49 protein-coding genes (2 of these 49 cut by a window edge) are annotated in these 57671 nt (G+C 70.7%); 16 read left to right on the forward strand and 33 right to left on the reverse strand.

What is annotated here, in order from left to right:
• The 4 genes from ACFY10_RS04675 to ACFY10_RS04690 form a co-directional block, all read left to right on the forward strand.
• Positions 1 to 854: the 3' portion of a M4 family metallopeptidase gene (locus ACFY10_RS04675; protein ID WP_390663579.1), read on the forward strand. Its footprint begins 223 nt before the window's first position; only the last 854 of its 1077 coding nucleotides appear in the window; the start codon falls outside the window, past its left edge; it ends in the stop codon at positions 852 to 854.
• 29 nt (positions 855 to 883) lie between these two features.
• The gene (locus tag ACFY10_RS04680; protein WP_390663580.1) at positions 884 to 1150 is read left to right on the forward strand and encodes a protealysin inhibitor emfourin; all 267 of its coding nucleotides are present in this window, start codon (positions 884 to 886) and stop codon (positions 1148 to 1150) included.
• A gap of 65 nt (positions 1151 to 1215) precedes the next feature.
• Positions 1216 to 2517, forward strand: a complete 1302-nt coding sequence (locus ACFY10_RS04685) for a GH1 family beta-glucosidase (protein WP_390663581.1) — start codon at positions 1216 to 1218, stop codon at positions 2515 to 2517.
• Positions 2514 to 3767 (forward strand): MFS transporter, encoded by a 1254-nt coding sequence (locus tag ACFY10_RS04690; protein ID WP_390663582.1) that lies wholly within the window; start codon positions 2514 to 2516, stop codon positions 3765 to 3767. Before ACFY10_RS04685 ends, ACFY10_RS04690 begins: the two co-directional genes overlap by 4 nt.
• Positions 3768 to 3771: 4 nt before the next feature.
• Here ACFY10_RS04690 and ACFY10_RS04695 read toward each other — a convergent pair whose 3' ends face one another.
• Positions 3772 to 4626 carry an NAD-dependent epimerase/dehydratase family protein gene (locus tag ACFY10_RS04695; protein WP_390663583.1) on the reverse strand — a complete coding sequence of 285 codons (855 nt, stop codon included), beginning with the start codon at positions 4624 to 4626 and terminating at the stop codon, positions 3772 to 3774.
• A 119-nt stretch (positions 4627 to 4745) separates the two neighbouring features.
• Between ACFY10_RS04695 and ACFY10_RS04700 the strand changes: the two genes are divergently transcribed.
• The gene (locus ACFY10_RS04700; protein ID WP_390663584.1) at positions 4746 to 5606 is read left to right on the forward strand and encodes a helix-turn-helix transcriptional regulator; all 861 of its coding nucleotides are present in this window, start codon (positions 4746 to 4748) and stop codon (positions 5604 to 5606) included.
• Between the two features lie 245 nt (positions 5607 to 5851).
• Here ACFY10_RS04700 and era read toward each other — a convergent pair whose 3' ends face one another.
• Positions 5852 to 6817 carry a GTPase Era gene (era, locus tag ACFY10_RS04705; RefSeq protein WP_390663585.1) on the reverse strand — a complete coding sequence of 322 codons (966 nt, stop codon included), beginning with the start codon at positions 6815 to 6817 and terminating at the stop codon, positions 5852 to 5854.
• A gap of 175 nt (positions 6818 to 6992) precedes the next feature.
• Between era and ACFY10_RS04710 the strand changes: the two genes are divergently transcribed.
• Both ACFY10_RS04710 and ACFY10_RS04715 read left to right on the forward strand, forming a co-directional pair.
• Entirely contained in the window at positions 6993 to 8303 is a 1311-nt protein-coding gene (locus ACFY10_RS04710; protein ID WP_390663586.1) for an ammonium transporter, read from the forward strand.
• Entirely contained in the window at positions 8300 to 8638 is a 339-nt protein-coding gene (locus ACFY10_RS04715; RefSeq protein ID WP_390663587.1) for a P-II family nitrogen regulator, read from the forward strand. Before ACFY10_RS04710 ends, ACFY10_RS04715 begins: the two co-directional genes overlap by 4 nt.
• A gap of 111 nt (positions 8639 to 8749) precedes the next feature.
• Here the strand turns inward: ACFY10_RS04715 and ACFY10_RS04720 are convergent, their stop codons facing one another.
• The 8 genes from ACFY10_RS04720 to ACFY10_RS04755 all read right to left on the reverse strand — a co-directional run bounded on the left by ACFY10_RS04720 (position 8750) and on the right by ACFY10_RS04755 (position 15827).
• Entirely contained in the window at positions 8750 to 9226 is a 477-nt protein-coding gene (locus ACFY10_RS04720; protein ID WP_390663588.1) for a hypothetical protein, read from the reverse strand.
• 217 nt (positions 9227 to 9443) lie between these two features.
• Positions 9444 to 9797 (reverse strand): cytidine deaminase, encoded by a 354-nt coding sequence (locus ACFY10_RS04725; RefSeq protein ID WP_390663589.1) that lies wholly within the window; start codon positions 9795 to 9797, stop codon positions 9444 to 9446.
• 49 nt (positions 9798 to 9846) lie between these two features.
• Positions 9847 to 10206: an MmcQ/YjbR family DNA-binding protein gene (locus tag ACFY10_RS04730; RefSeq protein ID WP_390663590.1), complete on the reverse strand. Its 360-nt coding sequence runs from the start codon at positions 10204 to 10206 to the stop codon at positions 9847 to 9849.
• Complete coding sequence (locus tag ACFY10_RS04735) at positions 10203 to 11507, reverse strand: hemolysin family protein (RefSeq protein ID WP_390663591.1); 1305 nt, start codon at positions 11505 to 11507, stop codon at positions 10203 to 10205. Before ACFY10_RS04735 ends, ACFY10_RS04730 begins: the two co-directional genes overlap by 4 nt.
• The gene (gene ybeY / locus ACFY10_RS04740; RefSeq protein ID WP_030934120.1) at positions 11504 to 12001 is read right to left on the reverse strand and encodes an rRNA maturation RNase YbeY; all 498 of its coding nucleotides are present in this window, start codon (positions 11999 to 12001) and stop codon (positions 11504 to 11506) included. Before ybeY ends, ACFY10_RS04735 begins: the two co-directional genes overlap by 4 nt.
• A 13-nt stretch (positions 12002 to 12014) precedes the next feature.
• Positions 12015 to 13088 (reverse strand): PhoH family protein, encoded by a 1074-nt coding sequence (locus ACFY10_RS04745; protein ID WP_390663592.1) that lies wholly within the window; start codon positions 13086 to 13088, stop codon positions 12015 to 12017.
• A 145-nt stretch (positions 13089 to 13233) separates the two neighbouring features.
• Complete coding sequence (locus tag ACFY10_RS04750; RefSeq protein ID WP_390663593.1) at positions 13234 to 14382, reverse strand: carbohydrate kinase family protein; 1149 nt, start codon at positions 14380 to 14382, stop codon at positions 13234 to 13236.
• A 149-nt stretch (positions 14383 to 14531) separates the two neighbouring features.
• Positions 14532 to 15827: a glucarate dehydratase family protein gene (locus tag ACFY10_RS04755; protein WP_390663594.1), complete on the reverse strand. Its 1296-nt coding sequence runs from the start codon at positions 15825 to 15827 to the stop codon at positions 14532 to 14534.
• A 99-nt stretch (positions 15828 to 15926) separates the two neighbouring features.
• On the opposite strand from ACFY10_RS04755, the gene ACFY10_RS04760 reads away from it, so the two are divergent.
• A complete protein-coding gene (locus ACFY10_RS04760) occupies positions 15927 to 16733 on the forward strand; it encodes an IclR family transcriptional regulator (protein WP_390663595.1) in 807 nt (268 codons plus the stop codon).
• A gap of 250 nt (positions 16734 to 16983) precedes the next feature.
• Positions 16984 to 18210 (forward strand): MFS transporter, encoded by a 1227-nt coding sequence (locus tag ACFY10_RS04765; protein WP_390663596.1) that lies wholly within the window; start codon positions 16984 to 16986, stop codon positions 18208 to 18210.
• Here ACFY10_RS04765 and ACFY10_RS04770 read toward each other — a convergent pair.
• The 10 genes from ACFY10_RS04770 to hrcA all read right to left on the reverse strand — a co-directional run bounded on the left by ACFY10_RS04770 (position 18207) and on the right by hrcA (position 29017).
• Entirely contained in the window at positions 18207 to 19196 is a 990-nt protein-coding gene (locus ACFY10_RS04770; protein WP_390663597.1) for an adenosine deaminase, read from the reverse strand. The two genes, ACFY10_RS04765 and ACFY10_RS04770, sit on opposite strands and share 4 nt — an antisense overlap.
• Positions 19197 to 19216: 20 nt before the next feature.
• Positions 19217 to 20122, reverse strand: coding sequence for a ribonuclease Z (locus ACFY10_RS04775; RefSeq protein ID WP_390663598.1), 906 nt, complete (start codon positions 20120 to 20122; stop codon positions 19217 to 19219).
• 21 nt (positions 20123 to 20143) lie between these two features.
• Positions 20144 to 20497: a histidine triad nucleotide-binding protein gene (locus tag ACFY10_RS04780; protein ID WP_390663599.1), complete on the reverse strand. Its 354-nt coding sequence runs from the start codon at positions 20495 to 20497 to the stop codon at positions 20144 to 20146.
• Positions 20498 to 20562: 65 nt separating this feature from the next.
• On the reverse strand, positions 20563 to 23769 hold the full coding sequence (locus ACFY10_RS04785) for a S41 family peptidase (RefSeq protein WP_390663600.1): 3207 nt from the start codon (positions 23767 to 23769) through the stop codon (positions 20563 to 20565).
• 45 nt (positions 23770 to 23814) lie between these two features.
• A complete protein-coding gene (locus tag ACFY10_RS04790) occupies positions 23815 to 24381 on the reverse strand; it encodes a hypothetical protein (protein WP_390663601.1) in 567 nt (188 codons plus the stop codon).
• A gap of 77 nt (positions 24382 to 24458) precedes the next feature.
• Positions 24459 to 24851, reverse strand: a complete 393-nt coding sequence (locus tag ACFY10_RS04795; protein ID WP_390663602.1) for a VOC family protein — start codon at positions 24849 to 24851, stop codon at positions 24459 to 24461.
• A gap of 20 nt (positions 24852 to 24871) precedes the next feature.
• Positions 24872 to 25624, reverse strand: a complete 753-nt coding sequence (locus ACFY10_RS04800; RefSeq protein WP_390663603.1) for a 16S rRNA (uracil(1498)-N(3))-methyltransferase — start codon at positions 25622 to 25624, stop codon at positions 24872 to 24874.
• A complete protein-coding gene (locus ACFY10_RS04805; RefSeq protein WP_390663604.1) occupies positions 25621 to 26697 on the reverse strand; it encodes a nitronate monooxygenase in 1077 nt (358 codons plus the stop codon). Before ACFY10_RS04805 ends, ACFY10_RS04800 begins: the two co-directional genes overlap by 4 nt.
• A gap of 166 nt (positions 26698 to 26863) precedes the next feature.
• Positions 26864 to 28000: a molecular chaperone DnaJ gene (gene dnaJ / locus ACFY10_RS04810; protein ID WP_030934165.1), complete on the reverse strand. Its 1137-nt coding sequence runs from the start codon at positions 27998 to 28000 to the stop codon at positions 26864 to 26866.
• Positions 28001 to 29017 (reverse strand): heat-inducible transcriptional repressor HrcA, encoded by a 1017-nt coding sequence (hrcA, locus tag ACFY10_RS04815; RefSeq protein WP_390663605.1) that lies wholly within the window; start codon positions 29015 to 29017, stop codon positions 28001 to 28003. It abuts the gene before it with no gap.
• Positions 29018 to 29167: 150 nt separating this feature from the next.
• Between hrcA and ACFY10_RS04820 the strand changes: the two genes are divergently transcribed.
• Together ACFY10_RS04820 and ACFY10_RS04825 are read left to right on the forward strand one after the other, a co-directional pair.
• The gene (locus tag ACFY10_RS04820) at positions 29168 to 29896 is read left to right on the forward strand and encodes an MBL fold metallo-hydrolase (protein WP_390663606.1); all 729 of its coding nucleotides are present in this window, start codon (positions 29168 to 29170) and stop codon (positions 29894 to 29896) included.
• Positions 29897 to 29930: 34 nt separating this feature from the next.
• Positions 29931 to 30743: a DUF3097 domain-containing protein gene (locus tag ACFY10_RS04825; RefSeq protein WP_390663607.1), complete on the forward strand. Its 813-nt coding sequence runs from the start codon at positions 29931 to 29933 to the stop codon at positions 30741 to 30743.
• Here ACFY10_RS04825 and ACFY10_RS04830 read toward each other — a convergent pair.
• The 3 genes from ACFY10_RS04830 to ACFY10_RS04840 all read right to left on the reverse strand — a co-directional run bounded on the left by ACFY10_RS04830 (position 30721) and on the right by ACFY10_RS04840 (position 34620).
• The gene (locus ACFY10_RS04830; protein WP_390663608.1) at positions 30721 to 31272 is read right to left on the reverse strand and encodes a Uma2 family endonuclease; all 552 of its coding nucleotides are present in this window, start codon (positions 31270 to 31272) and stop codon (positions 30721 to 30723) included. The two genes, ACFY10_RS04825 and ACFY10_RS04830, sit on opposite strands and share 23 nt — an antisense overlap.
• A 68-nt stretch (positions 31273 to 31340) precedes the next feature.
• Positions 31341 to 32573, reverse strand: a complete 1233-nt coding sequence (gene hemW / locus ACFY10_RS04835) for a radical SAM family heme chaperone HemW (RefSeq protein WP_390663609.1) — start codon at positions 32571 to 32573, stop codon at positions 31341 to 31343.
• Positions 32574 to 32604: 31 nt separating this feature from the next.
• Positions 32605 to 34620: a SpoIIE family protein phosphatase gene (locus tag ACFY10_RS04840; protein WP_390663610.1), complete on the reverse strand. Its 2016-nt coding sequence runs from the start codon at positions 34618 to 34620 to the stop codon at positions 32605 to 32607.
• Between the two features lie 103 nt (positions 34621 to 34723).
• Here ACFY10_RS04840 and ACFY10_RS04845 point away from each other — a divergent pair, with 103 nt between their 5' ends.
• Positions 34724 to 38872 (forward strand): HAMP domain-containing protein, encoded by a 4149-nt coding sequence (locus ACFY10_RS04845; RefSeq protein WP_390663611.1) that lies wholly within the window; start codon positions 34724 to 34726, stop codon positions 38870 to 38872.
• Positions 38873 to 38884: 12 nt separating this feature from the next.
• Positions 38885 to 39460: a two-component system response regulator gene (locus ACFY10_RS04850; RefSeq protein ID WP_390663612.1), complete on the forward strand. Its 576-nt coding sequence runs from the start codon at positions 38885 to 38887 to the stop codon at positions 39458 to 39460.
• Positions 39461 to 39564: 104 nt separating this feature from the next.
• Here ACFY10_RS04850 and ACFY10_RS04855 read toward each other — a convergent pair whose 3' ends face one another.
• Positions 39565 to 41439 carry an AMP-dependent synthetase/ligase gene (locus tag ACFY10_RS04855; RefSeq protein WP_390663613.1) on the reverse strand — a complete coding sequence of 625 codons (1875 nt, stop codon included), beginning with the start codon at positions 41437 to 41439 and terminating at the stop codon, positions 39565 to 39567.
• Between the two features lie 266 nt (positions 41440 to 41705).
• Positions 41706 to 43574 (reverse strand): translation elongation factor 4, encoded by a 1869-nt coding sequence (gene lepA / locus ACFY10_RS04860; protein WP_390663614.1) that lies wholly within the window; start codon positions 43572 to 43574, stop codon positions 41706 to 41708.
• A 245-nt stretch (positions 43575 to 43819) separates the two neighbouring features.
• On the opposite strand from lepA, the gene rpsT reads away from it, so the two are divergent.
• Complete coding sequence (gene rpsT / locus ACFY10_RS04865; protein WP_194046147.1) at positions 43820 to 44086, forward strand: 30S ribosomal protein S20; 267 nt, start codon at positions 43820 to 43822, stop codon at positions 44084 to 44086.
• A gap of 215 nt (positions 44087 to 44301) precedes the next feature.
• On the opposite strand, the gene holA is transcribed toward rpsT, so the two are convergent.
• The 8 genes from holA to leuS form a co-directional block, all read right to left on the reverse strand.
• A complete protein-coding gene (holA, locus tag ACFY10_RS04870; RefSeq protein ID WP_390663615.1) occupies positions 44302 to 45291 on the reverse strand; it encodes a DNA polymerase III subunit delta in 990 nt (329 codons plus the stop codon).
• Positions 45292 to 45492: 201 nt separating this feature from the next.
• Positions 45493 to 45738, reverse strand: a complete 246-nt coding sequence (locus ACFY10_RS04875; protein ID WP_390663616.1) for a hypothetical protein — start codon at positions 45736 to 45738, stop codon at positions 45493 to 45495.
• A 28-nt stretch (positions 45739 to 45766) separates the two neighbouring features.
• The gene (locus tag ACFY10_RS04880) at positions 45767 to 46564 is read right to left on the reverse strand and encodes an arylamine N-acetyltransferase (protein WP_390663617.1); all 798 of its coding nucleotides are present in this window, start codon (positions 46562 to 46564) and stop codon (positions 45767 to 45769) included.
• Positions 46565 to 46568: 4 nt separating this feature from the next.
• Positions 46569 to 49187 (reverse strand): ComEC/Rec2 family competence protein, encoded by a 2619-nt coding sequence (locus ACFY10_RS04885; RefSeq protein ID WP_390663618.1) that lies wholly within the window; start codon positions 49185 to 49187, stop codon positions 46569 to 46571.
• A complete protein-coding gene (locus ACFY10_RS04890; RefSeq protein WP_390663619.1) occupies positions 49184 to 50239 on the reverse strand; it encodes a helix-hairpin-helix domain-containing protein in 1056 nt (351 codons plus the stop codon). The genes ACFY10_RS04885 and ACFY10_RS04890 overlap by 4 nt, the downstream gene beginning before the upstream one ends.
• A gap of 107 nt (positions 50240 to 50346) precedes the next feature.
• Complete coding sequence (locus ACFY10_RS04895; RefSeq protein WP_390663620.1) at positions 50347 to 51192, reverse strand: DegV family protein; 846 nt, start codon at positions 51190 to 51192, stop codon at positions 50347 to 50349.
• 72 nt (positions 51193 to 51264) lie between these two features.
• Entirely contained in the window at positions 51265 to 51999 is a 735-nt protein-coding gene (locus ACFY10_RS04900) for a hypothetical protein (protein ID WP_390663621.1), read from the reverse strand.
• A gap of 142 nt (positions 52000 to 52141) precedes the next feature.
• Entirely contained in the window at positions 52142 to 55015 is a 2874-nt protein-coding gene (gene leuS, locus ACFY10_RS04905; RefSeq protein WP_390663622.1) for a leucine--tRNA ligase, read from the reverse strand.
• A gap of 420 nt (positions 55016 to 55435) precedes the next feature.
• On the opposite strand from leuS, the gene ACFY10_RS04910 reads away from it, so the two are divergent.
• Complete coding sequence (locus tag ACFY10_RS04910; protein ID WP_390663623.1) at positions 55436 to 56734, forward strand: cytochrome b/b6 domain-containing protein; 1299 nt, start codon at positions 55436 to 55438, stop codon at positions 56732 to 56734.
• A protein-coding gene (locus ACFY10_RS04915; protein WP_390663624.1) for an NADH-ubiquinone oxidoreductase-F iron-sulfur binding region domain-containing protein crosses the window boundary here: on the forward strand, positions 56731 to 57671 show its 5' portion. Its footprint extends 673 nt past the window's final position; the window shows 941 of its 1614 coding nt (coding positions 1-941); the start codon lies at positions 56731 to 56733; its stop codon lies off the right edge, out of view. The genes ACFY10_RS04910 and ACFY10_RS04915 overlap by 4 nt, the downstream gene beginning before the upstream one ends.

The raw sequence follows: 57671 nt of genomic DNA on the forward strand, positions 1-57671 counted from the left end.
CGATCTACGACGCCCGCCACCACACGGACCTGCCGGGGAGGAAGGTCCGCGCCGAGGGCTCGGACCCCGGCAAGGACGCCACCGTCAACCGTGCCTACGCGGGCCTCGGCGCCACCTTCGAGCTGTATCTGAAGGCCTACGAGCGCTACTCGATCGACGGCAACGGCCTCCCGCTCAACGCGAGCGTCCACTACGACAAGGACTACAACAACGCCTTCTGGAACGGCGAGCAGATGGTGTTCGGCGACGGTGACGGCGAGATCTTCCTCGACTTCACCATCCCGATCGACGTGATCGGCCACGAACTCACCCACGGCGTCACGCAGTACACGGCGAACCTGACCTACTTCGGCCAGCCCGGCGCACTCAACGAGTCCCTGTCCGACGTCTTCGGCTCGCTCATCAAGCAGTACACGCTCGGCCAGACCGCCGCCGAGGCCGACTGGCTGATCGGCGCCGGGCTGCTCGCCCCGCGCGTCACCGGCAAGGCGCTGCGCTCCATGAAGGAGCCGGGCACGGCGTACGACGACGACGTCCTCGGCAAGGACCCGCAGCCGGCGACCATGGACGGCTTCGTCCGCACCGGCCGCGACAACGGCGGTGTGCACATCAACTCCGGCATCCCCAACCACGCCTTCTACCTGGTCGCCAGCGCGCTGGGCGGCCACGCCTGGGAGAAGGCCGGGCAGATCTGGTACGACGTCCTGACCGGCGGCGCGCTCAAGAAGGACGCCCTGTTCGCGGACTTCGCGGCGCTCACGGTCGCGGCGGCCAAGGCCCGCTTCAACGAGGGCGAGGAGCTGCAGTCGGTCCTCAAGGCCTGGGAGCAGGTCGGGGTACCGACCAGCTCGTAGGACCGGCGGTTTCGTACTAGACAGGACCCATGCGTATTCGAGTGCGGCGCACGGGCGGTTTCGCGGGCATCGAGCGGCAGGCCGAGGTGGACACCTCGGGGCGGCCCGATGCCCACGAGTGGCAGGCCCTGGCCGAGCAGGCGGTCGCCGGCGGCCGGGGCAGGCCGTCCGTCGGGGTTCCCGACGGGTTCAACTACGAGATCACGGTGGACGGAAGGACGGTGTACGCGGCCGACCCCCGGCTCACCGAGGAGCAGCGGAAGCTGATCTCCAGAGTGCTGAAGGAAGGGGCGTAGGCCCGTAACAGGTCGTTCACGCACGGGCGTTGACTTCCTTACTGGTGGGTAAGGATGATCCGCGCATGACGAACCCGATACCTCAGTTCCCGGCCGGCTTCCTGTGGGGTGTCTCCACCTCGGCCCACCAGATCGAGGGCGCCGTCGACGAGCGCGAGCCGTCCGTGTGGGACGCCTTCACGGCCGAGCCGGGACGGGTGAAGGACGGCTCGACCGCGGCGGTGGCCTGCGACCACTACCACCGCTACCGCGAGGACGTGGCCCTTCTGGCCGACCTCGGCGTGGACGCGTACCGCTTCTCGATCTCCTGGCCGAGGGTGAACGCGCCGAACGGCCTCGACTTCTACGACCGCCTCGTCGACGAGCTGTCCGAGGCGGGCGTACGACCGGCACCGACCCTCTTCCACTGGGACCTCCCCGCGGGCATGGACTGGCTGGAGCGGGACACGGCGGCGCGCTTCGCGGAGTACGTGTCGGTGGTGGCCGAGCGGCTCGGCGACCGCGTACAGAAGTGGATCACCATCAACGAGCCCGCGGAACACACCTTGCTGGGGCATGCCCTGGGCGCGCACGCGCCCGGAAAGCAGCTGCTCTTCGACGCACTGCCGGTGGCCCACCACCAGCTGCTGGCCCACGGTCTGGCCGTACGGGCCCTGCGCGCGTCCGGCGCCACGGACATCGGGATCGCCAACTCGCACGGGCCGGTCTGGCCGGCGTCCGAGGAGAGCGCGGACGTGGAGGCGGCGGGGTTCTACGACCTGCTGCTGAACCGCCTGTTCGCCGACCCGCTGCTGCTCGGCCAATACCCGGAGGGCATCGGCGAGTTGATGCCGGGCGACGTCGAGTCCGACCTGAAGGTCATCGCGGAACCGATCGACTGGTACGGCATCAACTACTACGCGCCGACCCGGGTGGGCGCCCCGCAGGGCGAGGACATCGAGTTCGGCGGGCTGACCATCCCGGCCGAACTCCCCTTCTCGGTAAGGCAGATCGAGGGCGTACCGGTGACGGACTTCGGCTGGCCCGTGGTTCCCGAGGGCCTGACCGAGCTGCTCACCGGCTTCCGCGACCGGTACGGCGACCGCCTCCCGCCTGTCGTCATCACCGAGAACGGCTGCTCGTACCCGGGCATCGACGACCAGGACCGGATCGCCTACCTCGACGGCCATCTCCGGGCCCTGCACCGGGCGTTGGAGGCGGGCGTGGACGTGCGCGGGTACTTCGTGTGGTCGCTGCTGGACAACTTCGAGTGGGCGGAGGGCTACGAGCGCCGGTTCGGGCTGGTGCACGTCGACTTCGAGACGCAGAAGAGGACGCCGAAGGCCTCGTACGGCTGGTTCCGGGATGTGCTGCGGGCGCAGAGATGACCGCCACCCGGCCCGCGGATGCGCTGGCCGAGCCCGTCGAACGCGTCGGCCGCGGCTGGACGGCCTCCCTCTCGCTCGCCAACGGTGCCATCTGGGTGGGCTGGTACGGCCCCCTGCAGATCCTGCTGGCCTCCCAGGCGAAGGACTTCGCGCCGGGCTCCGGCATGTCCAAGGAGACGATGCTGGCGTGGGTGACGGGGGCCGGTGCCGCGGTGTCCCTGGTTGCCAACCCGTTGTTCGGCGCGCTGTCGGACCGCACGACGGCGCGCCGGGGCCGCCGTACGCCGTGGATCGTGGCCGGGGCGGCGGGCGGCGCGCTGTCGTTGCTGCTGCTCGCCGGCGCGGGCGGTGTGTGGACGATGGCGGCGGGCTGGTGCCTGGTCCAGCTGACGCTGAACGCGGCGTTCGCGGCGGTGACGGCGGCGGTGCCGGACCGGGTGCCGCGGCTCCAACGGGGCTCGGTGGGCGGCTGGTTGGGGGCCGCGCAGATCCTCGGCGTGGTCGGCGGGACCGGGCTCGCGACGGTGGCCGGGGGCCTCGGGGCCGGGTATGCGGCATGCGCCGTGTTCACGGTGGTGGGCGTTCTGCCGTACGTCCTGCGGTACGAGGACCTGCGGCTGGCAGCGGCGGACCGTCCGGCGTGGTCGTGGCGGACCTTCGTCGCCGGGTTCTGGCTGAGTCCGCGCCGGTATCCGGACCTGGGCTGGGCCTGGCTGACCCGCTTCCTGATCAACCTCAGCAACGCGCTCGTGCTGCTGTACCTGCTCTATTACCTGCGGGACCGCCTGCACTACGCCGATCCCGACGAGGGCGTACTGATCCTGACGGCCGTGAACGGGGTGACGCTGCTCGCCACGGTCGTCGTGGGCGGGGTCTGGTCGGACCGGCTGGGGCGCCGCAAACCGTTCGTGATCTGGTCGGGCGTGCTGATGGCAGTGGCGACGGCGGGCCTCGCGGGGTGGCAGACATGGCCCGGGGCGATCGTCGCGGCGGCGGTGCTGGGCGTCGGCTTCGGGGTGTTCACCTCGGTCGACTTCGCGCTGATGACGGACGTGCTACCGAAGGCGCTGGACCGCGGCAAGGACCTGGGGGTCATCAACGTGGCCAATGCCCTGCCCCAGGTGGCCGCCCCCGCCCTCGCCGCGCCGATCGTGACGTATCTCGGCGGCTACCGGGTGCTGTATCTGGTGGCGGCCGTGATCGGGTTGGCGGGGGCGGTGCTGGTGGGGCGGATCAAGGGCGTCGACTAGCTCATCACAGCGCGCCTGCGTCCCGGGCCGCGTAGACCGACGGATACAACGGCCGGTAGCCCAGCTCGCGGCGGATGCGCTCGGTGGACATGATCACGAGCCAGGGGTCGGGGTCCGTGCGGTCCTGGAGTGCGGCGGGGACCTCGACTCCGTTGAGCTGGTGCAGTTCGACCGCCGTGACGGGGGCGTCGTCGGCGATGTTGTAGATCCGGCCGGCGATGCCCGGTGCGTGCAGGATGCGCAGCAGGCCCTGGGCGACGTCCGCATGGTGTCCCATGTGCAGCCGCTGGGTCGCCGCCCAGTTCCCGGCCCACATCAGGGACTGGGCGAGATGCGGATCGCCCTCGCCGTAGACGAAGGGGAGCCGGCCGACGCGTACGTCCATGCCCTCCAGGGCGAGCAGTTCGCGCTCGGCCTCGGCCTTGGACTCGGGGTAGGCCCCCCACATCGCCCCGCCGGGCCGGCTCTCGTCGTCCTCGGTAACCGGGCGCCCCCGCCCGGTGCCGTACACCAGCCCCGTGCTGACCTGCACGAAGCGCTGTACGCCGGAAGCGAGCGCGGCGCGGCCCAGTTCGACGGCCGCGTCCCGGTTGACGGCACGGGCCTCCTCGTCCGGCACGCCGCGGAAGGCCGCCGCGACGTTCACGACCGCGTCCACCCCGGCCACCGCCTTGCCGAGCGCCTCGGTGTCCCGCAGATCCCCGACGACGACCTCGGCGCCCAACTCGGCGAACCGCTCCCCACGGGCCTCGTCACGCACGAGCACCCGCACCTTCTCCCCCGCCCTGGCCTGTGCCAGCAGCCTCGGCACGAAGCGCCGTCCGACCTGCCCCGTCGTACCGGTCACCAATGTCAGCATGTTCTGCTCCTCTCGTCCCGACCCAGCTTTCAACGGGTCTTCCGGCACCGGGAGAGACCTCCCGATCAGGGGATCGACAGTCCCTGGATAAGCCGGACGGACTCCCGCACGCTGGAGAGGTGAACCGAGCCGAACTCGCCGACTTCCTGCGCCGCGGCCGCGCCCGCCTCGACCCGTCCGACGTGGGGCTGGCACCGGGCGCCCGCCGCCGCACGCCGGGCCTGCGCCGCGAGGAGGTGGCACAGCTGGCCGGCATGTCGGTCGACTACTACACCCGCCTGGAACAGTCCCGGGGCCCGCGCCCGTCCCGTCAGATGCTCACGGCACTGGCCCGCGCGCTGCGGCTGACGGACGACGAGCGGGACCATCTGTTCCACCTGGCGGGCGAGGAGCCCCCACGGCGTGGAGCGCCCGGCGCACATGTCCGCCCGGGCCTCCTCCTGGTCCTGGACCGGCTGCACGACACACCGGCGATGGTGGTGAGCGACTGCGGTGAGGTACTGGCGCAGAACGCGATGGCGCGGGCGCTGAGCGGCGACGCGTTCGCCCGCCCGCCGCGCGAGCGCAATATGCTCCGCCGCTTCTTCCTGGACCCGACGGCACGGAAACTGTTCCCGCCTCAGGACGTGGCGGAGCACGCCCGAGCCCACGTGGCCAACCTGCGGGCGGTGGCCGCAGCGCGCCCCGACGACCCGGAACCGGCCGCACTCGTGGCCGAACTACGGGCGGGGAGCGAGGAGTTCGAGCGGCTGTGGGCCGAGCACGAGGTGGCGGTGCGCCGCCGGTCGACGAAACGCTTCCAGCACCCTCTGGTGGGTCTCCTGGAGCTGGACTGCGAGATCCTCCTGAACGAGGACGACCACCACCAGCTCGTCATCCACACGGCCCGCCCGGGCACGGAGTCGTACGAACGCCTGCAGTTGCTGCGGGTGGTGGGCCTGCAGGACATGTCCCCCACCGCGGCGGGCCGCGACTCCTGACGAGTGGTTCTCGCCCCCGCCGCCCCTACCCGTCCCGTCCCGGGGGCCAGCCCCCGGACCCCCGCTCCTCAAACGCCGGAGGGGCTGAATTTTCGCCGACCGGGCCTGATCTTTTTCGCCGGCCGGGGCTTGCTCTTTCAGCCCGTCCGGCGTTTGAGGACGAGGCCGTTCAGGCCGAAGCGGGGGTCTGGGGGCGGCAGCCCCCAGGGACGGGACGGGTAGGGGCGGCGGGGGCGAGGAAAGGCTCAGAAGCCCAGCTTGCGGAGTTGCCTCGGATCCCGCTGCCAGTCCTTGGCGACCTTCACATGGAGGTCCAGGAACACTGGAGTGCCCAGCAGCGCCTCGATCTGCTTCCGCGACTTGATCCCGACCTCCTTCAGACGCTTGCCCTTCGGGCCGATGATGATGCCCTTCTGGCTGGGCCGCTCGATGTAGACGAAGGCATGGATGTCGAGAAGGGGCTTGTCGGCGGGGCGATCCTCGCGGGGCAGCATCTCCTCCACCACAACCGCGATGGAGTGCGGAAGCTCGTCGCGCACACCCTCCAGCGCGGCCTCACGGATCAGCTCCGCGATCATGACCTGCTCGGGCTCGTCGGTGAGATCACCCTCGGGGTAGAGAGCGGGCCCCTCCGGGAGAAGCGGGACGATCAGGTCGGCCAGCAGGTCCACCTGCTGGTCACCGACCGCCGACACCGGCACGATCTCCGCCCACTCGAAGCCCAGCTCCTTGCCGAGCTGGTCGATAGCGATGAGCTGCTCGGCAAGCGTCTTGCTGTCCACCAGGTCGGTCTTGGTGACGATCGCGATCTTCGGCGTCTTCTTGATCGACGCCAGCTCCTTCGCGATGAAACGGTCACCGGGACCGAGCTTCTCGTTCGCGGGCAGACAGAACCCGATCACGTCGACCTCGGCCCAGGTCGTTCGTACGACGTCGTTGAGCCGCTCGCCCAGCAGCGTGCGCGGCTTGTGCAGCCCAGGGGTGTCGACCAGGATCAGCTGGGCGTCCTCCCGGTGCACGATGCCCCGTACCGTGTGCCGCGTCGTCTGCGGCTGGTTCGCGGTGATCGCCACCTTCTGGCCGACCAGAGCGTTCGTGAGGGTGGACTTGCCCGCGTTGGGACGGCCCACGAAGCAGGCGAAGCCGGCGCGGTGGGGTGCCGACGACGCCGACGGCTCGGATGACTGACTACGAACGCTCATGGCGCCCATTCTCCCTGATCCACAGAGCCCCGCCGTACAGCCGAGCGATCACCGAGCGATCGCTGTCCGCCCTGTGAGATTCAGGAAACCTCCACGCAACGAAACATCACGGAAACACACCCGTGCACAACCGGAAACGCAAGGCGGTGAGCCTCTGACGAGCCCCCACCTCGATGGAGACGACGTGACCCTCGCCGCAGCGCAGATCAACGCGGGTGACACCGCCTGGCTGCTCGCCGCCACCGCCCTCGTCCTGCTGATGACCCCGGGCCTGGCCCTCTTCTACGGCGGCATGGTCCGCACGAAGAGCGTCCTCAACATGCTGATGATGAGCTTCGTGTCGATCGCCCTGGTCACGGTGGTGTGGCTGGCGTGCGGCTACTCCCTCGCGTTCGGCGACGACATCGGCGGCGGGCTCATCGGCGGGCTGCAGCACGCCGGCATGGCGGGCCTCGGCCCGGACAGCGTGCAGGGCACCGTCCCCACTCTTCTCTTCGCCACCTTCCAGCTCACCTTCGCGATCATCACGGCGGCGCTCATCAGCGGCGCGATCGCGGACCGGGTGAAGTTCGGGGCCTGGCTGCTCTTCGTCCCCGTCTGGGCGCTGCTCGTATACGTTCCCGTCACCCACTGGGTGTGGGGCCCGGGTGGCTGGATCGCGAACCGTCTCGGCGCCCTCGACTTCGCGGGCGGACTCCCGGTGGAAATCACCTCCGGCGCCTCGGGCCTGGCCCTCTGTCTGGTGCTCGGCCCGCGGCTCGGCTTCAAGAAGGACGCGATGCGTCCGCACAACCTGCCCATGGTGATGCTGGGCGCCGGCCTGCTCTGGTTCGGCTGGTTCGGCTTCAACGCGGGCTCGGCCCTCGGGGCCAACGGACTGGCCGCCGCCGCCTTCCTCAACACCCTCGCCGCCGGCTGCACCGGCCTGCTCGGCTGGCTCTTCGTCGAGCAGAAGCGCGACGGACATCCGACGACCCTGGGCGCGGCCTCCGGCGCGGTCGCCGGTCTGGTCGCGATCACGCCGTCCTGCGGCTCGGTCTCCCTCCTCGGCGCCCTGGTCGTCGGCCTCGCCGCCGGAGTGGTCTGCTCGTACGCCGTGAGCTGGAAGTTCAGGCTCAACTACGACGACTCGCTCGACGTCGTCGGCGTCCACCTGGTCGGCGGCATCATCGGCACCCTCCTCATCGGCGTCTTCGCACAGAAGGCGATGACCGGTGGCACCGAAGGCCTTCTCTACGGCGGCGGGCTCGCCCAGCTCGGCAAGCAGCTGGTGGCCGTGGTCGCCGTAGCCGCGTACGCCTTCCTCGCCACGTACGGCATCGGCAAGCTGATCGACAGGGCGATGGGCCTGCGCGCGAGCGAGGAGCAGGAGCAGACCGGCCTGGACCTTACGGTGCACGCCGAGACCGCATACGATCACGGCGTCCTGGGCCACGGCGCCCCGGTCAGCTCGTCCGTCGTCCCCTCCGCGCAGAAGGTCAAGAGCCAGGCATGAAGCTCATCACCGCGATCGTCAAGCCCTACCGCCTCGACGAGGTGAAGACCGCCCTCCAGGAGCTGGGCGTGCAGGGCCTGACCGTGACCGAGGCCAGCGGGTACGGCCGGCAGCGCGGCCACACCGAGGTGTACCGCGGCGCCGAGTACCAGGTCGACCTCGTGCCCAAGGTCCGCATAGAGGTCGTCGTCGACGACGCCGACTCGGACGCCGTCATCGACGCGATCGTCAAGGCCGCACAGACGGGGAAGATCGGGGACGGGAAGGTGTGGGCCCTTCCGGTCGAGACGGTCGTACGGGTTCGGACGGGCGAGCGCGGCCCCGACGCGCTCTGATCACGAGCATGGCCCCTACGACCGCCACGGCCGCCCCGACCTAGCTGATGGACCGTCAGTTTCACAGGTTCGCGAACTGACGGTCCACACAGGCGAGTTCGTGCCGCCGGCTCAGTCGAAGACGAACGGCCCCGGTGACTGCAGTCCGGTGGCCGTGCAGGTGACGGTGATCCCGAGGACGGTCAGCTGCAGCGAGCCGCCGTAGGCCTCGAGGCTGTCGCCGGAGGCGACGGTGCCGTCGAGCGGGCCGACGGTGACGGGGTCACCGGCGGCGATCGCGGGGTTCTTGGTCCCGCTGAAGACGCTGGTGCCGCTTGTCATGTTGTTCACGAGGGTGAGCGTGGAGGAGATCGAGTCCTGCGACAGGGCGATCGGCGCCGTGACGGACGAGGTGACGGTGATGGTGGCCGCCGTGCCGTCCTGGGTGGCCGTGAGCGTGGCCGTGCCGCTGCCGAAGCTTCCGCAGTCGGCGTTGATCGTCGCCGTGTCAGGAGTGACGGCGAGCGCGCTGGGCGCGAACGCGAGCGAGGCGGCCGCGAGGGCCCCCACCGCCATGGCCGCACCTGCACTTGTTCGTTTGGCTCTCATGGGGATCCGGCTCCCTTCCCGAAGCTGGGAACTGCCATGTGGGGATGGATGGGAGAGGTCCGGACAGGCCGTCAGGGGGGCGTGGTGCGGTACGCCCCGTGGAGGGTGGACGTGGGGGGTGGATCTGACGGTCCGTCGGAACTACCGGTTCCATTGATGCGCGTGGGGTGAAGGGACGGCAAGGGTGAATTCAGGACGACTCTGAAGCGGCCGATTTTCAGCCTGCGGTGACGGTGGTCCGTACCGATCCGTCGGGCCCGGCGACGAGCACCGGCGTGTCCGCCCCGCCCAGATCCCGTACGGCGGCCCGGTCCTCCGCCGAGGCCGACTCAGCGTCCGTCACCACGGCTGCCGCCTCGAGGGACTTCGCCCCGGACGCCACCGCCATGGCCACCGCCGTCTGCAGCGCACTCAGCTTCAGCGACGCCAGGTCGACCGTCCCGGCGACATACGTACGGCCCGTCTCGTCCCGTACGGCAGCCCCCTCGGGCACACCGTTTCGAGCCCGCGCGGAACGGGCCAGGGTGACGATCTTGCGGTCCTCGGGGTCAAGCGCGTTGCTGTCGGTCATGAGCCGAGCATACGTACCGGCACCGGCCCGACCAGGCCGCGGGCGGCGTTCAGGAGCGGTCGAGGCGGAGGCGCTCGGCGCGCGGCAGTCCCGCCACCACCAGGTCGTACGAGTCCTCGATGAGCTCCCGCACCAGCCGGTCGGGGAGCTCGCCGTCGACCGTGACGGTGTTCCAGTGGCGCTTGTTCATGTGGTAGCCGGGGATGATCAGGCCCTCGTACTCGGTACGGAGCCGGATCGCGTCCTCCGGGTCGCACTTGAGGTTGACCGTGAGGGGGCGGGAGTCCAGCCAGCTCAGGGCGAACATCTTGCCCAGCACCTTGAAGACCGAGATGTCCGGGGCGAACGGGAAGTCCTCCACCGCCGCGTTGAAGGACAGGCAGAAGCCGCGCAGTTCCTCGGGGCTCACTCCTCTTTCGCCTCCTTGGGCGGATCCGTCGGGCCCACGGGCTCCACGAGCACGGTCACGATCTTGTTGCGGCGGCCGGCCGCAGCCTCCGCGGTCAGGCGCAGTTCGCGCCCGTCGGGCACCTCCACGACCGCCGAGGCCCCGGCGATGGGCACCCGGCCCAGCGCCTTCGCGAGCAGACCGCCGACGGTCTCCACGTCCTCGTCGTCGTACTCGTCGAGCCCGTACAGCTCGCCGAGGTCGGTGATGTCGAGGCGGGCGGTGACCCGGTAGCGGTCCTCGCCGAGGTCCTCGACCGGCGGCAGCTCACGGTCGTACTCGTCGGTGATCTCGCCGACGATCTCCTCGAGGATGTCCTCGATGGTGACGATGCCGGCCGTGCCGCCGTACTCGTCGATGACGACGGCGACGTGGTTGCGGTCCTGCTGCATCTCGCGCAGCAGATCGCCGGCGTTCTTGGTGTCGGGCACGAAGGCGGCGGGCCGCATGGCCGTCGACACCAGCTCGCTCTCGGCGTCCCGGCTGATGTGCGTCTTGCGGGCCAGGTCCTTCAGATACACGATCCCGACGATGTCGTCCTCGTTCTCCCCGGTGACCGGGATGCGCGAGAAACCCGAGCGCAGGGCGAGGGTCAGGGCCTGGCGGATCGTCTTGTACCGCTCGATGACGATCAGGTCGGTCCGCGGGACCATGACCTCCCGGACCAGGGTGTCGCCGAGCTCGAAGACCGAGTGCACCATGCGGCGCTCCTCGTCCTCGATCAGCGACTCCGCCTCGGCGAGGTCGACCAGCGCCCGCAGCTCCGCCTCGGACGCGAACGGGCCGCGGCGGAAGCCCTTGCCGGGGGTCAGCGCATTGCCGATGAGGATGAGCAGGGACGGGATCGGACCCATGATCCGCGCCAGCGGCAGCAGCACATACGCCGCCGCCGTCGCCGTGTTGAGCGGATGCTGGCGGCCGATGGTGCGCGGGGAGACACCGACGGCGACGTACGACACCAGGACCATCACGCCGATCGCGACCAGCAGGGCGCGCGTGGTGCCGGAGAACTCCTGCAGACAGGCGTACGTGACCAGCGCCGCGGCCGCCATCTCGCAGGCGACGCGGACCAGCAGCGCCACGTTGAGATAGCGGGTCGGGTCGGCGGCGATCTGCGCGAGCTTCGCACTGCCGCGCCGGCCGGAGCGTACGGCCTCCTCGGCGCGGAAGCTGGAGACGCGCGCGAGGCCCGCCTCCGCGCAGGCGGCGAGCCAGGCGACGACGACCAGGGCGATCGCACCCGCGACGATCTGGGGACTCATGACACGGTCGGGGCCGGGGACGGACCGGTCAGGCCCTTCTCCGCGCGCCAGCCGTCCACGATGGCCGCCTGCAGACCGAACATCTCGGCCTTCTCGTCGGGCTCCTCGTGGTCGTACCCGAGGAGATGCAGCACCCCATGGACGGTGAGGAGCTGGAGCTCCTCGTCCATGGAGTGCTGGGTGTGCGCTTCCTCGCCCTGCTTCTTGGCGACCTCGGGGCAGAGCACGATGTCGCCGAGGAGGCCCTGCGGGGGCTCGTCGTCGTCCTTCGACGGCGGACGCAGCTCGTCCATCGGGAAGGACATGACGTCCGTCGGCCCCGGCAGGTCCATCCACTGGATGTGCAGCTGCTCCATGGCGTCGGCGTCCACGACGATCACCGAGAGCTCGGAGAGCGGGTGGATGCGCATCCGCGCGAGTGCGTAGCGGGCGATGTCGAGGATCGCCTGCTCGTCGACCTCGGTTCCGGACTCGTTGTTGACGTCGATCGACATGGTGCTGCTCGGTCTACTTCCCCTTGTGCCCGGACTGCCTGCCGCGGCCGCCCTTGTGGGTGCCGTTCTCGGTGCCGTGCTGGCTGTCGTACTTCTCGTACGCGTCGACGATACGGCCGACGAGCTTGTGCCGTACGACATCGTGGGACGTGAGGCGGGAGAAGTGGACGTCGTCGAGGCCCTCGAGGATGTCCTGGACCTGACGCAGACCCGACTTGGTGCCGTCCGGCAGGTCGACCTGCGTCACGTCACCGGTGACCACGATCTTCGAGTCGAAGCCGAGACGGGTGAGGAACATCTTCATCTGCTCGGGCGAGGTGTTCTGGGCCTCGTCAAGAATGATGAAGGCGTCATTCAACGAACGACCGCGCATGTACGCCAGGGGCGCCACCTCGATCGTCCCGGCCGCCATCAGCCGCGGGATCGAGTCCGGGTCCAGCATGTCGTGCAGCGCGTCGTACAGCGGCCGCAGGTACGGGTCGATCTTCTCGTAGAGCGTGCCGGGCAGGAAGCCGAGCCGCTCGCCCGCCTCGACCGCGGGCCGGGTCAGGATGATGCGGTTGACCTGCTTGGACTGCAGGGCCTGCACCGCCTTGGCCATGGCGAGGTAGGTCTTGCCGGTGCCGGCGGGGCCGATGCCGAAGACGATCGTGTGCTTGTCGATCGCGTCGACGTACCGCTTCTGGTTGAGGGTCTTGGAGCGGATCGTGCGGCCGCGCGAGGAGAGGATGTTCTGGGTGAGGACCTCGGCCGGGGTCTCCTGGCCGTCGCTCTCCCCGTTCTCACTCGCCCTGAGCATGGCGATCGAGCGTTCCACTGCGTCCTCCGTCATCGGCTGTCCGGTGCGGAGCACCAGCATCATCTCGTCGAACAGGCGCTGAATGAGGGCGACTTCGGCTGCGTCGCCGACCGCGCTGATCTCATTGCCCCGGACATGTATGTCGGCCGCCGGGAAGGCCTTCTCGATCACGCGCAGAAGGGAGTCGCCGGACCCCAGGACGGTCACCATGGGGTGCTGGGCGGGGACGGTGAAATGTGCTCTCGCCTGCCCCTGCGCGGGGGTGTGAGCTGTGGGTGTCTGAGTCATGGGCCGGCTCTGTAGGCCTTGCTCGTCCTCCTCGAAACGACACGCCAGCCACTTGGGCTGCCTTGGCGGTTTCAAGACTACGCCGGGGGACCGACAACGCCGTAGGCCTTTTCGGCGGGCGCTGTTTCACACGTGCTCGCGGTTCTCAGGCCGACCCGAACCCGATCGTCGGCACGGCCCTGCGCAGGGGCCACGGTCTCGCGGCCTCCCCCTGCGGGATCAGGTGCTCGAGGAACGCGTACCGCCGAAGCGCCGCCGGGTCCTGACCCTCCACCGACTGCACCTTCCGCCACCACGCGGCGATCTCCGACCACCCCGGTGCCGACAGCGAGCCCCCGAACTCCTGGACGGACAGCGCGGCCGTGAGCCCCGCGAAGGCCAGCCGGTCCGCCAGCGGCCAGTCCGCCAGCGTGCCGGTGACGAAACCCGCGACGAACACATCGCCCGCGCCGGTCGGGTCCAGGGCCTCCACGGCGATCGCGGGGACCTCGGCCGTCTCCCCCGTACGCCGGTCGACGGCGTACGCGCCCTCCGCACCGAGGGTGACCACCGCGAGCGGAACGTGTTCGGTGAGGGCGTGGGCAGCGGCGCGCGGGGTCGCGGCGCCCGTGTACCGCATCGCCTCCTCCGCATTGGGCAGGAACGCCTCGCAGTGTTCGAGGTCGGCCAGGCCCGCCAGGTCCCAGGTGCCGGTGTCGTCCCAGCCGACGTCGGCGAAGATGCGGGTGCCCCGGGCGGCGGCCTCGGCGATCCAGGGTGCGCGCTTGCCGGGCGTGAGGGCGGCGATGGCGGCACGCGCGCGTGGCGGGCTGCCGGGTGCGCCGGCCTGCGCGAACGCGGCCTCCGGAGGCGGCTCGTGGCCGTGCGAGACCATCGTGCGCTCGCCCTCGTACGCCATCGAGACCGTGACCGAGGAGTGCCAGCCGGGGACCCTGCGCGAGGTGGAGAGGTCGATGCCCTCGCCCTGCTCCAGGGCGTCCCGGCAGTACTCCCCGTAGTGGTCGTCGCCGAAGGCCGTCGCGAGGGACGTCTTCAGGCCGAGGCGGGCCAGTGCGGTGGCCATGTTGGCGACGCCGCCGGGGCTCGACCCCATCCCGCGCGCCCAGGACTCGGTGCCGCGCACGGGGGCGGAGTCGAGTCCGGTGAAGATGATGTCGAGGAAGACGGGGCCGGTCAGGTACACGTCCCAGGGGGGATCGTCCGGTGTGCGCAGGGCGGCGAGGGGGTCGACCTGGGCCTGGCACTCCGGTCCGTCTGTGATCGGCGATGGTCCCTTTCCGTTGGACGCGCTCACGGTGCACTCCCTGGCATGGTGCGGATCAGGCCAGTGTGCCACCCCTTTTTTACGGCTGGGCCCACCTCCGGGGCGCCAGAGCCTGTGTCGAGGATCCGGCCGCTGCACCCGCCGCCCGGGTCGCCGATGGAGTTGATGTTGCTCCGCTGCTACCAGCGCGGCACCGACGGCGTGACCCACCCCGGCTCGGCGGCCCGCATCGCCGCCGCGTCGTCGCGCTCGCGCAGCGAACCGTCGTCGTCCAGCCAGCGCTGGTGCAGGAACTGCAGCTTGGCGCGGTCGAGTTCGACGCCGAGGCCCGGTGCGTCGGGGACGGTGACCTTGCCGGCCACGAAGGCCGGCCGCCGGGTGAGTACATCCTCCGACTGCCAGGGGTAGTGGGAGTCGCAGGCATGGTGCAGGTTCGGGACGGTGGACGCGACATGGGTCATCGCGGCCAGGCTGATCCCCAGGTGGGTGTTGGAGTGCATGGACACCCCGACGCCGAACGTGCGGCAGATGGCGGCCAGTTGCCGGGTGTTGCGCAGACCGCCCCAGTAGTGGTGGTCGGAGAGGACCACCTGGACGGCGTCGCGGGTGAACGCCTCCTTGATCTCGGCGAAGGTCGTCACGCACATGTTGGTGGCGAGCGGCACGCCGGTGGCGGCGGAGACCTCGGCCATGGCGGGGGTGCCGAGCGTCGGGTCCTCGAGGTATTCGAGGACGTCCCCGAGTTCTCCGGCCACCTTCAGCGAAGTCTCCACGGACCAGGCGCCGTTGGGGTCCAGGCGGAGCGGATGGCCGGGAAACGCCTCCGCGAGAGCCCGTACGGCGGCGATCTCCTCGTCCGGCGGGAAGACACCGCCCTTGAGCTTGAACGACGTGAACCCGTACCGCTCCTTGAACAGCCGGGCCTGCTCCACCACCCCCGCCGGGTCGACCGCCGCACCCCAGTCGTCCTTCTCGCAGGCCACGCCCTCGGGGTGCTCGGCCCACTTGTAGAACAGGTAGGCGCTGTACTCGACCGCGTCCCGCACCTTGCCGCCGAGCAGCGCGTGCACGGGCAGGTCGAGCGCCTTGCCGAGGGCGTCGAGGCAGGCCACCTCGAAGCCGGAGACGACGGACAGCCGCAGCTTGTCGGCGGTCTGGACGCCGCGCAGTCCGCCGACGTCGACCTGGTTCTCGACGCGCGCGGAGTCCACGGAGACTTCGTCGGCGATCACGAACAGGCCGTTCAGATCACTGACTTGACGACCCCTCAGCTTCTTGGCAAAGGGGCGGGCGAGTTCCAGGTACTTGGTGTCGCCGTAGGTCTCGCCGACACCCGTGATGCCGTCGGCCGTCTCCACCTCCACGATGAGCCGCGGGGTGTACGGCTGGTGCACGCCCTGCGCGTTGAGGAGGGGCGGGTCGGCGACCAGGACCGGCGTCAGCCGTACATCCGCAATCGTGAGGCTCACCCTCAATCATCTCCCCATGTAGACATAATCCATGTATGGAAATGGAGGTTAGATACACGAACAACGGGCGTCAATGGACCGGGGGTGCCCGACTACGATCTGCTCATGTCGGAGACGGGGAGCGGGACGGGAAGCGAGACCGGGGGCGTCCGCGAGGTGAAGTCCGCGGCGCGGACGGTGGAGCTGTTGGAACTGCTCGCCGCGCGCGGCGACCGTCCGGCGCGGCTGCAGGAACTGGCGGACGAGCTGGGCGTGCCGCGCAGCTCGATGTACGCGCTGCTGCAGACCCTGATCAGCAGGGGCTGGGTGCGTACGGACATCACCGGTTCGCTGTACGGCATCGGCATCCACGCCCTGCTCACCGGCACCAGCTACCTCGACTCCGACCCGCGCGTACGCGTCGTACGGCCGTATCTCGACGAGGCGTCCGAGGCGCTCGGCGAGACGATCCACCTGGGGCGGCTCGACGGGCGGGACGTGGCGTACCTGGCGACGCGGGAGTCGCACGAGTACCTGCGGACCATCAGCCGGGTGGGCCGGCGGCTGCCCGCGCACGTGGGCGCGCTGGGCAAAGCTCTGCTGGCCGAACGGGGTGACGAGGAGCTGCCCGAGGGGCCGTACCAGGCGCTCACACCGAACACGCACACCAGCCGGGAGTCGCTCGCGGCCGACCTCGCGGCGGTCCACGTCCGCGGCTACTCGGTCGACCGTGAGGAGGGCGTGGCCGGAATCGTCGGTTTCGGCTTTGCGCTGCGTTACGACGTCCCCGCGCAGGACGCGATCAGCTGCTCGGTGCCGGTGGCCCGGCTGACGCCGGAGCACGAGGAGCGGATCGTCGCGGTGATGCGGGAGATCAGGACGAAGGCGGAGGCGACGGCGCGGGGTGCCGGCGGCGCTGTTCAGTGGCGCTAGCGTCGGCCTGAACGGCCTCGTCCTCAAACTCCCCCAGAGGGGGGACCCCCAGACGGGCTGAAAACACTTGGCCGGCGCCCTCTCCTACCCGTGCCCCCTCGCCCCAAACGCAACGTGCGCCACATCACACCCCCCGCGCTTCTTTCTCGAACCGCGTGCTTGATACAAATTGCCCGCGCGTTCCTGTCCGTCGACGGTCGTCGCCCAACCCCTTTTTGAGCCGCTTCTTTCGCATGCCCTGGGAACGCCCGTGTTCGCCCCTCGCACCACCCCCTGGCCCCTCGTCGCCCTTTTCACGGCCGGGTACCTCGCTCCGTATCTGCTGCCGACGACCGTCGGACGGCTGGATTCGGGGCTTCCGCTCTCCGCCACCGAGGCGGGTGCCATCGGCAGTGCGCTGCTGCTGAGTTCGGCCGCGGCCGGCTTCCTGCTCGCCTCCCGCGTCGACCGCGTCGGCCCGCGCACACTGGCCCGCATCGGTATCGCCCTCGCGGTCGTCGGCTACGGCGGCGCAGCGCTCACCAGCGCCGTCCCCGCGGTCGTCGCGGGCGCGCTCGTCGGCGGTTTCGGGTCCGGTACGGCGACGACGGTCGCCGCCACCGGGATCGCCGCCCAGCCGGACCCGCATCGCACGACCACGCTGGGCCTGCTCGGCGTCTCCGCACTCGCGGGTGCCGTGTATCTGGCGGTCCCCCACCTGGGCGCGGGCCACGGACAGCCCCTCGCCGCGATCGCGCTCACCGCGCTCGCCGTCTGGCCGCTCACCGGCCGGCTCCCGGTTCGTACGGCGGTCGCGCACGGTCCCCTCGGCGGCACCCGGCTCCCCCACCTGCGTTCCGGTCTGGTCCTCGCCGTCGTCATGTTCTGCTGGTCGCTCGCGCAGAACGCGCTGTGGGGTGTCAGCGGCCGCATCGGTCTGGCCCAGGCGCACCTGACGGAGACCACTGTGGGCGCCGTCTTCGCGGTGGCGCTCGGCGCGGGGCTGCTGGGGGTCGTCGGCGCGGGAGCGGTCGGGCCGCGGCTGGGCCGTGCGCTGCCCATCGGGGCTGGAACGGCACTGATCTCCGGCTGCATCGTGCTCAGCGCGTCGGCGACCGACCTGACGACCTTCGCGGGCGGTGAGATCGCCTGGAACGTGCTCTACCCGGTCGTCCTGTCGTACGTCATCGGGCTGGCGGCTTCCATGGATCCGCGCGGACGCTGGGCGGTGCTCGTCGGGTCGGCGTCCTCACTGGGGACGGCGGTGGGACCGCTGACCGGGAGTGTGCTGGCGGCGCAGGCCGGGTTTACGGTCATGGGTGCGGTCCTGGCGGTCGGGCTGCTCGTGATCGTGGTGCCGCTGACCATGGTCGCGCTGGGGATGCGTTATTCAGCCCCTCTGGGGGAGTTTGCGGACGAGGCCGTTCAGGCCGATGCGGGGGTCTGGGGGCGGCAGCCCCCAGCAACGCCCGCACCGGACTTCACCACGGCCGCCTAGAACTCGTACGCCTCCACCTCGGCGAGATACCGCGCCCGCCGCTCCTCGTCGTCCTCCAGGAAGGACGCGACGAAGGAGTTGCGGGCGAGCTCGCGGAGGCGGTCCTCGGTCAGGCCGAGCGCCGAGCGCACCGCGTCGAAGTTGTCGCCCGCGTAGCCGCCGAAGTAGGCGGGGTCGTCGGAGTTCACCGTGCACACCAACCCCGCGTCCAGCATGGCCGGGAGCGGGTGGTCGGCGAGGGTGTCGACCGTCCGGAGGCGGACATTGGACAACGGGCACAGGGTCAGCGGGATGCGCTCCCGGACCAGCCGCTCGACCAGAGCGGGGGATTCCATGCACCTGAGGCCGTGGTCGACGCGCTCCACGCCGAGCACGTCCAGCGCCTCGGTGATGTACTCCGGCGGGCCCTCCTCGCCGGCGTGGGCGACACGTCGCAGACCGAGCGCGGCGGCCGCCTCGTACACCTCGCGGAACTTCACTGGCGGGTGCCCGACCTCGGCGGAGTCGAGGCCGACCCCGGTGATCCGGTCCAGGTACGGCTTCGCGGCCTCCAGGGTCTGCATCGCCGACTCGGCGGATTCGTCGCGCAGGAAGCAGAGAATGAGCCTGGTGGAGATGGAGTGCGCCGACTCGCTGTGCTGCAGCGCCCGCCACAGCCCCTCCACGACCGTGCCCATGTCCACGCCCCGCGCGAGGTGCGCCTGCGGGTCGAAGAAGATCTCCGCGTGCCGCACGCCCTGCGCGGCGGCGCGGGCCAGGTAGGCGTTCGCGAGGTCCTCGAAGTCCCGCTCGGTGCGCAGGACGGCCATGAGCTCGTAGTACAGGTTCAGGAAGGACTGGAGGTCCGCGAAGTCGTACGCCTTGCGGAGCTCGTCGGTGTCGGCGTACGGCAGCTCGACTCCGTTGCGGGCGGCGAGCTCGAAGGCGAGCTCCGGCTCCAGGGTGCCTTCGATGTGGAGGTGCAGTTCTGCTTTGGGGAGGGGCATCGCAGCATCGTACGAGTGTCTTATCGCCGTTTCGGAACTGGTACTCGTAGAAGATCGTGCGCGACCGTGAGCTCTCCCTCGAAGCCGGCCGCCCGTGCCTGGCGCTCGAACTCGTCGGGGTCGGTGTAGCGCTGGCTGAAGTGTGTGAGCACGAGGTGCCGTACGCCTGCCTCGCGGGCGACCGCCGCCGCCTGGCCCGCGGTGAGGTGGCCGTGCTCGGTCGCGAGGTCGGTGTCCTCGTCGAGGAAAGTCGACTCGATGACGAGCATGTCGCAGCCCTCGGCGAGCGCGTGCACCCCGTCGCACAGGCGGGTGTCCATGACGAAAGCGAACCGCTGGCCGCGGCGCACCTCGCTGACCTCCTCCAAGGACACCCCGTCGAGGGCGCCCTCCCGCTGGATACGGCCCACGTCCGGGCCCTTGATGCCGTGCGCGGCGAGGCGGTCGGGGAGCATACGGCGGCCGTCGGGTTCGATCAGCCGGTAGCCGTAGGACTCCACGGGGTGCGAGAGCCTGCGGGCTTCGAGGGTGTACGAGGCCGTGACGGCCAGGGGGCCGTCCGTATCGACCGGGGCCTCCGTGAGGTCGACCGTCTCGCGGTAGGCGGTGGCGTAGCGCAGGCGGTCGAAGAAGCGCTGCCCCGAGCGCGGGTAGTGCGCGGTGATCTCGTGCGGGACCTTGTCGAGGTTGATGCGCTGGATGACACCCGCGAGGCCCAGCGAGTGGTCGCCGTGGAAGTGGGTGACGCAGATCCGGTTCAGGTCGTGCGCGGCGGCCCCGGCACGCAGCATCTGGCGCTGCGTGCCCTCACCGGGGTCGAAGAGGATGCCCTCGCCGTCCCAGCGCAGCAGGTAGCCGTTGTGGTTGCGGTGCCGGGTCGGGACCTGGCTGGCGGTGCCGAGAACCACCAATTCACGTACGGACACGGGGAGTTACGTCCTTCTGGGTCACCCGGGAGGCCACTGCAGGCCGCGTCCGCCGAGGACGTGCGCATGGGCGTGGAGGACGGTCTGGCCGGCGCCGGGGCCGGTGTTGAAGACGATGCGGTAGCTCTCCAGCTTGTCCTCGTCCGCGACCGACTGGGCCTCGCGCAGGACGTCCGCGGCGAGGGCCGGTTCGGCGGCGGCGAGCTCGGCCGCGTTCTTGTAGTGCGCCTTGGGGATCACCAGGACGTGAGTGGGTGCCTGGGGGTTGATGTCCCGGAAGGCGACGGTGGTTTCCGTTTCGCGGACGATCGTCGCCGGGACATGCCCCGCGATGATCTTGCAGAACAGGCAGTCGTCCCGCGGCTCACCTGGCATGTGCTCTCCTCAAGCCGGTTGACCGATCACGCTGACCGAGTACGGGGGCATCGTATCGAGGGGCGTCAGTCCAGGCTCGGCGGTGTCTTGGCGGGGGTCTCCTCCAGGGCGGCCAGTGCGATGCGGATCGCCTCGTCCAGCTGTACGTCCCTGCCGGCCGCGTAGTCCTGGGGCCGCTGGACCACCTCCACGTCCGGGTCGACACCGTGGTTCTCGACGCCCCAGCCGTAACCCTCCAGCCAGAAGGCGTACTTGGGCTGGGTGGTCAGCGTGCCGTCGACGAGTCGGTAACGGCTGTCGATGCCGATGACGCCGCCCCAGGTGCGGGTGCCGATCAGCGGGCCGATGCCGAGTGCCTTGATGGCGGCGCCGATGATGTCGCCGTCGGAACCGGTGAACTCGTTGACGAGGGCGACGACGGGACCGCGCGGCGCGTCCTCCGGATAGCTGTACGGCCGCAGGCCGCGCGGCCGGTCCCAGCCGACGATCCGCCGTGCCAGCTTCTCGACGACCAGCTGCGAGGTGTGCCCTCCCCGGTTCTCGCGCACGTCCACGACGAGGCCTTCCCGGGCCACCTCCACGCGCAGGTCGCGGTGGATCTGCGCCCAGCCGGGCGCCTGCATGTCGGGCACGTGCAGATAGCCCAGTCGGCCCTCGGACCGCTCGTGGACGTAGGCACGCCGGCCGGCGACCCAGGCGTGGTAGCGGAGGGGGTCCTCATCGGCCACGGGCACGACGACCGGGTGGCGCAGTTCGCCTCCGCCTGACGGCGAGATGGTCAGCTCGATCGGTTTGCCCGCCGTGCCGATCAGCAGCGGGCCGGGGCCGGTCACCGGGTCGACCGGCTGCCCGCCGATCGCCACGATCGTGTCTCCCGCACGCACCGCGACACCGGGTGCTGCCAGCGGGGAGCGGGCGTCGGGGTCGGAGGTCTCCGAGGGCAGGATGCGGTCGATGCGCCAACTGCCGTCCTCGTGCCGGGAGATGTCCGCCCCGAGCAGGCCCTGTCTGAGCCCGCCGCCGACCCGGCCGACGTGTCCGACGACATAGGAGTGCGACGTGCCCAGTTCGCCGTGGACCTCCCACAGCAGGTCCATCAGGTCGTCGTGGGTGGCCACGCCCTCCAGCAGCGGGCGGTAGCGGTCGAGGGCCGCGGCCCAGTCGACACCCCCCATGTCCGGCCGCCAGAAGTTGTCCCGCATCAGGCGGCCGTTCTCCTCGTACATCTGCCGCCACTCGGCCGCCGGGTCGAGGATCTGCCGTACGCGGGACAGGTCGACGGTGATGTTCGAGTCGCTGTCGTCGTTCGGGGCGCGCCGGTCGCTGGGGACGACCTTCAGCTTCCCGTCGGTCCACAACAGGACCCGCTTGCCGTCGCCGCTGACCGCGAGGTGGTCGGCGTCGGCGGCGAGGTGCTCGAGGCGCCGCTGGGTGAGGTCGTACCGCTCCAGCTCGCTGTCGGGGCCCGGGGCGTCCGGTGTGGCACCGGAGACCCCGAGGGCGCCCTGCACCGGGTGGCGCAGCCACAGCACGCCGTCCTTCGCCGCGCGCAGGGTGGAGTAGCGGGCCGCCTCGACCGGGAAGGGCACGATGCGGTCGGCGAGGCCTTCGAGGTCGATGCGGGTGGCCGAGACGCCCTCGCTGTCGGGGGTCTCGTCCTTGTCGGGGGTCTCGAAGGGGCGGCCGTGGCGCTGCGGGCCGAACGGCGAGGGGGTCGTGGCGGCAAGCGTGATCAGGTGCGGACGGGCACCTGCCACGAAGGCCAGATCGAAGACGTGCTCGTCGTAGACCGGGTCGAAGGAGCGGTTGGAGAGGAAGGCGAGGTACTTGCCGTCGAGGGTGAACGCCGGTGCGTAGTCCTGGAAGCGCAGGGGTGTCGCCTCGGTCACCGACAGGTCGGTGGTGTTGGCGAGCCTGAGCTGCTGCAGCGGGCGCGGACCGGGATGCGCCCAGACGAGCCAGGCCGAGTCGGGCGAGAACACCAGCCCGGACACATCGCCGTCCGCGCTGCGGTCGACCTCGCGCACCTCGCCCGTCTCCCGCTCGACCAGCAGGACACGGCCGTCGTGCGCGGCGACCGCGGCCCGGCTGCCGTCGGGTGCCATGGCCAGGTCCAGGACCCGCCCCAGCAGTCCGGCGGCGAGTCGGCGCGGGGTGGTGCCGGGCGCCAGGCCGGTGGCGGGAGCGAACTCCAGGGCGTCCTCGCCCTCGGCGTCCGTCACCCACACCGCCCACTCCTCGCCCTCGACGCGGAAGGTGCGCGGCAGCCGGGCCCGTATGCCCGGTTCGGCGGCGAGCGCGCGGGCCGGTCCTGACCGGTGGGTGACCCAGTGGACGGCGCCGCGCACTCCGACCGCGCTGCCGCGGCCGGTGTGGTCGGGGCTGGCGTCCCCGAACCATCTGGCGACGTTCAGCGGGTGCGGCTGCAGGTCGGTGCGCGGCCCGCCGAGCCTGATGTCCAGGCGGCGCGGTTCGGCGCCGTCGAGGTCGTCGAGCAGCCACAGCTCACCGCCGGCGGAGTAGGCGACGCGGGTGCCGTCGCCGGCGGCGTGCCGGGCGTAGAAGCCGTCGAGAGGCGTGTGCCGGCGCAGATCGGATCCGTCGGCGAGGGAGGAGTACAGCGCGCCGGTGCCCTCGTGGTCGGACAGGAACGCGATCCGCTCCCCCACCCACACCGGGTGCTCGATGTTCCCGTCCAACTCCTCGTGCAGCCGTACGAAGTCCCCTTCGCCCGCGCGGTCGATCCACAGCTTGCCCGCGGTACCGCCCCGATACCGCTTCCACCAGGCCGCCTCGCGTCCCATGGGTGCGGACAGGAGCACGACGTGGGGTCCGTGGGCCACGGCGCCCACCGGACCGTAGGGCAGGGTGGTGGCGGGTCCGCCGTCGAGCGGGACGGCGTGCGCCCAGGTGCGGCGCAGCGTCGCCTGGCCCTGGGCGCTGATCACCAGGACCTGTCCGTCCGGGGTCCACCCACCCACGCGGCTGCCCCAACTGCCCCAGTGGGTAAGGCGTCTGGCACGTCCGCCGTCCACCGGCGCAACATGTACCTCGGGCGCGCCGTCGCGGGTGGAGGTCCACGCGACGGTCATGCCGTCGGGCGAGATGCGCGGCTGGGTCACCGGCACGTCGTCGGCACTCACCCGCCATGCCCAGCCGCCGTCGAGAGGCGCGAGCCAGACGTCGTCCTCGGCGGTGAAGGCCACCAACTCCCCATGCACGTGCGGGAATCGGAGATACGCGGACGTGGCACCGGATGGGGGCTGAGTCACCCGATCACCTTAGGCAAGGCCGGTACCGGCAGCCAGAGCTTTCGATCACTTGCCCTGGACGGGCCAGCACTGCGGATCCCCCTTGCACCAGATGGTCCTGGTGACCGTCACGGTGACGGTGGCGCCGGGCTGCTGTCCGTTTCCGTTGGAGGGGTTGTTGAAGATGGGCGACGGCGTCGCGTTGCAGTTGCCGAGCCCCGACACGTGGAACCACTGCTTGCCGCCCACCTTGGCGGTGAGGTCGCCGCGCACGCAGGCGCCGTCGACGGCGCGGGTGACCTTGCCGGTGACGGTGATGTCCCGTCCGTCCTTGGTCTGTCCCTGGCAGTCGACGTTGGCGACGGTGGTCTCGCTCGCGGAGGGTGCCGTCCGTCCGGGCGTGGAGACCTTGTTGTTCCCGTAGTTGGCGGTGCAGCTGAGCCACTGCACGTCGACCTTCTGCCGCTTCAGCTCCTCGGTCGCGGTCTGGTCGGTCGTGTACGCCACGGCCGCGGAGTTCAGCCCGCCCGGGTCACAGGCCACAGCGCCGCCGACGCCGAGCACGGCAAGTCCCATCGCGGCCGCCACCCGCCGTCCTCGCGGCCGCCGCCAAATCCGCCTCAATGCCCCCATGGACGGCAGCCTGCCACCGTGTGCCGTCCGGCGGTAGAGCGCATACGGTCACGAAAGTGCCGCGCGCCCCTACCGGGTCAGCCACGCAGCAGCAGCCACTCCTGCAACTCCACCAAGTTCCCCTCGGGATCCTTGAGGTGAGCCACGCGCATACGGTCCGTCATGGGGGACGGACCGTGCAGGAGGACGGCGCCCCGGGTGGCGATCTCTTCGCAGTAGCTGTCGAGGTCGTCGACGCGCAGGACCACCAGGGAGCGGTGGCCCGTTGCCGTGTCGCCCAGTTCTCCCAGCACCTCGGCCATCATCGAACGGTCCTGTATGGCGATGCCCGCCGAGCCGGTGGCCGAGCTGAACTTCTCGTACGGGCCCTCGGTCGCGCCCGACTGCGGCTTGAGGCCGAGGACCTCGGCGTAGAAGCGATAGCAGGCGGCGAAGTCGGTGACGAGGAGCCGGACTTGGGCGAGTTCCATGGTGTTCCCCCGTGATCGGTTCAGGACCAGCGGCCGGTGCGGCCCAGCAGCAGGGCGGTCGCCGCGGTGCCCGCGGTCGATGTACGCAGCACGCTACGCCCGAGCCGGTACGCCTTCGCGCCCGCCTCCTCGAAGAGCGCCAACTCCTGCTCGGAGACGCCCCCTTCGGGGCCCACGACCAGCACGATCTCGCCCGAGGAGGGGAGTTCGGCGGTCGCCAGCGGCTCGCTGCCGTAGTCGCGGTCCTCGTGCAGTACGGCGGCGAAGTCGGCTTTGGCGAGAAGTGCCGCAACCTGCTTGGTCGTTGCCGCGTCCGCGACCTCCGGGAAGCGCAGCCGGCGGGACTGCTTGCCGGCCTCGCGGGCGGTGGCACGCCACTTGGCGAGGGCCTTCAGCCCCCTCTCGCCCTTCCACTGGGTGATGCAGCGGGCCGCCGACCACGGCACGACGGCGTCCACGCCGGTCTCGGTCATCGTCTCGACCGCCAGCTCGCCGCGGTCGCCCTTGGGCAGGGCCTGGACGACGGTGATACGGGGGCTGGGCTCGGGCTCGACCGGGAACTCGAAGGGTTCCACGACCAGATGGTCCTTCCCCGACGCACTGAGCACGACGCCGGCCGCGCCCCGGCCCAGTCCGTCCGTCAGCACCACGGCCTCGCCGGGCTGCAGCCGCCGTACGGAGACGGCGTGCCGTCCCTCGGGGCCGTCCAGCTCGATGATCGCCCCCGGGCCCACGCCCTCCAGGGAGTCGACGACGAACACCGGCGCGGTCATCGGAGGTCCCCCTTGCCCGACAACGCTGTCTTGGCGAGGTCGAGTTCGGCGGCGAGGACCTCCACCAGCTGCCCGGCCGGGAGTTCGCGGGCCATGCGGTGCCCCTGGCCCGCCCACAGCGCCATGCCCTGCGCGTCGCCGGACGCGGCGGCCTTCTTGCGCAGCGGCGAGGTGAGGTGGTGGACCTCCGGGTAGGCGGCGGGGGCGTACGGGCCGTGCTCGCGCAGGAAGCGGTTGACCAGGCCGCGGGCCGGGCGGCCGGAGAACGCGCGCGTCAGCTCCGTCCGTACGAACAGCGGGTTGGTGAGCGCCTGTTTGTGGACGGCGTTCGCGCCGGACTCCGGTGTGGCGAGGAACGCCGTGCCGAGCTGGGCCGCGCTCGCGCCCGCCGCCAGCGCCGCGGCGATCTGGCCGCCGCGCATGATGCCGCCGGCGGCGACGATCGGGATGCTCACGGTCTCGCGGATCTGGGCGATGAGCGAGAGCAGCCCGATGCCGGTGCCGTCCGTCTCCGGGTTGTCCCGGTGCGTGCCCTGGTGGCCGCCGGCCTCCACACCCTGCGCGATCACCGCGTCGGCGCCTCCCCGCTCCACGGCGAGGGCCTCTTCGGGGGTGGTCGCGGTGACCAGTGTGAAGGTGCCGGCCCGGCGGAGGGAGTCGAGGATCTCGCGGCTCGGGACACCGAAGTGGAAGGAGACCACCGGCACGGGGTTGTCGAGCAGTACGGCGAGCTTGGAGTCATAGGCGTCGTCGCGGCCGCTGTCCGGATCGCCCAGCTCGGTCTCGTACCAGGCGGCCTCACCGGCCAGCTGGTGGGCGTAGATCTCGACGGCGCCCCGGTCCCCGTACTCCGGCTGCGGCATGAAGAGGTTCACACCGAAGGGACGGCTGGTGAGACTCCGCAGCTGCTTGATCTCCTGGTACATGCCGTCGGCCGTCTTGTACCCGGCGGCGAGGAACCCGAGCCCGCCGGCCTCGCACACGGCGGCGGCCAGATGCGGCACGGAGACACCGCCCGCCATGGGGGCCTGCACGATCGGATGAGGGAAGAGATCGGTCAGCGCGGAGGACATGACGGCATGTTGTCACGTCCTCCGAACAAGTCCGAATCCGGCCGTCCGCGGGCATAGACCTACGGCACCTCTTGCCGCCGGTCAGTGCACTTCAGCCCGTCCGGCGTTTGAGGACGAGCCCCTTAAGGGCCGACGGGAGTCTGGGGGCGGAGCCCCCAGCACCACCTCAGCGCCCGTTGAACGCGTCCTTCAACCGCGAGAAAAGGCCCTGCTGCCCAGGCTGGAACTGCCCCTGCGGCCGCTCCTCACCCCGCAGCTTGGCCAGCTCGCGCAGCAGCCGCTCCTGCTCGGGATCCAGCTTCGTCGGGGTCTGGACCTCGACGTGGACGATCAGGTCGCCGCGGCCGCCGCCGCGCAGGTGCGTGACGCCCCGGCCGTGCAGCGGGATCGACTGGCCGGACTGGGTGCCGGGCCGGATGTCGACCTCCTCCATGCCGTCCAGCGTCTCCAGCGGCACCTTGGTGCCGAGGGACGCGGCCGTCATCGGGATGGTGACCGTGCAGTGCAGGTCGTCGCCGCGCCGCTGGAAGGTGGAGTGCGGCAGCTCGTGGATCTCGACGTACAGGTCACCGGCGGGACCGCCGCCGGGGCCGACCTCGCCCTCGCCCGCGAGCTGGATGCGGGTGCCGTTGTCGACACCGGCCGGGATCTTGACCGTGAGGGTACGGCGGGACCGGACGCGACCGTCACCGGCGCACTCCGGGCACGGCGTCGGAACGACCGTGCCGAAGCCCTGGCACTGCGGGCAGGGACGCGAGGTCATGACCTGGCCCAGGAAGGACCGCGTCACCTGCGACACCTCACCGCGGCCGCGGCACATGTCACACGTCTGGGCGGAGGTGCCCGGCGCCGCGCCTTCCCCGTTACAGGTGGAGCAGACGATCGCCGTGTCGACCTGGATGTCCTTCGTCGTACCGAAGGCCGCCTCGTCGAGCTCGATCTCCAGCCGGATCATCGCGTCCTGGCCCCGGCGCGTACGCGACCGGGGGCCCCGCTGCGACGCCGTACCGAAGAACGCGTCCATGATGTCCGAGAAGTTCCCGAAGCCACCCGCGCCGAAGCCGCCCGCGCCCGCGCCGCCCGCCTGCGAGAGGGGGTCGCCGCCGAGGTCGTAGACCTGCTTCTTCTGCGGGTCGGAGAGCACCTCGTAAGCGGCGTTGATCTCCTTGAACCGCTCCTGGGTCTTCGGATCCGGGTTGACGTCCGGGTGCAGCTCGCGCGCGAGCCGCCGGAAGGCCTTCTTGATCTCTTCCTGCGACGCGTCGCGGCGCACGCCGAGAACGGCGTAGTAGTCCGTGGCCACTTACGACTCCGCCAGGATCTGTCCGACGTACCGTGCCACTGCGCGTACCGCTCCCATCGTTCCCGGGTAATCCATGCGGGTCGGTCCGACCACGCCGAGCTTGGCGACTGCCTCGCCGCCCGAACCGTAGCCGACCGACACCACCGAAGTGGAGTTGAGTCCCTCATAGGCGTTCTCGTGCCCGATGCGCACCGTCATGCCCGAATCCCCCGCCTCGCCAAGCAACTTGAGGAGCACGACCTGCTCCTCCAGCGCCTCCAGGACGGGGCGGATGGTGAGGGGGAAGTCATGTCCGAAGCGGGTCAGATTGGCGGTGCCGCCGATCATCAGCCGCTCCTCGTTCTCCTCGACCAGTGTCTCCAGAAGAGTGGAGAGCACTGTCGAGACCGTACCCCGGTCCTCGACGTCGAAGCCTTCGGGCAGGTCTTCCACGAGCCGGGGGACGTCCGCGAAGCGGCGCCCCGCGACCCGGCTGTTGAGCCGCGCCCGCAGATCCGCGAGGGAGGCCTCGCCGAACGGCGCCGGGCAGTCGACCATGCGCTGCTCGACCCGGCCGGTGTCGGTGATCAGCACGAGCATCACGCGCGCGGGCGCGAGCGAGAGCAGCTCCACATGCCGGACGGTGGACCGGGTCAGCGACGGGTACTGGACGACCGCCACCTGCCGCGTGAGCTGGGCCAGCAGCCGAACCGTCCGCGCCACCACATCGTCGAGATCCACGGCGCCGTCGAGGAAGTTCTGGATCGCGCGCCGCTCGGGCGCGGACATCGGCTTGACGCCCGCGAGCTTGTCGACGAACAGCCGGTAGCCCTTGTCGGTGGGGATCCGCCCGGCGCTGGTGTGCGGCTGGGCGATGAACCCCTCGTCCTCCAGGGCCGCCATGTCGTTGCGCACCGTCGCCGGGGACACCCCGAGGTTGTGCCGCTCGGTCAGGGCCTTCGACCCCACCGGCTCCTCGGTGCCGACATAGTCCTGGACGATGGCGCGCAGCACCTGAAGCCGTCGTTCGCTCAGCATCGCGCACACCTCCAGCGATCGTCCCCTAGGCGCTTCGCCTGGCACTCTGTCCGTCCGAGTGCCAACCATTACCGGCCAGTGTACGGCGGTGGGGTACACCCGGGGCAAGGTCGGCCCCTGTTGAACGGGGCGTACCGCTAGCGTCGCCGTATGACGGTGACTTGGGAAGAGCTGGGGTGGGAGCGGCTGGCGGCCGGCGTCGGCCGGTGCCGGCTGCCCGGCTGGGACTGCACGGTGGGGCTGGTCGTCGGGGAGGGCACGGCGCTCTTGATCGACGCGGGGTCGAGCCTCGCGGAGGGCGCACGGTTGCGTGCGCAGGTACAAGAGCTCGCCGGTCACCGTGTGACTCATCTCGCGCTCACGCATCCCCATTTCGACCATGTCTTCGGGGCGGCGGCGTTCGCGGGCGCGGAGGTCTACGGCGCGGTGGGCATGGACACGGTGTTCGACGCCCGGCACGCGCGCGAGGAGCTGCGCACGGACGCGGTGGGCAACGGGCTGGACGCGCGCGTGGCGGAGGAGGCGGTGGACGCGCTGGTCGCGCCCCGGCATCACGTCTCGGGCGAGTGGACGCTCGACCTGGGCGGCGGCCGCCAGGTGCTGCTGGCGAACGTGGGCCCCGGCCACACGGCCCACGACCTCGTCGTCCTGGTCCCCGGCGCCCCGGAGGTGGTGTTCTGCGGCGACCTGGTGGAGGAGTCCGGCGAACCGCAGGCCGGGCCGGACGCCGTGCCGTCGCACTGGCCGGCCGCCCTCGACCGGCTCCTCGACCTGGGCGGCGAGGACGCACTGTACGTGCCCGGTCACGGAGCGGTGGTGGATGCGGAGTTCGTGCGGGCGCAGCGTGAGGAGCTGGCGGCGCGTTTCGGCGTGTCGTGACCACTGCCCGGCCGCTTCTCCTATCGTCACTCGAATGCGCCAGTACTCCGCCGACCTGACCCCGCCGTGGAAGAAGCCCAAGCCCGTCCCCGAGGTCCCGGCGGAGCCCGGTCTGGTGGTCGAGGAACCCGGCACCGGTTTCTGCGGCGCGGTGATCCGCTGCGAGGCGGGCACGGTGACCCTGGAGGACCGCTTCGGCAAGCACCGGGTGTTTCCGATGGAGCCGCGGGGGTTCCTGCTGGAGGGCCGGGTGGTGACGCTCGTCCGCCCGTCCTCGTCGGCCCCGGTCCGTCCCACCCGCACGGCATCCGGTTCGGTGGCCGTCCCGGGCGCACGCGCGCGCGTGGCTCGCGCCGGGCGGATCTATGTCGAGGGGCGGCACGACGCGGAGCTCGTCGAGCGGGTGTGGGGCGACGACCTGCGCATCGAGGGCGTGGTCGTGGAGTACCTGGAGGGCGTGGACGACCTGCCGGCGATCGTGGCGGAGTTCGCTCCGGGGCCGGATGCGCGGCTGGGGGTCCTGGTGGACCACCTGGTGCCGGGTTCGAAGGAGTGGCGGATCGCGCAGGCGGTGACGAGCGAGCACGCGCTGGTGGTGGGCCACCCGTACATCGACATCTGGGAGGCGGTGAAGCCGTCGTCGCTGGGGATCGCCGGGTGGCCGCGGGTGCCGCGCGGGCAGGACTGGAAGACGGGGGTTTGCCGGGCGCTGGGGTGGCCGGAGAACACGGGGGCGGCTTGGCAGGGGATTCTGTCGCGGGTGCGGTCCTACAAGGATCTGGAGCCGGAACTGCTGGGGCGGGTGGAGGAGTTGATCGACTTCGTCACGGCGCCGGGTCACACCTGAACTTGCCGGTGTCGATGCTCATGTCGAGCACAGGCAGGAGGAGCGTCTCCCCGTACCTCCAGTTGCGCCGACAGCGATAGTCGGCGCGCTCGCCGCTGCCGTACGGCTCGGTGAGCACGAGGCATTCAGCCGCTGCCGGATCGACGGTCAGGTACACCGGTACACCTGCCCCGGCGTAGATCGACCGCTTGGTCACGTAGTCGCGGTGCGCGCTGGTCCTGGACACGACCTCGACCAGCATGGTGACCGCCTCGACCGGTACGAGGCGGCCGGAGTCCGGCCCGGCACCCCGTTCGAGCACCACGATGTCCGGGACGGGCTCACTCGTTTCCCGGTGCATCTCGACGTGCTGGCGCTGCAGCCGCTGCCAACGGCTCCGCGGAATACCGTCCTGGACGTCCGCCACCGTGCAGTTGTGCACCAGGTCCGGGGACCTCGTCATCACGATGTCGCCTCGCAAGAGCTCGGCCCTGATGCCCTCGGGGACGTCAAGCGTGCCGAAGAACTCGATTACCTGCCGGTCGTTCATGCCGGCACCCTAGGAACGGGGCACGGCCACGCGAGGGCCCGACCGGGGGCAACCACCCCCACGGGTGATCAGTCCACCAAGTCCCGCACCACCGCATCCGCCAACAACCGCCCGCGCAACGTCAGCACGGCTCGCCCCTCCCCATACGGCCCCGCCTCCAGCAGCCCCTCCCCCAGCGCCCGCCGAGAAGCCGCCAGCCCCTCCTCCCGCAACAACTCCAGCGGCACCCCCTCCCGCAGCCGCAGCTCCAGCAGAATCCGCTCCACCCGCCGGTCCTCCTCCGACAGGAGCTCCCGCCCCGCCCCCGGCGACCGCCCCGCCGCCAGTGCCGCCGCATACGCGCCCGGGTGCTTCACGTTCCACCAGCGCACACCGCCCACGTGCGAGTGGGCCCCGGGGCCCGCGCCCCACCAGTCGGCGCCGCGCCAGTACAGCTCGTTGTGCAGGCAGCGGCCCGCCTCGGAGGTGGCCCAGTTGGAGACCTCGTACCAGTCGAAGCCCGCCTCCGACATCACCTCGTCCGCGATCAGGTAGCGGTCTGCGTGGACGTCGTCGTCCGTCATCGGGACCTCGCCCCGGCGGATGCGACGGGCCAGCTGCGTGCCTTCCTCGACGATCAGCGCGTACGCCGACACATGATCGGGCCCGGCTCCCAGCGCCGCCTCCAGCGACGCCCGCCAGTCGTCGTCCGACTCCCCCGGCGTGCCGTAGATCAGGTCCAGGTTGACGTGCTCGAAGCCGGCCGCGCGGGCCTCCGCCACGCATGCCTCCGGCCGCCCCGGCGTATGCGTCCGGTCCAGCACGCGCAGCACATGCTGCTTCGCGCTCTGCATTCCGAAGGACACGCGGTTGAAGCCGCCGTGGCGCAGTACGGACAAATACTCGGGGTCCACCGACTCCGGGTTCGCCTCGGTCGTCACCTCCGCGTCCGCCGCAAGGCCGAACTCGTCGCGGATCGCGCCCAGCATCCGTACGAGATCACCGGCGGCCAGCAGGGTCGGCGTACCGCCGCCCACGAAGACCGTGCGGACCTCGCGCGGGTCGTCGCCCAGCACCTTCCTGGCCAGGCGGATCTCGTCGATCAGCGTGTCCGCGTAGTTGTCGCGGGAGGCCAGGACACCGCCCGTGCCGCGCAGCTCGGTGGCGGTGTAGGTGTTGAAGTCGCAGTAGCCGCAGCGGGTCGCGCAGTACGGGACGTGCAGGTAGAAGCCGAGGGGGCGGTCGGCCGACCCGGCGAGTGCGGATACGGGCAGTGCGCCGTCGGCGGGGACCGGCTCGCCGTCGGGGAGTGCGGAAGGCATGCCTTCCATTGTCCAGTACCCGTACGAGTCCTCACTCCGCCTGCAGCACCAGCAGCGCCAGGTCGTCCTCCGGCGGCCTCCCGCCGAACTCGTGCACCAGCCGGCGAATGCGCTCCGCGATCAGCTGGGCGCTCAGCCCGGCGCAGCCGGCCAGGGCGGTGGAGAGGCCGTCGGCGTCGTCGAACATGCGGGTGCCGGAGCGGCGCTCCGTCACGCCGTCCGTGACGCACAGGAGGCTGTCGCCGGGGCGGAGCTCGAAGGTCTCGCTGGTGTACGTCTCGTCCTCGATGACGCCGAGGAGGGTCTGCGGGCGGGCGGCCGTGCGGACGGCGCCGTCGGGGCCCAGGAGCAGCGGCAGCGGGTGGCCGGCGGACGCGATGGTGCAGCGGATGCCGCCGTCGAAGGGGGTCAGCTCGCCGTAGAGGAGGGAGAGGAAGCGGGTCTGCGGGCCGTCGCCGGGGGCGGGCGGCCGTACCAGGGCGCGGGCGGCGGCGTCCGCTGCCTCCGTCGCGTCGTCCAGGAGGAGGCGGTTGAGGCGGTCCAGGACGTCGGTGACGCGGTAGCCCTCACGCGCGAGGAGGCGCAGCCAGGGGCGGGCCAGGCCGATGACCACGGCGGCCTCGGGGCCCTTTCCCTGGACGTCGCCGACGGCGAAGCACCAGCGGCCGTCGCCGGCCGGGAAGAGGTCGTAGAAGTCGCCGCTGGGGCCGCCCTTGTCGCACGGCTCGTAGACGAGGGCGCTGCGCACGCCCGGGATCTCGGCGACGCCGGCGGGCAGCAGGCCGCGCTGCAGGACCTGGCTGATGGTGGCCTGGCGGGCGTACTGGCGGGCGGCGCCGATGGCGAGCGCCACCCGACGGCTGAGATCCTCGACGAGCCCGGTGACCTCGTCGGGGAAGCGCAGCAGCCCGGCGCGCCCGATGACGAGCGTGCCGAGCGGCCGGCCGCCCGCGATCAGACGGTAGGCGAGCGCCGCGCCGTGCTCGTCGCGCACGTCGAGCGCCTCGCCGGGCCAGGGGTACGCGACCGGCCCTGACCTGCCCCAGTCCCGACTGCTCTCGGCCGGCGGGACACCCATCGCCTCGGGCGGTTGCGGCGGGTCCTTCTCCAGGGCCCGGCGCAGCTCCTCGATGCGGTTCTCGCTGCAGTGCCAGACGCGGGCGAGACGGGGCCCGGCGCCCCCGGTGCCGTCTGCCCACCCTCCCCCGCTCTCGAATTCGCCCGAGCGGGGGGACCCCCAGCGCCCCATGACCTCGTCCTCCAGCCACACCGCGCACCAGTCGGCGAGCCGCGGCACGATCAGCTGTCCGGCGAGCGCGGCGACCAGGTTCTCGTCGAGCTGCCCGGCGAGCAGATCGGAGGCTTCGGCGAGGAAGGACAGGGCGCCGCGGTGCAGCCAGTCCCGGTCGCGCTCGGCGCGCTGGGGGTCGGGGGCCAGTATCCCGGCGGCGCGCAGCCCGCGTTCCAGCGTGCGCCGGCCGGCGTGCACCTCCGGCTCGCCCGCGGCCGGGTTCCGCTCGGCGGGCAGCCGCGCCCACACCGTCTTGGTGCCCCTGCGGAAGGTGACGCCCCAGGACTCGGCGAGCGTGGAGACCAGGCGCAGTCCGCGGCCGTACTCCGATGTCCCGTACGGCACTTCGGCCGTCTCGTACGGCACCTCGGCGTCCGAGTCGCGGGGCGCCCGGGAGGGGTGGTGGTCGGAGACCTCGACGACGAGCGCGCCGGCCGCCTCCTCCATGCGGCACTCCACCTCGACCTCGGTGCCCGCGTGCACGACGGCGTTGGTGACGAGTTCGCTGACGACGAGCACGGCGTCGTCGGCGAGCCGGTCCGTGAGGTGTTCGGCGCCGGGGAGCCCGGCCTCGGCCCAGTCGGCGAGCGCGGCGCGTACGAGTGCGCGGGCGGAACCCGGCGCGAGGGGGCTCCCGGGCAGTGTCGTGTACCTCTGCGCACGCGGGTCCGCCCTCCCGTGCTCGGCCGCGTGCAGGTGTGCAGGCGCATCGCAAGCGCAGGAAGCGGTCTCCCGTTGCGTCGGAATGGCCCCCATGGACAGCTCCCCGAGCGGTTTCGGACGAATACGCCTCAGTCGATGCCGACAGAGTGACAGACTGGCCTCGCCCATAAGCGCCGAGTTACCGAAGTGGGCCGCCATGAGTGAGAACAGTGCTACGCGTGTGCTCGAAGACGGTCAAAAACCGGAACAAGTCCGAGCATCGGAGCTGCGCCCGCTGCTCGCCGCGATGACCGCCGCCCGGGACGGCGACTTCACGAAGGTTCCGGAGACGGGCCACGGGATCGTGGCCGAGCTGACGGCCGTGTTCAACCAGATCATGGACCGCAACACGCATTTCAACGGGGAAGTGCAACGTGTTAAGCGGGAGTTGGTACGGCACGGGCGGCTCGACGAACGGGTCACCGCGAGCCCCGGGCAAGGCGCCTGGACCTCCCGGGTCAACGATGTGAACCAGCTGCTTGACGCCCTGGTGGCCCCGGCGGCGAACGCGACGCGGGTGCTCGACGCGGTGGCCGGCGGTGATCTGACCCAGCGGGTCGATCTGCACGACGGCAACCGGCAGTTGCGCGGTGATCTGCGACGGCTGGGCCGGGCCGTGAACAAGATGGTCGACCAGCTGTCGCTGTTCACCGGCGAGGTGACCCGGGTCGCGCGCGAGGTCGGCACCGAGGGGCGGCTCGGCGGGCGGGCCAAGGTGACGGGTCTCTCGGGCAGTTGGCGGGACGTGACCGAGGCGGTCAACACGATGGCGTCCCGGCTGACCGCTCAGGTGCGTGACATCGCCCTGGTGACGACGGCGGTGGCCCGCGGTGACCTGACCCGTACGGTCACCGTCGAGGCGACCGGTGAGCTGCTCGAACTGAAGCTGACCGTCAACACGATGGTGGACCAGCTGTCGGCCTTCGCCGACGAGGTCACCCGCGTGGCCCGCGAGGTCGGCACCGAGGGCCAACTCGGCGGGCGGGCCCAGGTGCGGGGTGTCAGCGGGGTCTGGAAGGACCTCACCGACAACGTCAACTTCATGGCCTCGAACCTGACTTCGCAGGTCCGCAACATCGCCCAGGTGACGACCGCCGTCGCCAACGGCGACCTGAGCCAGAAGATCACGGTCGACGCGCAGGGCGAGATCCTGGAACTGAAGTCGACCATCAACACCATGGTCGACCAGCTGTCGGCCTTCGCCGACGAGGTCACCCGCGTCGCCCGCGAGGTGGGTACGGAGGGAAACCTCGGCGGCCGGGCGCAGGTGCGGGGTGTCAGCGGCGTCTGGAAAGACCTCACCGACAACGTCAACTTCATGGCGGACAACCTCACTTCGCAGGTCCGCAACATCGCCCTCGTCTCGACCGCCGTGGCGCAGGGCGACCTCGGCAAGAAGATCACGGTCGAGGCGAAGGGCGAGATCCTGGAGCTGAAGTCCACGATCAACACGATGGTGGACCAGCTGTCCGCCTTCGCCGACGAGGTCACCCGCGTGGCCCGCGAGGTCGGCACCGAGGGAAACCTCGGCGGCCAGGCGCAGGTGCGGGGCGTCAGCGGGGTCTGGAAGGACCTGACCGACAACGTCAACTTCATGGCGCTGAACCTGACTTCGCAGGTGCGGAACATCGCCCAGGTGACGACCGCCGTCGCCAACGGCGACCTCTCCAAGAAGATCACCGTCGACGCACGCGGCGAGATCCTGGAGCTGAAGGACACCGTCAACACGATGGTGGAGCAGCTGCGCGCCTTCGCCGACGAGGTCACCCGCGTGGCCCGCGAGGTCGGCACCGACGGCCGACTCGGCGGCCGGGCCCAGGTGCTGGGCGTCTCGGGCGTGTGGCGGGATCTGACCGACAACGTCAACTACATGGCGGACAACCTGACTTCGCAGGTCCGCAACATCGCCCAGGTGACGACCGCCGTCGCCAACGGCGACCTCTCCAAGAAGATCGACGTCGACGCGCGCGGCGAGATCCTGGAGCTGAAGACCGCCATCAACACGATGGTCGACACGCTCTCCTCCTTCTCCTCCGAGGTCACCCGCGTGGCCCGCGAGGTCGGCTCCGAGGGTCAACTCGGCGGCCAGGCAAGGGTCGAGGGCGTCTACGGCACCTGGAAGCGCCTGACGACGAACGTGAACGAGCTGGCGTCGAACCTGACCACCCAGGTCCGCGCGATCGCCGAGGTCGCCTCCGCGGTGGCCCAGGGCGACATGTCCCGCTCGATCACCGTGGAGACCCAGGGCGAGGTCGCCGAGCTCAAGGACAACATCAACCTGATGGTGGCCAACCTCCGCGAGACCACCCGCGCGAAGGACTGGCTGGAGTCCAACCTGGCCCGTCTCGCCGCGCTGATGCAGGGCCACCGCGACCTGATGGAGGTCGCCGACCTGCTGCTGCGCGAGCTGACCCCACTGGTGAACGCCCAGTACGGGGCGTTCTTCCTGGCCGACCCGGACGAGGAGGGCGCCGGGCTGCGCACCGCCGTGCCCACGAAGGGCCTCGCGTTCATCGCGGGGTACGGCTCGGCCCAGGGCACGACCATCGAGACCGGCGGCCTCCCGGTGCACGGCCTGGTCCGGCAGGCGGCCCGCGAGAAGAAGCGGATCCTCGTCGAGGAGGCCCCGCCGGACTACATCAAGATCAACAGTGGGCTGGGCGAGGCGGCCCCCACGAGCGTCGTCATCATCCCGATCCTCTTCGAGGACAAGCTCCTCGGCGTGATCGAGCTGGCGTCCTTCTCCCGCTTCTCAGACGTGCACCTCGCCTTCTTCGACCAGTTCGTGAACACCATCGCCGTCGCGATCAACACGATCATCGCCAACTCCCGTACGGAGTCCCTGCTCGGCGAGTCCCAGCGCCTGGCCATGCAGCTCCAGGAACGCTCCGACGAACTCCAGAAGCAGCAGGCCGAGTTGCAGCGCTCCAACGCCGAACTGGAGGAGAAGGCCGCGCTGTTGGCCACCAGCTCCCAGTACAAGTCGGAGTTCCTGGCGAACATGTCGCACGAGCTGCGCACCCCCCTGAACTCACTGCTGATTCTCGCGAGGCTCCTCTCCGACAACCCGGACGGTCATCTCTCCGACCAGGAAGTGCAGTTCGCGACGACGATCCACCGCTCCGGCTCGGACCTCCTCCAGCTGATCAACGACATCCTGGACCTGTCGAAGATCGAGGCCGGCCGGATGGACGTACGCCCGAAGAAGCTCCCGCTCATCAAGCTCCTCGACTACGTCCACGCCACCTTCCGCCCGCTCACCCTCGACCGGGGGCTCGCCTTCGAGGTGGCGGTCGGCGAGGACGTGCCGCGCGAGATGTACTCGGACGAGCAGCGGCTGCAGCAGATCCTGCGCAACCTGCTCTCCAACGCGATCAAGTTCACCGCGACGGGCCGGGTCGAGCTGCGCGTGAGCCGGATCAAGGATGGCGAGCACCTCCATGTCCGCGACAGCGACGACGTGATCGCGTTCGCCGTCACGGACACCGGCATCGGCATCGCGGCCGAGAAACTCCCGGTGATCTTCGAGGCGTTCCAGCAGGCCGACGGCACCACCAACCGCAAGTACGGCGGCACGGGCCTCGGCCTGTCCATCAGCCGGGAGATCGCGGGCCTGCTCGGCGGCCGTATCGTCGCCACCAGCGAGCCCGGCAAGGGGTCCACCTTCACGCTGTACGTCCCCGTCGTCAGCCCCGGACACCCGGCGACCGGACCGGCCCCCGAGGAACATGCGCTGCCGGTGCCGGAACAGCTGTCCGCCGAGCCGTTCACCGCCACGCACGACGTGGACGACTCGTGGCCGGCCCCCACCAAACTGGAGGCGTGGAAGTCGGGCCGGGCGGGCCAAGTACTGCCCGGGCGGCGGGTGTTGATCGTCGACGACGACATCCGCAACGTCTTCGCCCTCACCCATGTCCTCGGCCGCGTCGGCATGCCGGTCCTGTACGCGGAGAACGGCCGCGAGGGCATCGAGACCCTGGAGCGCAACCCGGACGTGGAACTCGTCCTGATGGACATCATGATGCCGGAGATGGACGGCTACGAGACCATCGCCGCCATCCGCCGCACCCCCCGCTGGTCCGGTCTGCCGATCGTCGCCCTGACCGCGAAGGCGATGCCCGGAGACCGCGAGAAGTCCATCGGCCGGGGTGCGAACGACTACGTACCGAAGCCGGTGGACGTCGACCAGCTGCTGACGGTCGTCTGCGCGCTGCTGGATCCGGAGGGCGCGGACGAGACCACCGACACCACTGCCCCGCAGCCGGGCACGACCGAGGAAGCGGCAGCCGGGCCGACCATCGAATGAGGCACACTCACCATGAGCGCTGAGGCAACGACCAACGAGCGCGCCAGCATCCTCCTCGTGGACGACATGGAGGACAACCTGATCGCGCTGGAGGCCGTCCTGGGGTCCCTCAACGAGCCGCTGGTACGCGCACGTTCGGGCGAGGAGGCGATGAAGGCGCTGCTGCGCCAGCACTTCGCCCTCGTCCTGCTCGACGTGCGCATGCCCGGCATGGACGGATTCGAGACGGCCGCGAACATCAAGCGGCTCGACCAGACCAAGGACGTCCCGATCATCTTCCTGACGGGAGCGGAGGACGACTCCGGCTACGCGTTCCGCGGCTACGCCACAGGAGCCGCGGACTACCTGACCAAGCCCTTCGACCCCTGGGTCCTACGGGCAAAGGTCACCGTCTTCCTGGACCTCCACCGCAAGAACCAGCAGCTGGAACGCCTGGTGGCTCAGGAGCAGGCGGACTACGGGGAGGTGGGCAGCAGGCTGGCCGAACTGGAGAGGCAGCTGGACGCGGAGGAGCCCCCGGACCTGGCAGCACTGCGTGTGCAGGTCCGGGAGCTACGGGAACTTGTAGCCAGGGGGCGCGGCTTTTAGCTTTTGGCTTTCAGGGGCGCGGGGCTGTGTCGATTTGCGGCTCCGCCGCGTGGGCGCGATCAACCACGACGAACCGTCAGCCGCGAAGCAACCCCCGCCACCCCCTACGCTTCGCGCGTACCGGCGTACATCTCATCGATGAGGTGCTTGTACTCCCGCTCGACAACCGGCCGCTTCAGCTTCAGGCTGGGCGTGATCTCACCGTGCTCCACATCGAGGTCACGCGGCAGCAGCCGGAACTTCTTGACCGTCTGCCACCGCTGCAGCCCGGCGTTGAGCTCCTTGACGTACCCCTCGATCAGGGCAACGGTGGCCGGCGCAGCCACGACGTCGGCGTACGGCTTGCCCTCCAGCCCGTTCTCCTTGGCCCACTCGAGAATGGACGGCTCGTCCAAAGCAATCAGCGCCGTGCAGAAGTTCCGGTCGGCCCCGTGCACCAGGATGTTGGAGACGTACGGGCACACCGCCTTGAACTGCCCCTCGACCTCGGCGGGCGCGATGTACTTGCCGCCGGACGTCTTGATGAGGTCCTTCTTGCGGTCGGTGATGCGCAGATAGCCGTCCGGGGACAGCTCACCGATGTCACCGGTGTGGAACCAGCCGTCCGACTCCAGCACCTCGGCGGTCTTCTCGGGCAGCCCGTGGTAGCCCTCCATGATCCCCGGGCTGCGCAGCAGGATCTCTCCGTCGTCCGCGATACGCACCTCCGTGCCGGGCAGCGGCTTGCCGACCGTGCCGGTGCGGTAGGCCTCGCCGGGGTTCACGAAGGAGGCCGCCGAGGACTCCGTGAGGCCGTAGCCCTCGAGGATGTGGATGCCGGCGCCGGCGAAGAAGTAACCGATCTCCGGCGCAAGGGCCGCCGACCCGGACACACACGCCCTGAGGTTCCCGCCGAACGCCTCGCGGATCTTGGCGAAGACCAGCGCGTCGGCGGCCTTGTGCTTGGCGCCGAGCGAGAACGGGACGGACGCGGTGCCGGTGCGCCGGAAGTTGTCCTGCGCGACCTTGGCGTACTCGCGGGCCACCTCGGCGGCCCACTGGAAGATCTTGTACTTGGCGCCGCCGCCGGCCTTCGCCTTGGCCGCGACCCCGTTGTAGACCTTCTCGAAGATGCGCGGGACGGCCGCCATGTACGTCGGCTTCACGACCGGCAGATTCTCGATGATCTTGTCGACGCGGCCGTCGACGGCGGTGACATGCCCGACCTCGATCTGGCCCGAGGTGAGCACCTTGCCGAAGACGTGCGCGAGCGGCAGCCACAGGTACTGCACGTCCTCGGCGCTGATCAGGCCGGTCGCGGCGATCGCCTTCGCCATGTACGCCCAGTTGTCGTGCGGCAGGCGCACACCCTTGGGGCGGCCGGTGGTGCCCGAGGTGTAGATCAGGGTCGCGAGCTGATCGGACGTGATCGCACCGACCCGCTCCTTGATCAGGTCGGGGTCCTTCTCCAGCCGGGCGGCGCCCCGGGCCTCCAGCTCGCTGAGGGTGAGCACCCAGTCGCTGGTCTCGACGCCGGCCGGGTCGATCACGACGACATGCGTGAGGTCGGGCAGCTCGGCGCGCTTCTCGACCGCCTTGGCCAGCTGTGCCGCGTCCTCCGCGATCAGCACCCGGCTCTCGGAGTCGGAGAGGATGAACGCCGACTCGTCGGCGTTGGTCTGCGGGTACACCGTGGTCGTGGCCGCTCCGGCGCACAGGATGCCGAGGTCGGCGAGGATCCACTCGACCCGGGTGGAGGCGGCGAGCGCGACGCGCTGCTCGGGCTGCACGCCGAGCTCGATCAGACCGGCCGCGATCGCGTAGACCCGCTCGGCGGCCTGCCCCCAGCTCAGCGCCTTCCAGTCGTCGGGGCCCTCACCGGAGGCGGAGGCCACCGGATAGCGGTAGGCCTCGGCGTCCGGTGTGGCCGCAACGCGCTCCAGGAAGAGGTTCGCCACGCTCGGCGGACGGTTCTCGATCAGGGTTTGTGTGTCGCTCACGACATCCTCCGGGGCCCGCGGCAGTGCGGCTGGCTCAAGTGCGGCGGTATTGACTGCGGCTGTATCGACTCGCGCGCTGTTGTTTAACTCGCGAGTAACTATCGAGCAGAGATCAGGGTAGAGCCCGACCGGCCGGTGCGTAAGGGGCGACGGCCTGTCACTTCCTACAGAGAGCGACACTACGCACGCGTAGGGGCCCGTCGCGCTTTCGTACGACGAGCCCCTGTTGTGTCCGGATTGGTTCCGTAACCCGTTGTTACCCGCGGTTACTTCTTGCCCTTGCCCGACCCCGCGCTGTCATCACTGGAGAGCACGGCGATGAAGGCCTCCTGTGGAACCTCCACGGAACCCACCATCTTCATCCGCTTCTTGCCCTCCTTCTGCTTCTCCAGCAGCTTGCGCTTACGGGAGATGTCGCCGCCGTAGCACTTGGCGAGGACGTCCTTGCGGATGGCCCGGATGGTCTCGCGGGCGATCACCCGGGAGCCGATGGCGGCCTGGATCGGCACCTCGAAGGCCTGCCGCGGGATGAGCTCGCGCAGCTTGGCGACGAGCCGCACACCGTAGGCGTAGGCCGCGTCCTTGTGGGTGATCGCGGAGAACGCGTCGACCTTGTCGCCGTGCAGCAGGATGTCGACCTTGACCAGGCTGGAGGTCTGCTCGCCGGTGGGCTCGTAGTCCAGCGAGGCGTAACCGCGGGTCTTGGACTTCAGCTGGTCGAAGAAGTCGAAGACGATCTCCGCGAGGGGGAGCGTGTAGCGGATCTCGACGCGGTCCTCGGACAGGTAGTCCATGCCGAGAAGGGTGCCGCGCCGGGTCTGGCACAGCTCCATGATCGACCCGATGAACTCGCTCGGGGCGAGGATCGTGGCGCGTACGACGGGCTCGTACACGTCGTTGATCTTGCCCTCGGGGAACTCGCTGGGGTTGGTGACCGTGTGCTCGGCCCCGTCCTCCATGATCACGCGGTAGACCACGTTGGGCGCGGTCGCGATGAGGTCGAGCCCGAACTCGCGCTCCAGCCGCTCACGGATCACGTCCAGGTGCAGCAGCCCCAGGAAACCGACGCGGAAACCGAAGCCGAGGGCGGCCGAGGTCTCCGGCTCGTAGACGAGCGCTGCATCGTTGAGCTGGAGCTTGTCGAGGGCGTCGCGCAGCTCGGGGTAGTCGGACCCGTCCAGCGGATAGAGCCCGGAGAAGACCATCGGCTTGGGGTCCTTGTATCCCCCGAGGGCCTCGGTCGCGCCCTTGTGCAGGCTGGTGATCGTGTCGCCGACCTTGGACTGGCGGACGTCCTTCACACCGGTGATGAGGTAACCCACCTCACCGACACCCAGGCCGTCGGCACCCAGCATCTCGGGCGAGTTGGTCCCGATCTCCAGCAGCTCGTGCGTGGCACCGGTGGACATCATCCGGATCCGCTCACGCTTGTTGAGCTGGCCGTCGACGACTCGTACGTACGTCACGACGCCGCGGTAGGAGTCGTAGACCGAGTCGAAGATCATCGCGCGGGCGGGGGCGTCCGCGACGCCGACCGGCGCCGGGATCTCCTTGACCACCTTGTCGAGCAGCGCGTCGACGCCGAGGCCGGTCTTGGCGGACACCCGCAGCACGTCGTCCGGGTCGCAGCCGACGAGGTTCGCGAGTTCCTCGGCGAACTTCTCGGGCTGCGCGGCCGGCAGGTCGATCTTGTTCAGTACGGGGATGATCGTGAGGTCGTTCTCCATCGCCAGGTAGAGGTTGGCGAGGGTCTGGGCCTCGATGCCCTGGGCGGCGTCGACGAGGAGGACGGTGCCCTCACAGGCGGCGAGCGACCGCGAGACCTCGTAGGTGAAGTCGACGTGCCCCGGGGTGTCGATCATGTTGAGGATGTGCGTGTTGCCGGGCTCATGCGTCGGAGCCCACGGCAGACGCACCGCCTGGGACTTGATCGTGATGCCACGCTCGCGCTCGATGTCCATCCGGTCGAGGTACTGAGCACGCATCTGCCGCTGCTCGACCACACCGGTCAGCTGGAGCATCCGGTCGGCGAGCGTGGACTTGCCGTGGTCGATGTGCGCGATGATGCAGAAATTGCGGATCAGAGCCGGGGCGGTACGGCTCGGCTCGGGCACATTGTTAGGGGTCGCGGGCACGCAGGGTCCTGTCTCTTGAGGCGCCTTATGCCTCGGGTCGGATCGATACGTAGGCTCCATGGTCCCACGGGTGGCGACCTGGGACCGTTTTGGGCCGTCGGGACGGCCGCTGGTACTCTGGGTGGCTGTGTCTCATGCCCTCTCAGCACGAGTCACAACTCCCAAGAAATCACCTGGTACGGGACCCGGTATCTCCTGCACGGAGTACTCCTGGCCCTGTACCTGAACCTGAAAAGGCTCAATCAGTGGCGAACATCAAGTCCCAGATCAAGCGGATCAAGACCAACGAGAAGGCCCGGCTGCGCAACAAGGCCGTCAAGTCCTCCCTGAAGACCGCGATCCGCAAGGCCCGCGAGGCCGCTGCCGCGGGTGACGTCGAGAAGGCCACCGAGTACCAGCGCGCTGCCGCGCGTCAGCTCGACAAGGCCGTCTCGAAGGGCGTCATCCACAAGAACCAGGCCGCCAACAAGAAGTCGGCGCTTGCTTCCAAGGTCGCCTCCATCAAGGGCTGAACCTCTTACTGATCTGACCGGTCCCACGGGGCCGAATCGCCGGAAGGACCCAGAGCGGGCCCTCTCTCATCCGCTCCCGACCGGCACCCGAGGATCCGCGCGCGGCCTGCGTTCGCCACGCGGGCGCGGATCCGAAATCTCGAGCCGAAGGCCCCGGCACCCAGCCCTTCCCCAGGGCGGGGCGCCGGGGCCTTCGGCGTTGTTGTCCAGGCTCCCTACGCCCGCCCGCGAGACCGCGCAGCGCGGGCAATCACCACGACCGCCTTCTCCAACGCGTACTCGGGATCATCCCCGCCCCCCTTCACTCCCGCATCGGCCTCGGCAACCGCCCGCAGGGCCACCGCCACCCCGTCCGGCGTCCACCCCCGCATCTGCTGCCGCACCCGGTCGATCTTCCACGGCGGCATCCCCAGCTCACGCGCCAGATCCGCCGGCCGGCCCCCGCGCGCGGACGAGAGCTTCCCGATCGCCCGCACACCCTGCGCCAGCGCACTGGTGATCATCACCGGCGCCACCCCGGTGGCCAGCGACCACCTGAGCGCCTCCAGGGCCTCGGCCGCCCGCCCCTCCACGGCCCGGTCGGCCACCGTGAAGCTCGACGCCTCGGCCCGCCCGGTGTAGTACCGCCCGACGACAGCCTCGTCGATGGTCCCTTCGACGTCGGCGACCAGCTGGGAGACGGCGGACGCCAGCTCCCGGAGATCACTCCCGATGGCGTCGACGAGCGCCTGGCAGGCCTCGGGCGTGGCAGACCTCCCGGCCGCTCTGAACTCCCCCCGCACAAAGGCCAGCCGATCCGCCGGCTTGGTCATCTTCGGACAGGCCACCTCCCGCGCCCCGACCTTGCGCGCGGCGTCGAGAAGCCCCTTGCCCTTGGCCCCGCCCGCGTGCACCAGCACGAGGGTAATCTCCTCGGCGGGCGCCCCGAGATAGGCCTTCACGTCCTTGACGGTGTCGGCGGAGAGATCCTGGGCGTTTCGTACGACCACGACCTTGCGCTCCGCGAAGAGCGAGGGGCTGGTCAGCTCGGCGAGCGTGCCGGGCTGCAGCTGGTCCGGTGTCAGGTCACGTACGTCCGTGTCGGCGTCGGCAGCCCTGGCGGCGGCCACCACCTCCTGCACGGCACGGTCGAGCAGGAGGTCCTCCTGGCCCACGGCAAGCGTCAGCGGGGCGAGAGGGTCGTCTTCAGCAGTCTTCCTGGCCATCGCGACAAGCATGTCATGGGGCACTGACAACGCGGCCTGCACGGCCGCGGCCAAAGGGGCGCGGGGCTGTATCGAACTGCGGCTCCGCCGCGATGGGGGTCCCCCCGCTTCGAGCGAAGCCGAGAAGTGGGGGAGCGACCAGCCACGTCCGGCCCGCAGCCGACACTCGACAATCAGTCGTCCGGCGCTACCAGCGGAGCGTTACGGCTCCTCCCGCCACCCGTCCCACGCCCCCACGAACTCGTCCAGTTCCCCGGGGTCCAGCCGCCCGGCCTCGTCCCGCAGCACGACCAGCCACTGCGCGTCCTCCGCATCGTCCTCACCGGCCAGCGCATCCCGTACGAGCTGCGGCTCCTCGGACACTGCGAACCGCTCCCCGAGCGCCTCGGCCACCTCCTCAGCGGCATCACGGTCGGGCAGCACCAGCACATGTCTCACATCACTCACGGCAGCCATTGTCCGGCACCCCGGCAGCTCAGCACCCCGGCACTCGCACGGTCGGCACACGGCCGAGTTCGATCCCGAACCGGTCCCGATACGCCCCGAGCACCTCCGCGTCCGTGCCCAACTCGCGCTCCTCCCGCGCCCCGTCGGCACCCGTCACCTTGAACGTGCGCCCGCTGAGCGTGATCCTCCCTCCGTCCTCCGTCACCCTTGAGCACACCAGCGACTGCACGAAGTGCGACGCGGGCGAGGTGCTGTGCCACCACGCCCCGGCCACGAAGTCGCCGAGCTCACGGGGGCGCACCTCCAGCCGGTACTGCGGCCTGCCGTTCACGACGACGTCCAGGTCCGGCCCCGTCTCGACGATCCGGAAGCTGCCGCCGGGATCCTCCTGCTCACCCCTCTCACCGAATGCCAGCGGGTAGTGGCTGTGCGCCCCGAAGCCCACGTCCGCCAGCCACTCACTCCCGTCCGAGGCCCCCACCCGCAGCGTGAGATGGTCGTACGGAATCCCGAGCCGCCCCTCGTCCCCGTGCACCCGCGCCGCGAGCAGCGTGACCTCGAAGCCGAGGGCGGCGAGCAAGGCCCCGAACGCCCCGTTGAGTTCGTAGCAGAACCCGCCCCGCCGCGCCCCCACCACCTTGTCCAGCAGCCGCTTCTCCTCCAGCACGATCTCCTCGCCGAGGTGGATCGACAGGTTCTCGAAGGGCACTGTCCGCAGATGCCGCAGGTGCAGTTCGCGCAGCACGTCGGCGGTGGCGCCGACGGCCCGCGCCGGGCGCTCGACTCCCAGGCGGCGGAGGTAGGCATCGGCCTGTGCTGAATTCATGCCCTCAGTCTCGCGCCACCCCCAGGTCCCCGCCTTCCCCCGTGACCGCGAGGGCCCCGTCCTGGTCCGTCCGCAGCACCACCGCGCCCTCGGCCCGCAGCGCCGCGACCGTGCTGGGGGCAGGGTGACCGTACATGTTGTGCTCCCCGCAACTGATCAAAGCGATCCGCGGCGCCACCCTGCGTATCAGCTCCGGATCCTGGTACGCCGAACCGTGGTGGGCCACTTTGAGTACGTCGACACCGCCGAGCAGCGCGCCCTCCGGCGATCTCAACAGCGCCTGCTGGGCCGGGGGTTCGAGATCTCCGAGCAGCAGGAGCCGCAGTCCGCCCGACCTGACGAGCATGGCGACGCTGGCATCGTTCGGGCCGTCCGGATCCGGTGCCGGGCGGGGTGGGGGCCACAGCACCTGCCAGGAGAGCGAACCGGTCCGGCGCTGCTCCCCTGCCACGGCGCGGGTGAGCGGGATGTGCCGTGCCGCCGCCTCCTTCCGTACGAACTGCACCTGGTCCGCGGGCTGTTCAAAGCCCGTCGTCTCGATCGCGCCCACCGAACGTCCGCGCAGCACACCGGGCAACCCGGCCACATGGTCGGCATGGAAGTGGGTGAGCACGATCAGGGGGATCCTGGTGATGCCGAGCGTGCGCAGACAGTGGTCGACGAGCGTCGGATCGGGCCCGGCGTCCACCACCACACCGCTGCCGTCCCCCGCCGCGAGCACCGTCGCATCGCCCTGCCCCACATCGCACATCGCGAACCGCCACCCCGGCGGCGGCCACCCCGTGATCACCCTGGTCAACGGCGGCGGCTGCACGACGACGAGCACGAGCAGCACCCCGCAGGCACCGCACAGCCACGGATGTCTCAGCAGCCGTCGGCCGATCAGCAGGGCGGCCGCCGTGACCAGGGCGAGCAGCCCCGCCCCGGCCCAGCTGCCCGGCCAGTCCATGCCCCCGCCGGGCAGGGCGGCCCCCGTCCGGGCGATGTCCGCGATCCAGCCTGCGGGCCAACTCGCGCACCAGGCCAGCGCCTTGGCCGGCGGCATCAGCACCGGCGCCGTCGCCAGCGCCGCGAAGCCCAGCACCGTGGCCGGCGCCACCGCGATCTCCGCCAGCAGATTGCACGGCACCGCCACCAGACTCACTCGCGCCGACAGCACGGCGACGACGGGCGCGCACAGCGCCTGGGCCGCGGCCGCCGCGGCCAGCCCCTCGGCCAGCCTCGGCGGGACCCGGCGCCGGCGCAGTGCCTCGCTCCAGCGGGGCGCCAGCGTGAGCAGGGCGCCGGTGGCCAGCACGGAGAGCAGGAAGCCGTAACTCCGGGCCAGCCAAGGGTCGTACAGCACGAGCAGCAGTACCGCCGTCGCCAGCGCGGGGATCAGTGATCTGCGGCGTCCGGTCGCCAGGGCGAGCAGTACGACAGCCCCGCAGGCCGCGGCCCGCAGCACGCTCGGATCCGGTCTGCACACGACCACGAACCCGAGGGTGAGCGCTCCGCCGAGCAGCGCGGTCGTCCGCAGCGGGATGCCGAGCCGGGGCGCGAGCCCTCGGCGCTCCACCAGTTGTGCCGTGCCGGGTGGTCCGATGAGCAGGGCAAGAATGATGGTGAGGTTGCTGCCGGACACCGCGAGGGTGTGCGCGAGGTCGGTCTCCTTGAAGGCCTCGTCCAGCTCTGGAGTGATCCGCGAGGTGTCCCCGACGACCAGGCCGGGGAGCAACGCCCGCGCGTCCGCCGGCAGCCCGTCGGTCGCCTCCCGCAGACCGGCCCGCAGCCGCCCGGCGAACCGCTGTGCTCCCGACGGCCCGCCCACCACCTCCGGCGCGGCCATCCCCCGCACCCGCAGCACGGCCGCGACGCGGTCCCCGCCGACCACGGCGGGCGCCAGGCGCCCAAGGATCCGCACCCGCGTGGAGGGCAACAACCCGAGCCACGGCGACCTCTGCGGCCCGTCGGCTGAGGATTCGACGCCCGCTCCCGGCTCGGTCGAGCCCTTGAAACCCCCATCAAGGGCACGCCCCGCCCCAGGCGGCCCCGCCTCCAGCCCCATCCCACGCGACCTCGCGTCGACGATCACCAACACCGGGGTCCGCGTCACCACCGCCGTCCCGTCCGCCTCCGACACTTTCCGCACCTCCCCCTCGATCACCACGGAGGCCGGAGCGGCGTGATCCCCCTTGATCCGGGGCCGGGTGAGCCGTGGGTCGGAGGTGACCTCGACCTCGGCGGTCACGGTGGCGTACTGCCGCGCCAGCCCGGGCACGGGCCCACGCCGCAGGTCGGCTCCATGCAGCCCGGCGGAAACGGCCGCCGCGGCGACGCAGAGGAGCACAGCCGCGACCGAGACCCGCGGCCACACTCCCGGCCCCGGCGAACCGACCCGCACGCCCCGTCGCCGTACGAGCAGCAGGACCACCGCCACAGTGAGGCACCCGACCGCGACGCCCGTGACCCATCCGGACGTCGCGTCCAGCATCACCGCAGCCGTCGCCCAGACCGCGAGCGCGGGCGGTACGAGGCGTAGGTCCGTCGGTCCTTCCTGTCGGGGGTGGGCGGCTCCGAGCCGTCCCGAGGAGGCGGCGTGGACGGCCGCGCGCCGGGCCAGGAGATCGGGAGCGCGCCTCATGGCCGTACGAGATTCCGGAGATCGGCGAAGCGGCGGTCGCCGATGCCGTTGACCTCGCGCAGTTCATCCACCGAGCGGAAACCGCCGTGCTGTGTGCGGTAGTCGACGATGTGCTGGGCGAGCACGGGGCCGACGCCCGGCAGGGTGTCGAGCTGGTCCACGGTGGCGGTGTTGAGGGGGACCGGAGCCGCGGGTGCGGCGCCCGGCGCCGAGCCGGCCGGGCCGGCGGCCGCTGCACCGGGCACCGGGGCGGCGGGACCGCCGACGATCACCTGCTCTCCGTCCACGAGGAGACGGGCCCGGTTCAGCCCGTCCGTGCTCGTACCGGGACGCACCCCACCGGCCGCGCGCAACGCGTCGGCGACGCGTGAACCGGTGGGCAGGCGATGAATCCCGGGTTCGCGCACCTTGCCGCTGACGTCCACGACGATCTCTGCGCCGGCCGTGCCTGCGGCATTCATCGCCCCGGGCGAAGCGCCCGGCGCCGGCGCCCCGCTCCCCTTCCGTTCGCCGAACGGAGCCGCCGCCCGCACCACATCGGGCGCCCGCACGGACTGTGTCCGCCCGGCCCAGAAGTGCTGAACGGCGAAGGCTGCCGCAACCACGAGCAGCGCCGTGAGCGCGACCACGCTCCGCCGCTCCAGCCCGCACCTCGCCTGCAGCCACAGCGGCATCCGCTCCCGCAGAGCAAGCCCGGCCCGCGCACGCCAGCCGTCCCCGGCAGGCCCGCCGGCGGCATCGGTGTCGACCGCGGGATCGGTGTCAGAGGCCTTGCCGTCCCGGGGCAGGGCTCGGGGAGAGTCGAACTCGTCGTCCTCCTCCGTCGCCGGGGCGGCCGGGGGCCCGGCTCCCGACTCCCGCCACTCACCGGCCCGTTCGGGGAACAGCACCGCCGCACGCCGACGGAGTTCCTCCGCAGACGCATGCCGGTGCCTATGCCGGACCGGGCCCCGGCCCGGTGGCCGACGATGACGGACCCGCCCGTCGGAGGCGGCTGCCCGCCCCGGGCCGCTGGAGACGGTCGCTGTACGTGAACGTGATCGAAGTGCCATGCGACGAGGATCGGGCACCCCGCCACCACCGCGATGATCTTGCTCAATTCCCGGGGATTACCGCCCAGTTGTGGAAAACTCCGCCACCCGCACGGGTGAGGGAACCGTCACCGCGGCGAGACCACGACCCCGAGCAGCCCGGGCCCGGTGTGCGCCCCGATCACCGCTCCCACCTCACTCACATACAGGTCGGCCAGCCCGGGCACGCGCGCCCGCAACCGGTCCGCGAGGGCCGACGCCCGCTCGGGGGCGGCGAGATGGTGGACGGCGATGTCGACCTGGGCGCTGCCGGCGCGGTCGGCCACGATCTCCTCGAGGCGGGCGATCGCCCTCGACGCCGTGCGGACCTTCTCCAGGAGTTCGATACGGCCGCCGTCCAGCTGCAGCAGCGGCTTCACGGCGAGCGCGGAGCCCAGCAGCGCCTGCGCGGCGCCGATCCGGCCACCGCGGCGCAGATAGTCGAGGGTGTCGACGTAGAAGTAGGCGGAGGTGCCGGAGGCCCGCTTCTCCGCAGCCGTGACGGCCTCGTCCACCGTCCCGCCCGCCTCCGCCGCCTCCGCAGCGGCGAGCGTGCAGAACCCGAGCGCCATCGCGACCGCCCCGGTGTCCACCACCCGCACCGGCACCGGCGCCTCACGCGCCGCCAGGACCGCCGCGTCGTACGTGCCCGACAGTTCGGCGGAGAGGTGGAGGGAGACGATGCCGGTGGCGCCGGACTCGGCGACTTTGCGGTAGGTCTCGGCGAAGAGCTCGGGGCTGGGGCGCGAGGTGGTCACGGGGCGCCGCTTCTGCAGTGCCTGGGCCAGGGACCGCGTCGAGATCTCGGTGCCCTCGTCCAGTGCCTGGTCGCCGAGGACCACGGTCAGGGGCACCGCTGTGATGCCGTGGCGCTCCATCGTCCGCGGCGGCAGGTAGGCCGTTGAATCGGTGACGATCGCGACATGGCGGGACATGAGCTGGAGGTTACCTGCCGTAGCGCCCGGACGGCAGCCCGGCCCCTCTCACCTGGTCTGCCCTTGACCGGATCAAGTAGTGCTCTCGGGGCGGGGTTTCTTCTGCCAGGGGTAGGCGGGGCGGCGCCCGGGCGGGGTGATCGCGGGTCGCGCCGGCTCCTCGGCGGTGCGGGGCCCGGGCCCGTCGGGCCAGGTCTGCCGGGATGCCTCGGCATCGGCGGCCGGGGCCTCGGGCCACGGCGGCGGGGTCGACGCCGGCTCCGCTGCCGTCCAGTGCCGCAGGGCTCCCGCCTCGACGTCTATCTGCGCGCTCAGCGAGTCCAGGTCGTCGTCGGCGAAGCGGCGGGCCCGGTCGCGGGCCGCCCAGCGCAGTGCGTCCGCCGACTGAACGATGCGCTCGGTGCGCTCCCGCAGGGCGGGCAGCCGCTCGGCGAGCGTCGTCCGGTCCGGCTCGGCCTCCAGGCGCTTGAGATCGCCGTCCAGTTCGTGCCCGTGCGCGCTGAGGCGCTCGAAGAGCCCCAGGGACTCCTTGAGGGACTCGTCCTCGGCCGCGCCCGCGTGCAGCGCGTCCTGCGTGGCACGCATCGACGTGCGCAGCTTCAGCCGCAGTTGGGCCACCTCGCCCGCCGCTCCGGGCTGGACGAAGGACTTGGCCCGCAGGGTGTGGTCCTCGACCGTGCGGCGGGCCTGGGTGATCGTGCGGTCCACGCCGCGCTTGGCGGCGCCGACGACCTTCACCGTGGCGTAGGCGCCCAGTACCAGGAAGAGCACGAAGAGCAGGGCGAACACTGCGATCACTGCTTCCACCGCTCCTCCTCCGACCGGTCGCGACACGCCCCGCGTCGCTCTTCCACGGTAAACGAGGCGGGCAGGCCCGGAGTTCCAGAGAAACCCCGAACCTGCCCGTAGGGGACTACCCCGAGGCGCTCACGCCCCGGGTCGCCCGCGCTTATGCCGGAACGATGTTGACCAGCTTCGGCGCCCGCACGATCACCTTCCGGATCCCCGCGCCGTCCAGCGCCGCGATTACCTTCTCGTCGGCCAGCGCGACCTTCTCCAGCTCCTCCTCGGAGATGGACGGCGAGACCTCCAGCCGCGCCTTGACCTTGCCCTTGATCTGCACCACGCAGGTCACGGACTCGTCGACGACGTACGCCGGGTCGGCGACCGGGAAGTCCTGGTGGACGACCGAGCCGGTGCGGCCCAGCTTGCGCCACAGCTCCTCGGCGATGTGCGGGGCCAGCGGTGCGACCAGCAGCACCAGCGGCTCGGCAACCGAGCGCGGCACCGCACCGCCCGCCTTGGTCAGGTGGTTGTTCAGCTCCGTGACCTTGGCGATGGCGGTGTTGAAGCGCAGTCCCTCCAGGTCCTGGCGCACCCCGTCGATCGCCTTGTGCAGGGCGCGCAGCGTCTCCTCGTCGGGCTCGGCGTCGACGACGGTGACCTCGCCGGTCGCCTCGTCGACGACGTTGCGCCACAGCCGCTGCAGCAGCCGGAACTGGCCCACCACCGCGCGCGTGTCCCACGGCCGCGACACATCCAGCGGGCCCATCGCCATCTCGTACAGGCGCAGCGTGTCCGCCCCGTACTCGGCGCAGATCTCGTCCGGAGTGACCGCGTTCTTCAGGGACTTGCCCATCTTGCCCAGCAGCCGGGAGACCTTCTCGCCCTGGTAGTAGTAGGCGCCGTCGCGCTCCTCCACCTCGGCGGCCGGCACCGCGATACCACGGCTGTCGCGGTAGACGTAGGCCTGGATCATGCCCTGGTTGAACAGCTTGTGGAACGGCTCCGCGGAGGAGACGTGCCCCAGGTCGAACAGGACCTTGGACCAGAAGCGCGCGTACAGCAGGTGCAGCACGGCGTGCTCGGCGCCGCCCACGTACAGGTCGACACCGCCGTGCGGCTGACCCTCGCGCGGGCCCATCCAGTACTGCTCGATCTCCGGGTCGACCAGCTGCTCGCTGTTGTGCGGGTCCAGGTAGCGCAGCTCGTACCAGCAGGAACCGGCCCAGTTGGGCATGGTGTTGGTCTCGCGGCGGTACGGCTTCGGCCCGTCGCCCAGGTCCAGGGTGACGTTGACCCAGTCCTCGTTGCGGGACAGCGGGGTCTCCGGGGACGTGTCGGCGTCGTCCGGGTCGAAGGTGCGCGGCGAGTAGTCCTCGACCTCCGGCAGCTCCAGCGGCAGCATCGACTCGGGCAGCGAGTGGGCGATGCCGTCCTCGTCGTAGACGATCGGGAAGGGCTCGCCCCAGTAGCGCTGGCGGCTGAACAGCCAGTCGCGCAGGCGGAAGTTGACGGTGCCCTCGCCGATGCCCTTGCGCGCCAGCCACTCGGTGATGCGCGCCTTGGCCTCGGCGACGCCCAGGCCGTCCAGGGAGATGTCGTCGTTGGAGGAGTTGATGATCTTCGCGTCGTACGCCCCGAAGGCGTTCTCCCACGTCGAGGTGTCGGTGCCGCGGCCGTCGGTCGGCTCGACGATGCAGTGGATCGGCAGCTCGAAGGCCCGCGCGAACTCGAAGTCGCGCTGGTCGCCGCAGGGTACGGCCATGATCGCGCCCGTGCCGTAGCCCATCAGGACGTAGTCGGCGATGAAGACCGGGACCTGGTCGCCGTTGACCGGGTTGGTCGCGTACGCGCCGATGAAGACGCCGGTCTTGTCCTTGGCCTCGGCCTGCCGCTCGACGTCGGACTTCGAGGCGGCCTGCGCGCGGTAGTCGGCGACGGCCTCGGCCGGGGTCGCGTGACCGCCGGTCCACACGTCGTGCGTGCCCTCCGGCCAGGCGGCGGGGGTGAACTTCTCGACCAGCGGGTGCTCGGGGGCCAGCACCATGTAGGACGCGCCGAACAGGGTGTCCGGGCGCGTGGTGAAGACCGTGATGCGCTCGCCGTCGATCGGGAAGTCGACGCGGGCGCCCTCGGAGCGGCCGATCCAGTTGCGCTGCTGCAGCTTGATGGCCTCGGGCCAGTCCAGCTCGTTCAGGTCGTCCAGCAGCCGGTCGGCGTAGGCGGTGATGCGCATGTTCCACTGACGCAGCTTGGCCTTGAACACCGGGTAGTTGCCGCGCTCGGAGCGGCCGTCGGCGGTGACCTCCTCGTTGGCCAGCACGGTGCCCAGGCCGGGGCACCAGTTGACCGGCGCGTCGGAGGCGTACGCCAGGCGGAAATCGCCCAGGACGTCGGCACGCTCGGCGGCGGTCAGCTCGCTCCACGCGCGCGTGTGCCCCGGTACGGCACGGTCACCGGTCTCGAACTGGGCGATCAGCTCGGAGATCGGGCGGGCCTTGTCGGCCTCGTCGTCGTACCAGGAGTTGAAGATCTGCAGGAAGATCCACTGGGTCCACTTGTAGTAGTCCGGGTCGATCGTGGCGAACGACCGGCGCTTGTCGTGGCCCAGGCCCAGGCGGCGCAGCTGCCGCTTCATGGCCTCGATGTTGGCCTCGGTGGACACCCGCGGGTGCGTGCCGGTCTGCACGGCGTACTGCTCGGCGGGCAGGCCGAAGGCGTCGAAGCCCAGGGTGTGCAGGACGTTGTGGCCGGTCATGCGCTGGAAGCGCGCGAAGACGTCGGTGGCGATGTACCCCAGCGGGTGGCCGACGTGCAGGCCCGCACCGGAGGGGTACGGGAACATGTCCATGATGAACTTCTTGGGCCGGGCGACGACCTCGGGGTCACCGGCCAGGTCACCCTTGGGGTTCGGCGCCGCATAGGTGCCCTCGGCGTCCCAGAAGTCCTGCCAGCGTGCCTCGATCTCGGCCGCCACGGCGGCCGTGTAGCGGTGCGGCGCTGCCACCTCGGCGGCGGCAGCGGGGTTCGTCTCGCTCATGATCCTTAAGCTCCATCGATCGTCTCTGCCAGCAGCGGTGTCGTTCGAGAAACGAAAAATCCCCTCGCACAGGAGGGGACGCCGCGCCGATTCCGACCATCCGATTCGCCCGGTGGTCGGGACTGATCAGCGCGGCCCGCTAAGCAGAAGGCGTACAGCACGCATGGCGTTAGGGTACCGCAGCGCTTGAGCACGATGCGACGCGCTTCCGTATGGCTCCTTGGCACCACTGTCATCACCCGACAAAAGCTGAACCAAGGTCAAAAGTTACTTCGCGTAACACCCACTACCGGGACATCGCAACGAGCGCGTGTTCCTTAGATAACAACGCAATAACTCAAACCTCGTACCCATCGGTATGGAGCCACTTAGAGTTCGGCAGCGGGACCGCCTTCCCGGAACTGCTTCGGAGTTGCCCCCATGAACCCTCGTCGTAGTAACACCTCGCTCCCCAAGCCGGGCCGGTCGGCCTATGGGGTGGCGTCGGCTGTCGTACTGCTGCTCATACCCGTCGTCGTGCTGCTCGGAGGGAGCTGGCTGCAGGACTTCCTCAACTTCGGCGCGGGCGTCCTGTCGCTCGTCTGCCTCACCTGCTCGGTGATCTGGGGCCTGGTGGCCCAGGACCGGCTCATCCTGAACACGCGCCAGCGGATCGTGGCGCAGGGCATCCACCGGGTGACGGCCGTCGGCTCGATCGCGTTCCTGCTGGTGCACATCACCGTCAAGCTGGCGCTGGACCACACCGTGCTGATCGCCGCGCTGATCCCCTTCAGCCTCGGCGTCAAGGGCAGCGCGGGACTCATCGGCCTCGGCTCGCTGGCCGGACTGCTCATGATCTTCGTGGGCATCACCGGGGCCCTGCGCAACCAGTTCGCCTCCCCGGCGCCGGTCGCGGCGCGCTGGCGCGCCATGCACGCGCTGGCCTACCCGGCCTGGTGCTCGGCGCTGGTCCACGGCCTGTTCGCGGGCCGCGCGGCGAAGCCGTTCTTCATGATCTCGTACGAACTGTGCCTGGTCGCGGTGGCCGGCGCCCTCGCCCTGCGGGCGGCTCCCCGGCCGTTCAAGCGCAAGGTCGCCGACCGGCTCGCCGCACTCCTGGGCAACGAGCCGGGCTCGGCCCGCGCCGAGGAGCTCGAAGCGAGCCGCGCGCGCGTCACCGAAACCTCCTCCGCACTGCCGGGCTACGAGAACGCGCGGGCGCCGAAGCCGTCCCCCGCCGACACGATGACGACGCCCGCAGCGCCCTACTACGACGCCCCCGCCGCCCGCACCATGACCCCGGAGCCCGCAGGCGGCTTCGCAGCCGCCTACCGCGCCGTCACGCCCCAGCAGCGCGCCCAGCAGCCCTACGCGGCCGACCAGACCGCACGCATGGACCTCCCCATGGACATGCAGGCCACGGAGGCGGTCCCGCGCGTCGACGGCGGCTCGGGCAGCTGGCCCGTCCCCACGCCCCCGCCGGTCGGCGAGGCGCCCCCGTCGGCGTACGACCCGATGCAGGACACCGGATACAACATCCCGGCCTACGGCAATTCGGGCACCGCGGCGTACCGCAACAGTGATGTGTACGACACCGGTGAGACGAACACCCTCTACGGCACGTACAACGCCAACGACACGTACAACAGCGGTCCCGCCAATGAACCAATGCCCGGTGAGTCGTTCGACGCGCCGGGTTCGGGCGAACCTTGGAACACGCCTTCCGGAGGCTATAGGTGAACGAGGCCCTGCCCGACGTCCCAGAAGTCCGCGTGGTCGGACTTCCGCAGCTCACGTCTGGCTTCGACCTTGTCGAAAGACTCGATCTGCCCATGCACCTCAAGGTGCACGGGCCGCTCGAACCGCTCGGCGGCGAGCAGCTCGCGAAGCTCGCCGAGAACATCAACCTGAAGGGCCGCGGCGGCGCGGGCTTCCCCTTCCACAAGAAGCTGCGCTCGGTCGCCGAAGCAGCGATCAAGCGCGGCGTACGGCCGGTCGTCGTCGTCAACGGAAGCGAGGACGAGCCGGCCTGCCGCAAGGACACGGTGCTGATCAACCGTGCCCCGCACCTCATCCTGGACGGCGCTCTGCTGGTCGCGGAGGCGCTGGGTGCCCGCACGCTCGTGGTGGGGGTCACCCGTGAGTCGACGCAGCGCTCGATGGAGGCCGCGCTCGCCGAACGCGGCCTGAGCAACGGACGCCGGTCGGCTCTACGCGCGCGCGTGCAGCGCAATCCCGTCCGCATGGTGACCGGAGCGGCAGCGTCGCTGATCCGGTCCATCGACGGCGGCCCGGCGATCCCGCCCGGCCGCAAGGTCAGCGCCTCCCAGAACGGTGTCGGCGGCGCACCCACGCTGCTGTCGAACGCCGAGACCTTCGCCCAGCTGGCGATCGCCGCCCGCATCGGCCCCGAGCGCTACGGCAACACCGGTCTGTACGACGAGCCGGGCACCGTCATGCTGACGGTCTCCGGCGCGGTCGCCCGCCCCATGGTGATCGAGGTCCCCACAGGCGTGCCGCTGCGCTACGTCCTCCAGCTGGCGGGCGCCCCGCCCGTCCCGCAGGGTGTGCTGACGGGTGGTTACCACGGCAAGTGGATCGACGCGGCGACGGTCAACGAGGCGATCGTCTCCCGCAACTCCCTGGACGCGGTGGGCGGTGCGCTCGGTGCCGGCGC

This window comes from Streptomyces sp. NPDC001401 (assembly GCF_042895385.1).
In the GTDB taxonomy this organism is placed as follows: Bacteria; Actinomycetota; Actinomycetes; order Streptomycetales; family Streptomycetaceae; genus Streptomyces.

Coding starts and splice junctions, on each gene's coding strand:
- ACFY10_RS04680 (WP_390663580.1), top strand. CDS start 884: ATGCGTATTCGAGTGCGGCGCACGGGCGGTTTCGCGGGCATCGAGCGG.
- ACFY10_RS04685 (WP_390663581.1), top strand. CDS start 1,216: ATGACGAACCCGATACCTCAGTTCCCGGCCGGCTTCCTGTGGGGTGTC.
- ACFY10_RS04690 (WP_390663582.1), top strand. CDS start 2,514: ATGACCGCCACCCGGCCCGCGGATGCGCTGGCCGAGCCCGTCGAACGC.
- ACFY10_RS04695 (WP_390663583.1), bottom strand. CDS start 4,626: ATGCTGACATTGGTGACCGGTACGACGGGGCAGGTCGGACGGCGCTTC.
- era (WP_390663585.1), bottom strand. CDS start 6,817: ATGGGCGCCATGAGCGTTCGTAGTCAGTCATCCGAGCCGTCGGCGTCG.
- ACFY10_RS04715 (WP_390663587.1), top strand. CDS start 8,300: ATGAAGCTCATCACCGCGATCGTCAAGCCCTACCGCCTCGACGAGGTG.
- ACFY10_RS04720 (WP_390663588.1), bottom strand. CDS start 9,226: ATGAGAGCCAAACGAACAAGTGCAGGTGCGGCCATGGCGGTGGGGGCC.
- ACFY10_RS04725 (WP_390663589.1), bottom strand. CDS start 9,797: ATGACCGACAGCAACGCGCTTGACCCCGAGGACCGCAAGATCGTCACC.
- ACFY10_RS04735 (WP_390663591.1), bottom strand. CDS start 11,507: ATGAGTCCCCAGATCGTCGCGGGTGCGATCGCCCTGGTCGTCGTCGCC.
- ybeY (WP_030934120.1), bottom strand. CDS start 12,001: ATGTCGATCGACGTCAACAACGAGTCCGGAACCGAGGTCGACGAGCAG.
- ACFY10_RS04745 (WP_390663592.1), bottom strand. CDS start 13,088: ATGACTCAGACACCCACAGCTCACACCCCCGCGCAGGGGCAGGCGAGA.
- ACFY10_RS04760 (WP_390663595.1), top strand. CDS start 15,927: ATGTCGGAGACGGGGAGCGGGACGGGAAGCGAGACCGGGGGCGTCCGC.
- ACFY10_RS04770 (WP_390663597.1), bottom strand. CDS start 19,196: ATGCCCCTCCCCAAAGCAGAACTGCACCTCCACATCGAAGGCACCCTG.
- ACFY10_RS04780 (WP_390663599.1), bottom strand. CDS start 20,497: ATGCCAGGTGAGCCGCGGGACGACTGCCTGTTCTGCAAGATCATCGCG.
- ACFY10_RS04790 (WP_390663601.1), bottom strand. CDS start 24,381: ATGGGGGCATTGAGGCGGATTTGGCGGCGGCCGCGAGGACGGCGGGTG.
- ACFY10_RS04795 (WP_390663602.1), bottom strand. CDS start 24,851: ATGGAACTCGCCCAAGTCCGGCTCCTCGTCACCGACTTCGCCGCCTGC.
- ACFY10_RS04800 (WP_390663603.1), bottom strand. CDS start 25,624: ATGACCGCGCCGGTGTTCGTCGTCGACTCCCTGGAGGGCGTGGGCCCG.
- ACFY10_RS04805 (WP_390663604.1), bottom strand. CDS start 26,697: ATGTCCTCCGCGCTGACCGATCTCTTCCCTCATCCGATCGTGCAGGCC.
- hrcA (WP_390663605.1), bottom strand. CDS start 29,017: ATGCTGAGCGAACGACGGCTTCAGGTGCTGCGCGCCATCGTCCAGGAC.
- ACFY10_RS04820 (WP_390663606.1), top strand. CDS start 29,168: ATGACGGTGACTTGGGAAGAGCTGGGGTGGGAGCGGCTGGCGGCCGGC.
- ACFY10_RS04825 (WP_390663607.1), top strand. CDS start 29,931: ATGCGCCAGTACTCCGCCGACCTGACCCCGCCGTGGAAGAAGCCCAAG.
- ACFY10_RS04830 (WP_390663608.1), bottom strand. CDS start 31,272: ATGAACGACCGGCAGGTAATCGAGTTCTTCGGCACGCTTGACGTCCCC.
- hemW (WP_390663609.1), bottom strand. CDS start 32,573: ATGCCTTCCGCACTCCCCGACGGCGAGCCGGTCCCCGCCGACGGCGCA.
- ACFY10_RS04840 (WP_390663610.1), bottom strand. CDS start 34,620: ATGGGGGCCATTCCGACGCAACGGGAGACCGCTTCCTGCGCTTGCGAT.
- ACFY10_RS04845 (WP_390663611.1), top strand. CDS start 34,724: ATGAGTGAGAACAGTGCTACGCGTGTGCTCGAAGACGGTCAAAAACCG.
- ACFY10_RS04850 (WP_390663612.1), top strand. CDS start 38,885: ATGAGCGCTGAGGCAACGACCAACGAGCGCGCCAGCATCCTCCTCGTG.
- holA (WP_390663615.1), bottom strand. CDS start 45,291: ATGGCCAGGAAGACTGCTGAAGACGACCCTCTCGCCCCGCTGACGCTT.
- ACFY10_RS04880 (WP_390663617.1), bottom strand. CDS start 46,564: ATGAATTCAGCACAGGCCGATGCCTACCTCCGCCGCCTGGGAGTCGAG.
- ACFY10_RS04885 (WP_390663618.1), bottom strand. CDS start 49,187: ATGAGGCGCGCTCCCGATCTCCTGGCCCGGCGCGCGGCCGTCCACGCC.
- ACFY10_RS04890 (WP_390663619.1), bottom strand. CDS start 50,239: ATGGCACTTCGATCACGTTCACGTACAGCGACCGTCTCCAGCGGCCCG.
- ACFY10_RS04895 (WP_390663620.1), bottom strand. CDS start 51,192: ATGTCCCGCCATGTCGCGATCGTCACCGATTCAACGGCCTACCTGCCG.
- leuS (WP_390663622.1), bottom strand. CDS start 55,015: ATGAGCGAGACGAACCCCGCTGCCGCCGCCGAGGTGGCAGCGCCGCAC.
- ACFY10_RS04910 (WP_390663623.1), top strand. CDS start 55,436: ATGAACCCTCGTCGTAGTAACACCTCGCTCCCCAAGCCGGGCCGGTCG.